At 44.6% G+C, this 57,671-nt stretch carries 48 protein-coding genes (1 of these 48 running past the window's edge); 37 read left to right on the top strand and 11 right to left on the bottom strand.

Features of this window, described 5'->3' with window-relative positions; genetic code table 11:
* The 13 genes from ACM0OZ_RS27545 to ACM0OZ_RS27485 form a co-directional block, all read left to right on the top strand.
* Positions 1-150 carry the end of a glycosyltransferase gene (locus ACM0OZ_RS27545; RefSeq protein ID WP_414586017.1) on the top strand. Its footprint begins 984 nt before the window's first position, so only the last 150 of its 1,134 coding nucleotides appear in the window; its start codon lies off the left edge, out of view; the stop codon is at positions 148-150.
* Between the two features lie 34 nt (positions 151-184).
* On the top strand, positions 185-1,585 hold the full coding sequence (locus ACM0OZ_RS27540) for an O-antigen ligase family protein (protein ID WP_414586016.1): 1,401 nt from the start codon (positions 185-187) through the stop codon (positions 1,583-1,585).
* Between the two features lie 93 nt (positions 1,586-1,678).
* Entirely contained in the window at positions 1,679-2,929 is a 1,251-nt protein-coding gene (locus ACM0OZ_RS27535) for a hypothetical protein (protein ID WP_414586015.1), read from the top strand.
* Positions 2,930-3,026: 97 nt separating this feature from the next.
* Positions 3,027-3,926 (top strand): glycosyltransferase family 2 protein, encoded by a 900-nt coding sequence (locus ACM0OZ_RS27530; RefSeq protein WP_414586014.1) that lies wholly within the window; start codon positions 3,027-3,029, stop codon positions 3,924-3,926.
* Positions 3,927-3,976: 50 nt separating this feature from the next.
* The gene (locus ACM0OZ_RS27525) at positions 3,977-5,143 is read left to right on the top strand and encodes a glycosyltransferase (RefSeq protein ID WP_414586013.1); all 1,167 of its coding nucleotides are present in this window, start codon (positions 3,977-3,979) and stop codon (positions 5,141-5,143) included.
* Between the two features lie 50 nt (positions 5,144-5,193).
* Positions 5,194-5,865: a sugar transferase gene (locus ACM0OZ_RS27520; protein ID WP_414586012.1), complete on the top strand. Its 672-nt coding sequence runs from the start codon at positions 5,194-5,196 to the stop codon at positions 5,863-5,865.
* Positions 5,866-5,971: 106 nt separating this feature from the next.
* Positions 5,972-6,202 (top strand): hypothetical protein, encoded by a 231-nt coding sequence (locus ACM0OZ_RS27515; RefSeq protein ID WP_414586011.1) that lies wholly within the window; start codon positions 5,972-5,974, stop codon positions 6,200-6,202.
* A 226-nt stretch (positions 6,203-6,428) separates the two neighbouring features.
* Positions 6,429-7,184, top strand: a complete 756-nt coding sequence (locus ACM0OZ_RS27510) for a PHP domain-containing protein (RefSeq protein WP_414586010.1) — start codon at positions 6,429-6,431, stop codon at positions 7,182-7,184.
* Positions 7,184-8,188: an ATP-grasp domain-containing protein gene (locus ACM0OZ_RS27505; protein WP_414586009.1), complete on the top strand. Its 1,005-nt coding sequence runs from the start codon at positions 7,184-7,186 to the stop codon at positions 8,186-8,188. The genes ACM0OZ_RS27510 and ACM0OZ_RS27505 overlap by 1 nt, the downstream gene beginning before the upstream one ends.
* Positions 8,185-9,273: a peptidoglycan bridge formation glycyltransferase FemA/FemB family protein gene (locus ACM0OZ_RS27500; protein ID WP_414586008.1), complete on the top strand. Its 1,089-nt coding sequence runs from the start codon at positions 8,185-8,187 to the stop codon at positions 9,271-9,273. The genes ACM0OZ_RS27505 and ACM0OZ_RS27500 overlap by 4 nt, the downstream gene beginning before the upstream one ends.
* A 194-nt stretch (positions 9,274-9,467) precedes the next feature.
* Positions 9,468-10,658: a DegT/DnrJ/EryC1/StrS family aminotransferase gene (locus tag ACM0OZ_RS27495; protein WP_414586007.1), complete on the top strand. Its 1,191-nt coding sequence runs from the start codon at positions 9,468-9,470 to the stop codon at positions 10,656-10,658.
* A 264-nt stretch (positions 10,659-10,922) separates the two neighbouring features.
* Entirely contained in the window at positions 10,923-13,100 is a 2,178-nt protein-coding gene (locus ACM0OZ_RS27490; protein WP_414586006.1) for a GumC family protein, read from the top strand.
* Between the two features lie 343 nt (positions 13,101-13,443).
* Positions 13,444-14,208 (top strand): peptidylprolyl isomerase, encoded by a 765-nt coding sequence (locus ACM0OZ_RS27485; protein ID WP_414586004.1) that lies wholly within the window; start codon positions 13,444-13,446, stop codon positions 14,206-14,208.
* 377 nt (positions 14,209-14,585) lie between these two features.
* Here the strand turns inward: ACM0OZ_RS27485 and ACM0OZ_RS27480 are convergent, their stop codons facing one another.
* The gene (locus ACM0OZ_RS27480; RefSeq protein ID WP_414586003.1) at positions 14,586-14,795 is read right to left on the bottom strand and encodes a hypothetical protein; all 210 of its coding nucleotides are present in this window, start codon (positions 14,793-14,795) and stop codon (positions 14,586-14,588) included.
* Between ACM0OZ_RS27480 and ACM0OZ_RS27475 the strand changes: the two genes are divergently transcribed.
* From ACM0OZ_RS27475 to ACM0OZ_RS27380, 20 genes are all read left to right on the top strand, one after another.
* Entirely contained in the window at positions 14,787-15,899 is a 1,113-nt protein-coding gene (locus tag ACM0OZ_RS27475) for a glycosyltransferase family 9 protein (RefSeq protein ID WP_414586002.1), read from the top strand. The genes ACM0OZ_RS27480 and ACM0OZ_RS27475 overlap by 9 nt on opposite strands.
* Complete coding sequence (locus tag ACM0OZ_RS27470; protein ID WP_414586001.1) at positions 15,889-16,344, top strand: glycosyltransferase family 9 protein; 456 nt, start codon at positions 15,889-15,891, stop codon at positions 16,342-16,344. Before ACM0OZ_RS27475 ends, ACM0OZ_RS27470 begins: the two co-directional genes overlap by 11 nt.
* Before the next feature lie 158 nt (positions 16,345-16,502).
* Positions 16,503-17,471, top strand: a complete 969-nt coding sequence (locus tag ACM0OZ_RS27465; RefSeq protein WP_414586000.1) for a glycosyltransferase — start codon at positions 16,503-16,505, stop codon at positions 17,469-17,471.
* 73 nt (positions 17,472-17,544) lie between these two features.
* Complete coding sequence (locus ACM0OZ_RS27460; RefSeq protein ID WP_414585999.1) at positions 17,545-19,659, top strand: glycosyltransferase; 2,115 nt, start codon at positions 17,545-17,547, stop codon at positions 19,657-19,659.
* 88 nt (positions 19,660-19,747) lie between these two features.
* A complete protein-coding gene (locus tag ACM0OZ_RS27455; protein WP_414585998.1) occupies positions 19,748-20,473 on the top strand; it encodes an SDR family oxidoreductase in 726 nt (241 codons plus the stop codon).
* Between the two features lie 259 nt (positions 20,474-20,732).
* Positions 20,733-21,341 carry a D-glycero-alpha-D-manno-heptose-1,7-bisphosphate 7-phosphatase gene (locus ACM0OZ_RS27450; protein WP_414585997.1) on the top strand — a complete coding sequence of 203 codons (609 nt, stop codon included), beginning with the start codon at positions 20,733-20,735 and terminating at the stop codon, positions 21,339-21,341.
* Entirely contained in the window at positions 21,341-22,981 is a 1,641-nt protein-coding gene (gene rfaE2, locus ACM0OZ_RS27445; protein ID WP_414585996.1) for a D-glycero-beta-D-manno-heptose 1-phosphate adenylyltransferase, read from the top strand. Before ACM0OZ_RS27450 ends, rfaE2 begins: the two co-directional genes overlap by 1 nt.
* A gap of 157 nt (positions 22,982-23,138) precedes the next feature.
* Positions 23,139-24,275 carry a lipopolysaccharide heptosyltransferase II gene (gene waaF, locus ACM0OZ_RS27440; RefSeq protein ID WP_414585995.1) on the top strand — a complete coding sequence of 379 codons (1,137 nt, stop codon included), beginning with the start codon at positions 23,139-23,141 and terminating at the stop codon, positions 24,273-24,275.
* Between the two features lie 92 nt (positions 24,276-24,367).
* On the top strand, positions 24,368-25,198 hold the full coding sequence (locus ACM0OZ_RS27435) for a glycosyltransferase family 2 protein (protein WP_414585994.1): 831 nt from the start codon (positions 24,368-24,370) through the stop codon (positions 25,196-25,198).
* Positions 25,199-25,262: 64 nt separating this feature from the next.
* Positions 25,263-26,309 carry a glycosyltransferase family 9 protein gene (locus tag ACM0OZ_RS27430; RefSeq protein WP_414585993.1) on the top strand — a complete coding sequence of 349 codons (1,047 nt, stop codon included), beginning with the start codon at positions 25,263-25,265 and terminating at the stop codon, positions 26,307-26,309.
* A gap of 4 nt (positions 26,310-26,313) precedes the next feature.
* Positions 26,314-27,417, top strand: a complete 1,104-nt coding sequence (locus ACM0OZ_RS27425) for a glycosyltransferase family 9 protein (protein WP_414585992.1) — start codon at positions 26,314-26,316, stop codon at positions 27,415-27,417.
* Between the two features lie 168 nt (positions 27,418-27,585).
* Positions 27,586-28,809 (top strand): glycosyltransferase, encoded by a 1,224-nt coding sequence (locus ACM0OZ_RS27420; protein WP_414585991.1) that lies wholly within the window; start codon positions 27,586-27,588, stop codon positions 28,807-28,809.
* A 155-nt stretch (positions 28,810-28,964) separates the two neighbouring features.
* Entirely contained in the window at positions 28,965-30,032 is a 1,068-nt protein-coding gene (locus tag ACM0OZ_RS27415) for a glycosyltransferase family 9 protein (RefSeq protein WP_414585990.1), read from the top strand.
* Between the two features lie 113 nt (positions 30,033-30,145).
* Positions 30,146-31,189, top strand: coding sequence for a YihY/virulence factor BrkB family protein (locus tag ACM0OZ_RS27410; protein ID WP_414585989.1), 1,044 nt, complete (start codon positions 30,146-30,148; stop codon positions 31,187-31,189).
* Positions 31,190-32,014: 825 nt separating this feature from the next.
* A complete protein-coding gene (locus ACM0OZ_RS27405) occupies positions 32,015-32,920 on the top strand; it encodes a lysophospholipase (protein WP_414585988.1) in 906 nt (301 codons plus the stop codon).
* A gap of 507 nt (positions 32,921-33,427) precedes the next feature.
* A complete protein-coding gene (locus ACM0OZ_RS27400) occupies positions 33,428-35,806 on the top strand; it encodes an AMP-dependent synthetase/ligase (RefSeq protein WP_414585987.1) in 2,379 nt (792 codons plus the stop codon).
* Between the two features lie 191 nt (positions 35,807-35,997).
* The gene (locus ACM0OZ_RS27395; protein WP_414585986.1) at positions 35,998-38,322 is read left to right on the top strand and encodes a 3-hydroxyacyl-CoA dehydrogenase NAD-binding domain-containing protein; all 2,325 of its coding nucleotides are present in this window, start codon (positions 35,998-36,000) and stop codon (positions 38,320-38,322) included.
* Positions 38,323-38,428: 106 nt separating this feature from the next.
* The gene (locus ACM0OZ_RS27390) at positions 38,429-39,610 is read left to right on the top strand and encodes a thiolase family protein (protein ID WP_414585985.1); all 1,182 of its coding nucleotides are present in this window, start codon (positions 38,429-38,431) and stop codon (positions 39,608-39,610) included.
* Between the two features lie 248 nt (positions 39,611-39,858).
* On the top strand, positions 39,859-42,318 hold the full coding sequence (locus ACM0OZ_RS27385; RefSeq protein ID WP_414585984.1) for an acyl-CoA dehydrogenase: 2,460 nt from the start codon (positions 39,859-39,861) through the stop codon (positions 42,316-42,318).
* 568 nt (positions 42,319-42,886) lie between these two features.
* Positions 42,887-43,804, top strand: a complete 918-nt coding sequence (locus tag ACM0OZ_RS27380; RefSeq protein ID WP_414585983.1) for a glycerol acyltransferase — start codon at positions 42,887-42,889, stop codon at positions 43,802-43,804.
* A gap of 14 nt (positions 43,805-43,818) precedes the next feature.
* Here ACM0OZ_RS27380 and ACM0OZ_RS27375 read toward each other — a convergent pair whose 3' ends face one another.
* The 4 genes from ACM0OZ_RS27375 to ACM0OZ_RS27360 form a co-directional block, all read right to left on the bottom strand.
* Positions 43,819-44,037 carry a WD40 repeat domain-containing protein gene (locus ACM0OZ_RS27375; RefSeq protein ID WP_414585982.1) on the bottom strand — a complete coding sequence of 73 codons (219 nt, stop codon included), beginning with the start codon at positions 44,035-44,037 and terminating at the stop codon, positions 43,819-43,821.
* A 222-nt stretch (positions 44,038-44,259) separates the two neighbouring features.
* Positions 44,260-44,517 (bottom strand): zinc ribbon domain-containing protein, encoded by a 258-nt coding sequence (locus ACM0OZ_RS27370; RefSeq protein ID WP_414585981.1) that lies wholly within the window; start codon positions 44,515-44,517, stop codon positions 44,260-44,262.
* Positions 44,405-44,968 carry an RNA-guided endonuclease InsQ/TnpB family protein gene (locus ACM0OZ_RS27365; protein ID WP_414585980.1) on the bottom strand — a complete coding sequence of 188 codons (564 nt, stop codon included), beginning with the start codon at positions 44,966-44,968 and terminating at the stop codon, positions 44,405-44,407. The genes ACM0OZ_RS27370 and ACM0OZ_RS27365 overlap by 113 nt, the downstream gene beginning before the upstream one ends.
* Positions 44,935-45,348 carry a helix-turn-helix domain-containing protein gene (locus tag ACM0OZ_RS27360; protein WP_414585978.1) on the bottom strand — a complete coding sequence of 138 codons (414 nt, stop codon included), beginning with the start codon at positions 45,346-45,348 and terminating at the stop codon, positions 44,935-44,937. The genes ACM0OZ_RS27365 and ACM0OZ_RS27360 overlap by 34 nt, the downstream gene beginning before the upstream one ends.
* Before the next feature lie 360 nt (positions 45,349-45,708).
* Between ACM0OZ_RS27360 and ACM0OZ_RS27355 the strand changes: the two genes are divergently transcribed.
* Positions 45,709-48,051 carry a pentapeptide repeat-containing protein gene (locus ACM0OZ_RS27355; RefSeq protein WP_414585977.1) on the top strand — a complete coding sequence of 781 codons (2,343 nt, stop codon included), beginning with the start codon at positions 45,709-45,711 and terminating at the stop codon, positions 48,049-48,051.
* Between the two features lie 83 nt (positions 48,052-48,134).
* Positions 48,135-50,105 carry an NACHT domain-containing protein gene (locus ACM0OZ_RS27350; protein WP_414585976.1) on the top strand — a complete coding sequence of 657 codons (1,971 nt, stop codon included), beginning with the start codon at positions 48,135-48,137 and terminating at the stop codon, positions 50,103-50,105.
* A gap of 244 nt (positions 50,106-50,349) precedes the next feature.
* Here the strand turns inward: ACM0OZ_RS27350 and ACM0OZ_RS27345 are convergent, their stop codons facing one another.
* The 4 genes from ACM0OZ_RS27345 to ACM0OZ_RS27330 form a co-directional block, all read right to left on the bottom strand.
* On the bottom strand, positions 50,350-50,472 hold the full coding sequence (locus ACM0OZ_RS27345) for a zinc ribbon domain-containing protein (RefSeq protein WP_414585975.1): 123 nt from the start codon (positions 50,470-50,472) through the stop codon (positions 50,350-50,352).
* Entirely contained in the window at positions 50,438-50,581 is a 144-nt protein-coding gene (locus ACM0OZ_RS27340; protein WP_414585974.1) for a zinc ribbon domain-containing protein, read from the bottom strand. The genes ACM0OZ_RS27345 and ACM0OZ_RS27340 overlap by 35 nt, the downstream gene beginning before the upstream one ends.
* Before the next feature lie 171 nt (positions 50,582-50,752).
* A complete protein-coding gene (locus tag ACM0OZ_RS27335; RefSeq protein WP_414586030.1) occupies positions 50,753-50,836 on the bottom strand; it encodes a hypothetical protein in 84 nt (27 codons plus the stop codon).
* 146 nt (positions 50,837-50,982) lie between these two features.
* Positions 50,983-51,222, bottom strand: a complete 240-nt coding sequence (locus ACM0OZ_RS27330) for a hypothetical protein (RefSeq protein ID WP_414586029.1) — start codon at positions 51,220-51,222, stop codon at positions 50,983-50,985.
* Between the two features lie 212 nt (positions 51,223-51,434).
* Between ACM0OZ_RS27330 and ACM0OZ_RS27325 the strand changes: the two genes are divergently transcribed.
* Positions 51,435-52,046, top strand: coding sequence for a DUF411 domain-containing protein (locus ACM0OZ_RS27325; RefSeq protein WP_414585973.1), 612 nt, complete (start codon positions 51,435-51,437; stop codon positions 52,044-52,046).
* A gap of 21 nt (positions 52,047-52,067) precedes the next feature.
* Here ACM0OZ_RS27325 and ACM0OZ_RS27320 read toward each other — a convergent pair whose 3' ends face one another.
* A complete protein-coding gene (locus ACM0OZ_RS27320; protein ID WP_414585972.1) occupies positions 52,068-53,171 on the bottom strand; it encodes a DNA topoisomerase IB in 1,104 nt (367 codons plus the stop codon).
* A gap of 696 nt (positions 53,172-53,867) precedes the next feature.
* Between ACM0OZ_RS27320 and purB the strand changes: the two genes are divergently transcribed.
* Complete coding sequence (gene purB, locus ACM0OZ_RS27315; protein WP_414585971.1) at positions 53,868-55,163, top strand: adenylosuccinate lyase; 1,296 nt, start codon at positions 53,868-53,870, stop codon at positions 55,161-55,163.
* Positions 55,164-55,537: 374 nt separating this feature from the next.
* Here the strand turns inward: purB and ACM0OZ_RS27310 are convergent.
* Positions 55,538-57,671, bottom strand: a 2,134-nt coding sequence (locus ACM0OZ_RS27310) for a CHAT domain-containing protein (protein ID WP_414585969.1), incomplete at its 5' end; no start/stop codon positions are given.

Below are 57,671 nucleotides of genomic sequence, written 5' to 3'. Positions count from 1 at the left end.
GATGAAGTTGCTTGTGCCAATATTTTAAAAATCCTCAACAATGAATATTTAAGAAATAAATTATCTTGCGAATCTAAAGAATGGGCAGTTAACTTTTCGATAACTAAGTCAATACAACAGCTCATATCTCTATATAGCACTTGTCAGTAGATATTAATTAATATGCAAGAAGTGGAGATTTTTTATGGTAAATCATGCCAGAGTTTATACCAACACACACAATATAACTCTTCAACCAAAAAATTCTGGCACTGCACCACTATTAGAGGTGCAACGCACAAAGTGGTTATTTTTAGCGCTGTGTTTTTACTTACTGTCCCAAAGTTTTACGATCCCCATCCTTCCTATTGGTCCTTCTTGGGCACTTTGGCCCTACCTTTCCGACTTTGCAATCGGTCTACTTGTGTTAATATTTTTGCTCAATTTTCGGTGTAATTTCTCAATATCTAACTCCAGCAAGAACATTTTTTTCTTACTGATAGTTGTTTTTTTGGGAAGCGTCTTATCATATCTTTTATATCTTGACTCCTTAGGAGAGAAACAGGCGATCGGAGTTAATTTTGGTATTTTCCAAATCTATCGCTTAGTTCAATTCATTTTAGTATTTTTCATAACTGCACATATACCTCTCACACCAGAGCGTATCAATTTTCTCAGGCGTATTGTTGATGGGGTTTTCATCTTTGTATGTTTAGGAATTGTGTTGACATACACCGGAATTGTGCCCTTATCTACAGTTATTGCACATTTGCCTAAAGATGGCCCTTGGATATTTTATGAGGCTTATGAACGTTCTGGCGGTGGCAAGGGCTTAGGCTTTGTTGGCTACAATTATGCCTATACAGCTGTTCAAGTGATTATGCTTGTTAGTTTGAGAATACACTTGGCATTAAATCAACAAAAGGAATTCTCTAATAATATATTTCTGCTTGTATCCATAATCGCCTGTTTTTTGAGTGATTCTCGCGCTGGCTTAGCAGCTATGTTATTTTTGGCAATAATATATTGGTGGCAAAAACCAAAGTATATATTAATATTAATAACAACTGCATGGATTATATCTACAATTAGCTTAGTTATTGGTCTACAAACATTAGACTTAAATTCATCTAATCATCCAACTTTTGAGCGCCAAGAAACTTTGTTAGAAGTCAATAATACTGAAACTTTAAGTGGACGAGATGAAATTTGGATAGAACGTCTTGCTTTTATAAATGAAGAACCTACGCGATGGTTGGTGGGAACAGGTTTTGGATCAGCGCTCGATTCTGGTGACAATGCACATATGCTTCCCCTTCATATTATCTTGGAGACAGGCATATTCGGTTTATTAATAGCTGTGTTTTTATTCTCTCAAATACTTAAATGTTTGTATTTAGATGAAGCAGGATGCAAACCAATCTTTTGGGGAAGTGTTGCCTTGTTGTTAAGTTCCACAACTCAGGAGACTTTTTATCCGGTTCCTGCTTTAGCACACTTTTTGGGATTTTATCTCTGTTGTTTAGCAATAGCCTTGCGCAAAGAGGTATGTAGAACTAAAGATGAGACAAATTTCCAAAAACCTGGATTAAAAAAGCTAAGATAACACATCACAATATCAGTCAATAGCTATTGCAAGTGCTCGGTAATATTAGAAGCTTTACAAGTATGAATTCTGTCTCATAAAAGAAATAAAGTTATGAACATTTTTTGGAAAGGCACAATAGTGTTAACAGCTTTTTTAACTTCAGTTCTTCCAGGCTACAGAAAGCTGCCAGATACCACAACCAATATGGCTTCTGAATGGGCTAGCGCAGATAAAGTACAAGTGTCTGCAAGTGCAATAGCAAGCAAAACAACCTCTAATTTACGAGTTTATTTGCGAGATGACGGTACTGTTATGGTAAATAATCAGCCTTTCTTTCCATTTGGCTTCTACCATGACTCTCAAAAAAGCCCTGATTGGAGGACTACAAACAGCAAGCGCTTAAATCATTTAAAAGAAATTGCTGCTGCTGGATTCAATATCATTCATCCTGAAATTGGTGGCAATTATGAAAGTGATAAGGTTTTTCTAGGTGTAGCAGAAAAGCTGGGTGTTCGAGTTCTTCCTAACTTTAGTTATAACTCTCGTTTAGAGATTATTAATAAATACAAAAAAGAACCAATAATTATAGGGTGGGACATTGCTGATGATGTGGATCATCCCAACAACAAATTTACTCCAAAAATGATCAGTAATTGGCACACTGAAGTCAAAAATGCCGATCCCAGTCGGATTACATATGTCACTGCTGCGTTCCCGAAGAGAGTAAACCAATTTATCAATGTCTCTGATATTGTTGGTTTTCAATCTTATCCTATTGATAACGATCCTAACGTGACAAAACCCTTACGTAGTAGTTACTACACTATACAGTCTGCATTTCAAGATGAGAAAGGGAATTTCTACAATCGACCAATTATTGCTCTTTTGCAAACATTCCCTTGGAAAAATAAACCCCCGAAGTTTCATGAAGTACGCAATATGACATATTCAGCGCTCATCAATGGCGTAAAAGGTATTATTTACTATTCGTATTTTTTTGATGGATGGGAATTATCACAACAAAAAGATTTATGGAATGGAATGAAATCATTAGCACCGGAAATCAAAAATCTTAGCCCAGTGCTGTTAAACGGTAGCTTCACTAAGATAGATACCAAAGTTGATGATTTGTTCGCTGGGCAATGGATTTATGGCAACAATGTTTATGTAGTTGTACTTAGTACATCTCCAACAAAAACTATAGAAGCTTCTATAACAATTCCTGCTAAGGTAACAGGCTCAGCACAACCGCTGTTTTCAGAACGTCCTTCAGGCATGGTTTTTAAAAAAGACAAACTGAACGGTTTGATTAAACCGGGTGATGTTCATGTTTATAAGATACTGAACAATAGCAAAAAATAGGCGATCGCTAATTTTGATTCCTCAAACTCTTATTTCCTTGTCAAATATTTTCAATCTTTGAAATTCAATTACATTTCAGCTTTTTTGGAGTTTGATTATGCAGCAGCTAGTTAGCATTGGTATGCCTGTCTTTAATTGCGAAAAGACCTTAATATCGGCAGTTAAATCAATCTTGAATCAAACTTACTCTAACTGGGAACTCATTTTGATTGATGATGGTTCTAATGATAAAACATTAGAAATAGCTAAGAGTTTTCAAGATTCCCGAATTAAGGTGATTGCAGATGGTTTAAATCAACAACTTCCTAGTCGCTTAAACCAAGCTATTGCCATGAGTAGAGGAAAATATTTTGCTCGGATGGATGGTGATGATATTTCCTATCCTCAGCGTTTACAGGTTCAAGTTGAATATCTAGAAAAACACCCATATATTGACCTTTTGGGAACTGGAACAATGATATTTCATAGCAATGGAGAGGCTAGAGGGAAGTCTCTCGTGAAACAGTCTCATGCTGAGATATGTTATCATCCTTGGAGGGGCTTTGGAATGACACATCCAACATGGATGGGAAAAATTGAGTGGTTCCGTAAATATCAATATCAACCACAAGCTATTAGGATAGAAGACCAAGAGATTTTACTTCGGAGTTACAGAAATAGCCGCTTTGCATGTATCCCTGATATTTTGTATGGCTATCGTGTAGAGTCTTTGTCACTGAAAAAGAGCCTATCTAGTAGGTATTATCATTCCCTATTTTTAATGCAAAAAGCCTTGGCAGAAAAAAGATTTGTGTTTGCCTATGGTATGTTACAACAAATCCCCAAAGCTTTAGTAGATATTTTTGCTGTGGCTACAGGTTTAGATTTCAAGATACTTAGACATCGTGCGGGTATTCCAGTAGAGACAGCAGAACTGATTCAGTGGAGACAAGTTTGGAACCAATTGAATAACGACCTAACAAGTTCTGAGATGAGCCCCAGCTATCAATATTCGTGAAGGTTTAGCTCAATTGTTACAGGCAAGCCACAAAGTAGTAGGAGCAAAAAATGAAAAAACTTTTGATTGTCGCTACAATCCCAGTGACATTGAGTAGCTTTTTCCCCTACATTACACGCCACTTACAAACTAAGGGCTGGTGTGTGGATGGTATGGCGTCTGGAATCTCTAGCGATACTAAATGCCTGGAACTGTTTGATCATGTTTGGGATGTAGAGTGGTCACGCAACCCCCTAAAATCACAAAACCTCATGGTTGCACCACAACAAATTCGAGAAGTGTTGGCACAACAGGAGTACGACATAGTCAATGTGACCACACCAGTAGCTGCGTTTGTCGCTCGTTTGGCACTCAATGATTTACGCAAGCAGGGCAAGTTGAAGATGATTTACACTGCCCAGGGATTTCACTTCTATCGTGGGGGGTCAACAATCAAAAACTCTGTCTTTTTAGGACTAGAAAAGCTTGCTGGGCCTTGGACTGACTATCTAGTTGTGGTAAATCATGAAGACGAGGAGGCAGCAAAGCGTTATCGTCTTGTTCCTAATCAAAGAGTCCGCTACATCCCAGGAACAGGATTGAATATTGAGCGTTTTTATCGTCATGCCATTGCTGAAGCTGAAATCATCCACCTGCGCCAAGAGTTAGGTATACAACCTGATACTCCATTGTTTCTCTCAGTCGCTGAGTTCATTAAACGCAAACATCCTCAAGATATTTTAAGAGCATTTGCTCGCCTTGCTCGACGGGAAGTATGTTTGGCTTTTGCTGGCAATGGACCACTGATGGCTCAGATGCAGCAGTTAGCATCTCAATTAGGGATACAAAATCAAGTGCGCTTTTTGGGGTTACGCCGCGATATTCCTACTTTAATGAGTGCGGCAGTAGCTACTGTGCTTGCTTCTGAACAAGAGGGGCTACCCAACTGTGTCATGGAGTCTTTGTGTATGGAAACTCCAGTGATCGGCACGGATATCCGAGGAACCCGAGACTTACTAGAAGGAGGTTGTGGTCTGCTCTTCAAAGTGGGAGATATAGAGGCACTGACAGCAGCAATGGCATGGATGTTGGATAATCCGCAAGCGGCTAGAGTCATGGCTCAGCGTGGGCGAGAGCGCATCGCTGACTATGAAGTGTCGCAGATTGTGAAGCAATACGAGGCTTTATATGGGGAGGCTATATCGCCCAGAGAATTCGCTAGTGCTTCTGGGCGGTGAAAAACTCAAGACGCAACGTTTTTTCATTAATTAGACTTAAGGATGTATTTATGAATGGTAAACATTTCCAGGGTGAGCGTGTCACAACGTATAACACATTCATCAAGCCTGTATGCGATCGCGCCGTAGCAGCAATCGCCCTATTGGCTCTGACACCCCTGATGCTCATAGTTGCGATCGCCATCTACAGGAATATGGGAGGTCCTATTTTCTTCCGCCAACCCCGCCCAGGTAAAAATGGTGGTATTTTCAGCTTCTATAAATTTCGCACCATGACCAATGAGAGAGACACAGAAGGGAACTTATTACCTGATGAACGGCGCTTGACACCTCTGGGTAAATTTCTTCGCCAATCCAGTTTAGATGAACTCCCTCAACTTTGGAATGTGCTTATAGGCGACATGAGCCTTGTCGGCCCTCGTCCCTTGTTAGTACAATACTTAGAACGCTATACACCAGAACAAGCTCGCCGTCATCAAGTTACGCCAGGAATCACGGGCTGGGCGCAAGTTAATGGTCGCAATGCAATCCCCTGGGAGGAAAGGTTTGCTTTGGATGTTTGGTACGTAGAGCATCAATCTCTGCAATTAGATTTGTGGATCATGATGCTGACAGTATGGAAAATTCTCAAGCGTGAAGGTATTAACCACCCGGAAGCTGCAACTATGTTTGAATTCAAAGGAAATCCTCAGAGAATCCAAGAGAGCGTAAATATCACCTAGTACCAAGTTGTAGTCATACAGACAACTTGTCATGCTGTTCTTTGTAGCACCAACAGGACTTACGCATGCATTATGAAGAAACGTAGACGCAACGGTGAGGCAGTGAGTGAGCAGTTCTCTTGGAGGAGCCAGCGCGAATGACGGTGAGTCCAGCGCTGCAGGAGGGTTTCCCGAACTCACAGCGACTGGCGTTCACCGAAGGTGTGCCGAAGGCATACCCGAAGGGCTTTCTCGACCCAGGCGACTGCGTGTCTCCTCCGGAGGACAGGCGCCGAGAGCGCTTAAGCTCCCACCGGGTGAAGGCACAAAGCAGCGTCTGGGTTGGGTGAAACCATGACAAAACCGGACAACCTTCTCCCACGAGTACTCTTAAGGGATCCACAGATATCTGTGGTGGGGGCAAAAAAGGCGGGGTTTCTCAATTAACAGTGCTTATTGACATCAAACCCCGCCTTTTTTGCCAAGGTTGTCCGGTTAAGTCTCGGAAAAATGTAGCGGCTACACCAGAAGGCATACCCGTAAGTCGTAACCAAAAAATCAATTCATATCGAGGAGATGGGATCATGACTATAGCAATCCACAAGAGTACAGAAGCGAAACCTTACCACAAGCCGTATCAATTTAAGCGCTTTCTTGATCTACGGTGGTCTGATATTAACTGTGATCTACATATGCATACTAGTTGGACAGATGGGAAAGCTGGTGTTTCAGACATTCTAGAGTTGTCTGTCCGCGAAGGTTTAAGTTACGTAGCCTTCACAGAACATGTCCGCAAAGATACAAATTGGTTTCCAGAGTTTGCCCAAGAAGTCAGGTCAAAAGCAGAGGCTTATTTTCAACTTAACGTACTGGTAGGTTGTGAAGCGAAGGCACTCGATATCAATGGTGGATTGGATGTTTCAGAGGAAATTTTAGCTGAGTGCGATCTGGTGTTAGGTAGCGTTCACCGCTTTCCGAATAGTCAAGGGGGGTATATCAATGTGTCTCACCTAACTTCACAGGGATTTGCCCAAATTGAATTTGAACTAGCTCTCGGCTTACTGAAGTTTGCACCTATAGATGTGTTAGCTCATCCCGGTGGTATGTATTCTAGACTTCACGGCGAGTTTCCGGCAGAGTTCATGCGCGAGTTAATGAAGGTTAGTCTAGAGCGAGGCATTGCTATGGAAATCAATACCTCTTACTTGCGTAATCTACCTAATTTCCTAGAGTTATGTGCAGAACTTAACCCTTATGTTTCTATCGGTTCAGATATGCATCGTCTAGAGCAGCTAGCTAATTGTCGAGATCAATTACATCGGTTAGGAGTGGGAGCGTGATGAAAGTATTAGTGACTGGAGCGGGTGCTCTATTAGGTCAGGGCATCATCAAGAGCCTACGGATGGCTAATACTCCTTACCATATCATTGCGGTTGATCCTGATCCTCGGGCTGTCGGCTTGTATTGGGCAGATCAATCATACTTAGTTCCCCTAGCCATAGATCCATCTTATTTAGATGTCGTCTGCCGCATTCTTGAGCGCGAAAGACCTGATGTGGTTCTCATTGGCACAGATGTGGAACTGCTCACGTATGCTCAAAATAAGTCAGATCTGGAATCGAGATATAAAACGCGAATCATCGTTAGCCCACCTCATGTCATTCAGATTGCTGATGATAAATGGTTGACTTATGAGTTCCTGCTAGCAAATGGATTTCCTTGTCCCAAATCAGCTTTGCCTAGTGGGATTTCTAAGCTGTTACGCGAATGCGATTTTCCATTGATCGTTAAACCTCGGACTGGTGCTCGTTCTATTGGTGTTCACCTCGTGAGGAATGAGGAAGAACTCTATCAAGCATTAAGCCAAGTAGAAAATCCTGTGATTCAAGAATGTGTTGCCAATGCTGAGCAAGAGTATACCAGTGGCGTAGTCATAGATATGGGAATTGCCAAGGCAGTAGTCACCATGCGGCGTGATTTGCGCCATGGCAATACTTATCGCGCTTATGTGGAACCTGATGCTCCTTTCAACTGTTTGCTAGCAAAGATTGCTGAACAATTGGGTGGAACGGGACCGTTAAATTTTCAATTTCGGGTTGAACAAGGAATCCCGAAAATTTTCGAGATTAATGCCCGTTTCTCTGGCACCACTCCTCTGCGTGCTTATGCTGGATTTAACGAGGTGGATTACCTCGTACGGCATTATGTTCTAGGCGATTCTATTCGAGTACCTCAAGTGCGAGCGATCGCCATTTTCAAGTATTGGAATGAAATTGTCGTTGAACCAGACCAACTGGAACGATTCACAAATAATTTAGAGCTTCTCAATGCTGTGGTTGCATGAATACCCAAGTTATTCAATTATCAAATCCTTTGTGGTTAGAAACACTACAAAAAATACCGCATGATATTTATCAATTGCCCGAATATTTTGCTTTGGAAGCCATCAGAACCAAAACACTTCCGGAAGCTATTTTGATACATGATGACGACCGAATTCTGTTTGCACCGTATTTGCTGCGCACCTGCAATGACATAGAGACTTCAGCAGAATATATACAAACAGAAATTTTTGATGTGGTTTCACCTTATGGCTATCCAGGAATTTTGTTGAGTCAGACAGCTGTGAACACCTCAGATTTTCTGGATATTGCTATCAATGAGTTAAAACAGGTGTTAAGACAAAAGGGAGTCTGCTCAGCTTTTTTTAGACTGCATCCCATCATTAATCAGAATTTATCTGCAAATTCCCATTTGGGTGTTTTTATAGATAACGGGAAAACAGTCTCTAGAAATTTGGAACTTTCTGAGCAAACAATCTGGTATCAAACTCAGCCAGGCCGGAGAAAAAAAATAAATCAATGCAAGCAAAGTGGATTAAAAGCCAGGATGGTCGTATTTGAGGAATACATTGATGAATTTGCAGAAATTTATGCAGAGACAATGACGCGAGTGAGTTCGGCAGCAATGTATTATACTTTCAATAATGAATATTTTTCCCACATGAAAGACCTACTGGGGAAAAAGCTGCATTTATGTATAGTAGAACTCGACAATCAGGTGGCTTCGGCAGCCTTATACACTGAGTACTGTGGCATAGTGCAGAATTTGTTCCGGGGAACGAGAACTAAGTTTTGCGACCTTTCCCCGAGTTCCTTAGAAATTGATTACGTGAGATTTTGGGCGAAAGAACGTGGGAATAAGATTTTACACTTGGGAGGAGGGCTGGGAGGATCACAAAATAATCTCTACAATTTCAAAGCTAGTTTCTCTAAACTCAGGCACATTTTTTTGACAATGCGCTTGATTATAGATGAAGAGAAATATCATTTCTTAGTTGGACAGCGGGCAAAATATTTGAACATTGGTTCTGAACAACTACTAAATTCTCACTTTTTTCCTGCTTACCGTTATCAAGAACAAAACTAAGATAAATATCTTAGTTTTCTCCACTCGTCATCCGAGTGGAGACAGTTTTTGTTTTCAGATGAGTCAAGGGAGAATGCATACTTCCTTGGAAACATTAAAACAAGCACGAAATCAGGGAATGCTGTATTTTGTTTGTACAAAATAAATACAAAAAAAATAATCTTGGGTTCGCTTGTGAAAAGTGAAACAGAACTATGAATAAACCAATTCTCCTCTCAACTCCCCATATGGGCGATCGCGAACTAGAATTCGTCAAACAAGCTTTTGATACGAACTGGATCGCCCCTGTTGGTCCCCATGTCGATGCTTTCGAGCAAGAATTTTGTCAAGTTATAGGTGCAAGTCATGGTGCTGCTGTAAGTTCCGGTACAGCAGCGATCCATTTAGCTTTGCGTTTGGTTGGTGTACAGCCAGGAGATGAAGTTTTTTGTTCTAGCCTAACGTTTGTGGCTACTGCTAACCCGATCACCTATTTAGGAGCAAAACCAGTCTTTATTGACTGCGATCGCATTTCTTGGAACATGAATCCCGACTTATTGTGGGAAACACTACAGCGCCGTGCTAGGATGGGAAACTTGCCCAAAGCTGTTATACTTGTACACTTATACGGTCAAAGCGCAGATATCGACCCGATTGTAGAAGCTTGCGATCACTATGGAATTCCTTTGATTGAAGATGCAGCCGAATCTTTAGGAGCCACCTATAAAGGACGTTCGCCCGGAACCTTTGGAAGAATTGGTATTTACTCCTTCAACGGTAATAAAATTATCACGACCTCTGGCGGCGGGATGTTAGTTTCTAACGACGAACAGCTGGTGAGCAAGGCTCGTTTTTTAGCAACCCAAGCGCGCGATGGACAAAGCCCCGCCAAGGGCGATCGCACTCCCCATTACCAACACTCAGAAATTGGCTACAATTATCGGCTTAGCAATGTTTTGGCTGGGATTGGTCGGGGTCAATTGCGTGTTTTGAACGAGCGAGTTGCGGCTAGAAGACGCAACTTTAATATCTACCAAAAGGCTTTAGGAAAACTACCAGGCATTGAATTTATGCCAGAGGTGAGTTTTGGTAGAGCGACTCGCTGGCTAACTTGCCTAACAATAAATCCTGAGGCTTTTGGCGCTTCTAGAGAACAAGTCCGCCTCGCTCTTGCCGAACAGCAAATTGAATCGCGTCCAGTCTGGAAGCCTTTGCACCTCCAGCCAGTCTTTGCTGATTGTGAATATGTTGGTGGTGCTATATCAGAAGATTTATTTGCACGCGGTCTTTGCTTACCTTCTGGCTCGAATCTCACAAGTGAGGACTTAGAGCGAGTCATTGATGCAATTTATGCTGTTCACTATAACCATAGCAAAAATCCCTCTTCCCTATTCACGGTTTTGTAGCTAATTTACAGCATAAAAAAATTATCTTCTGTCAAAATTTCATATTGTTAGTTTGATGCAATATTCATTGTATCTAACTATAGCAATCCGCGCAGGATTTCTGAAAAATCTTAGTATTGTAGGGTGGGCAGTGCTTACCGTATTTTGCCCATTACATCCAGGTTTTGCTAAGCATTGCCCACCTTACGTGTCGTTCAAAAATCTGCGGAGGAGTCCTATAACAATATGAAAAATTAACATAGACTGAAAATTGCTTGAAACATTATGGAAACACAAGAAAGTAGTTTAAATTTTGCCAAATACTTGCACCTCGTCAAGCGTCATTGGTTACCTGCTGTAGCAATATTTTTCCCGGTTTTCCTGATATCACTGCTAGCTCTAACTTTGAAAAAGCCTGCTTATGAAGCAGAAGGAAAACTGTCGTTTCAAAGAACTAACACGATTTCTTCCCTCACAGGAGTAGGAACAGAAATCAGCAGGTTAGAACCCTTGGTAACTGATAGAAGTAATCCTCTAAACACAGAGGCAGAAGTCATTCGTTCTGTTCCGGTTATACACAAAACTATCAACCAACTCAACTTGAAAAACAGAAAAGGAGAACCCTTAACCACGAAGGAATTTATGAAACTGTTGACAATTAAAGACGTTAAGGGTAGCGATGTTTTACAAGTTTCCTACAAAGATACTGACGCGAAAACAGCAGCAGAGGTTGTTAATACGCTGATGCAAAACTATTTAGGCCAAAATATCGTTTTCCATAGAATCGAAGTTGCAGCTGCCCGCAAATTTCTAGAGGAACATTTACCAAAAGCCGAATTAGTTGTCCGCAAAGTAGATGCACAACTCCGCCAGTTCAAAGAAAAAAATCAAGTTGTTGCCTTGACAGAGGAAGCGACTAGAGCAGTGGAAAGAATGGCTGACTTGCACAAACAAATTGGCGACTCTCAATCTAGAATTGCCGATCTCGATGCTCAGTCTCAAGCTATCCGCAACCAATTGAAGATGAACTCCCAGCAGGCGGTTAGTACGACTTCTCTGAGTCAGTCTCGAGGCGTGCAAGATATACTCACAGAAATTCAGCAGCTAGAAACTCGACTTGCTGCTAGGAGAGTTATTTTGCAGGAAAATCATCCCGAAATTATCAATTTAAAAAGTAACTTAGTAGCGCTCAGAAAAATACTAAAAACGCGTGTCAAAGAGGTTGCAGGAACCGCACAATCAAATGTAAATAACAACTTGCAAATTGGAGAATTGCAACAAACACTCAGTGCCAGGTTAGTGGAATTAGAGTCAACCCGTTTGGGTTTAACTAATCAAGTCATGGCTTTAAGTAACCTACAAACTAACTACAGAAAGAGGCTGAAGGTGTTGCCGAGATTGGAGCAACAACAACGAGAGTTACAACGTCAGTTAGAAGCCGCTCAATCTACCTATTCGCTGTTATTACAAAAGCTCCAAGAAAGCCGCATTGCCGAAAATCAGAATGTAGGCAACGCCCGCATTATATCTGCTGCCCAAGTTCCTGAAGATCCGGCTTCTTCTCCTATGATTTCGTATCTGAGTGCAGCCTTAATTGCTAGCTTAGCTAGTTTAGCAAGTATGTATATTTTGGAAGCAAGAGATAAATCCATTAAGACTGTTGATGAGGTCAAAGAATTATTAAGATTGACTTTATTGGGTGTCATACCTGCCTTTAGTAATTCCAAAAAATCTCCTCGCCACAAGGAAGAACTAGAGCCTTATAGCCAAAGACTTGTTGTCAGAAATACACCTCGTTCTCCCATTAGTGAATCTTACCGGATGCTACGAGCAAACTTGAAGTTTGTGAGTGCCGATAAAGAATTAAGAACTATGGTCATCACTAGTTCTGTACCGCAGGAAGGTAAATCAACAGTAGCTGGCAATTTAGCTCTAACAATAGCGCAAATGGAGCGTAAAGTATTACTGGTAGATGCAGATTTGCACCGCCCAGTTCAGCATCGAATTTGGGAGCTAACAAATGATAAAGGTCTGAGCAATGTGATTGTTGGACAAGCGGAATTAAAGACAGCAGTCAAAACCGTCATGGATAATTTAGATATTCTTACTGCTGGCGTAGTACCTCCTTCTGCAGCCTCTCTGCTTGACTCCAGAAAAATGGCTGGCTTGATTGAAACTTTTGCTGCTACCTATGACTTCGTAATCATTGATGCTCCTTCATTAACGGTTGCTGCTGATGCTGCGACTCTAGGTCAAATGGCTGATGGTGTTTTGTTGGTAGTTCGACCGGGAGTAGTGGATTCTGTTAACGCCGCTATTGCTATGGAAGTTTTGGAAAAATCTGGTCAGAATGTCATAGGACAGGTGATAAATGGAGTTATTCCAAAAAATGAACGCCACAGCTACTACTACTTTAACAAGGAATACTATCCGCAAGAACAGGTAGCATTACAGAAAAGTTGAAAAGCTGTCTCATAAGATTTAGCGCGAAATACAAAAAATCTTGACCTTCAAATAGCCAAGCAATTTCTTGTGATATACCTCTACTATCAACTAGAGTTGAATCCATGTAGTCAAGTTTTTGGCGTCACTTATACAGATAACAATAGGCTAAAAACCAGGCTAAAAAACAGCAATCTTAGTTTATTGAGCATCAGGTAAAACATTTTATGCTGTGGGTATTTTGTCTATCCATATTCTGTACTTGCGCTCTAGTAGCAAACGTGCAGAATATGGATGTAGAAACTTTTGAAATCTCATTAGTCATTCGTTTGAGGGAACAATGGCATTTATGAGAGGAGTGAGTATGTATAATCAAAACGGCTATATAGTAAATTTTTTTGGGCTATCTGTAGACTCGATAGAAATCATCAGCTACCTGCGAAAAAATTTACAATTGAAGGAATTTTGCCAAAAAATTTTCTATAAAAACATTATTGATCAAGCTGCTCAGGAAAGAAGTTTAATAGTGACTCCAGAAGAAATTGAGACAGAGACAAACTACTGGCGGTTGGAAAAACATTTGGAGACAGATGACGATATTATTGTGTGGTTAACAGAGCAGATGCTTACTGTAGAAGATTGGACAGAAGCAATTCGCGATCGCCTCCTAGAGCAGAAATTATCTGAATCTTTATTTAGCCAAGAAGTAGAAAGCTTTTTTATTCAACATCAGCGTGATTTTGATCAGGTATTGCTTTATCAATTGGTTGTCCCCCACGAAGATTTAGCTCAGGAACTCTTTTATCAAATTTCGGAGCAACAAATTAGTTTTTATGAAGCTGCCCATTTATATGATATTGATGAAAGACGCCGTGATCAATGTGGTTATGTAGGGAAAATTTACCGTTACAATTTCAATCCAGAACTTGCAGTTATCGTGTTTAATGCTGGCGTAGGAGAATTAATTGGTCCAGTGAGAACTCAAGACGGAATTCATTTGTTGACAGTAGAAGAGTTTATTCCATCTGAACTTACCACTACAATACGGCAAAATATCTTAAATCAGATGTTTATGCAGTGGTTAGAAAGTCAGCTTGATAATATGTTGCAAAGTGATGGTTCAATTTAACAGTTACCAGTTATCAGTTATCAGTTATCAGTCCTGAGTCCTGACGGCGGGCGCTTTGGGGGATGCGCTCACCGCCACCAACGCTCTCTGGTGCTCTTGGTGGGGGACGCGCGACCACTCGTATTTAACTGATAACTGCGGCTGGTACTGTTCACTGTTAAAGACAGTTACATAGGGGGATTTAAACCCCCTATGTAACTGAGGAGCCAGTGTCGTGGTGAGGCAGCACTGTGGGAGGGTTTCCCTCGTGCCGGCTCTGCCTTTCATGGTTTCACGACTTGAGACATCTGGCGTACTACGTATAGACGTAGGGATCTTAGACCCTTTAATTTACGATAATACCCCCACCATAATCTTTGATTTGGTGTGGGAGGATGTCACGCAGCACGCACGCGATCGCATCCCACCACGTAAGTAACCAGATCAGTCGTATTGGATTTGTGTCTACGATTCTTGCCTTCTTTTTGTGCATTTGCACAATTGCAATGACCAACAGGAAAAAATTCTTTGGTCAAATGCCCAATGAACTGGAGTTCGCGACAGAGTAATGTTAAATCAGTCGTCCAAGAGGTGAATGCGTGTCCCACAGAAATCGACTCAGCAAGCATCTACCCATCGCTCGGATAGCTATCGTGCGATCGCTTCCCGGATTGGGCGATTTACTGTGTGCTGTCCCTGCGATGAGAGCGTTACGAGCAGCTTTCCCACAGAGCCACATCACCCTGATTGGTCTTGCGTGGGCAAAAGCTTTCGTCGAGCGCTTCAGCCATTACCTTGATGAGTTCTTAGAGTTTCCCGGCTATCCAGGAATTCCTGAAATTGCTCCACCTGTCCACAAAATACCACAGTTCTTGGCTAGGGTACAGCAACAACACTTTGACTTGGCATTGCAAATGCATGGTAGCGGTATCATCAGCAATACTTTCACCGTCTTACTTGGTGCGCGTGTCAACGCTGGTTTTTATCTGCCTGGTCAATACTGTCCAGATGCAGATTATTTCCTACCATACCCAGATCACGAACCAGAAGTATGGCGTCACCTGCGGTTGATGGACTATTTGGGAATACCACTCCAAGGAGATGCGCTGGAATTTTCCCTAAGTAAAGAGGATTTTTCGGCTTTGCACAAAGTCGAGGAAGTGCAAGCTCTCCAGAAAGGAAAGTATGTCTGCATTCACCCTGGTGCAAGTGTGCCAGAAAGACGTTGGTCTGTGGAAAATTTTGCTGCTGTTGCTGATGCAATTGCTGCTCGTGGTTTCCAGGTTGTGCTGACTGGCACAGCACCAGAAGCAAATCTCACGCAGTCAATTGCCCAGATGATGCAAGCAAAGCCGATTAATTTGGCGGGAAAGACCAACTTGGGTGCATTGGCAGCGCTTTTGAGTCACGCAGAATTGCTGATATGTAACGATACTGGTGTATCGCATTTAGCAGTAGCTTTGGGAGTGAAAAGTGTTGTGATTTTTACCAACTCTGACCCGCATCGTTGGGCACCGTTAAACCGCAATATTCACCGGGTCTTAAGTTCTGAGTCAGTTTTGCTCCAAACCGCAGAGACGCAAAAGATGCAGAGAGGGAGAGATGGAGAAGACAATTTAATTTCCTCATTTCCCTACCACTCCATCACTCCATCAATGGTGATGGTTCAGGTAGATGACCTGCTGTCAAAGGAGGTAACAAATGTTACCTAATTTGACGAATATGCAAAAAGTTCTGGTGATGCAAGTCGGTAGTCGTCAGGACTTAATACAAACGATTCCTGCACTCCAAAAGTTGCGCGAACTGCTAGGAGATGCCACCATCACATTGATGGTTTCTCCATGTAGTAGCGAAATAAGTATAGAACTGCCTTGGGTAGATGAAGTCTTTGTCTATGAGGGTGGTGACACATTTGTAGATGCTGAACGCGAATTGGCGTTGATATCCAAGCTTCGCCAAAGCGCTTTTGATTGTGCTGTCATTTTCACGAATCCTGGAGAGTCACCTTATCCGCTAGCATATATTTGCTATTTGGCAGGAATTCCCATACGTATCGGTCAGTCGCAAGAGTTCGGCGGTGGCGTTCTTTCCGAGTGGGTGAAGCTGTCATCAAAAGAGACTCACCCAGTAGATAAACACCTTTTCTTGCTTACATAAGATTTCGTAGTGAGGACTTTAGTCCTCTTCAACTCAAAGCTTGGACTAAAGTCCTTACTACAAACAACTTTTCTTATGAATAATTTTCGGAACATAATATTTAGTCGTTTGTTTTCCTTTGCATATGACTAATGACAAATGACCAATGACTAATAACTATGAAACCATTACGTATCCTCACCTGGCATATTCACGGTAGCTATCTCCACTACTTAACACAGAGTCACCATCACTTTTATTTGCCTGTCAAACCAGAACGACCTGAAGGTTATGGCGGTCGTTTAGGGGGTTTTCCTTGGTCAGATAATGTTTATGACGTTCCCGCAGAGGAAGTTAGAAATCTCCAGTTTGACTGTATTTTATTTCAGTCGCGTAAGAACTATCTTGAAGACCAATACGAAATTCTCTCTGAGTCACAGCGGCGGCTACCCCGAGTTTACCTTGAACACGACCCACCACGGGAACACCCAACAGATACACGTCATGTTGTAGATGATCCAAACGTGCTGCTGGTTCATGTGACGCATTTTAACCAACTTATGTGGGATAGTGGTCGCACTCCGACTCGTGTGATTGAACATGGGGTGATGATACCCGATGGTGTTCGCTACAGAGGTGAACTGGAACGGGGACTGGTGGTGGTGAATGGCTTGCGATCGCGCGGTCGTCGTTTAGGTGTAGATGTATTTGAACGTGTCCGTCAAGAAATTCCTCTGGACTTGGTTGGTATGGGTGCAGAAAAACTCGATGGACTCGGCGAGATACCACATCATCAACTACCAGCATTTGCTTCACGCTACCGCTTTTTCTTTAATCCCATCCGCTACACCAGCTTAGGACTTGCTGTATGCGAAGCCATGATGGTGGGTTTGCCAATCATTGGACTCGCAACGACAGAAATGGTCACAGTAGTAGAAAACGGAGTTTCTGGCTACGTCGATACCGATATTAACAAGCTCATTGACAAAATGCACCAACTTCTGCACGACCAAACCCATGCACAAAAGTTGAGCCAAGGTGCAATCGCAACAGCGCAAAAACGCTTTAACATCCAAAGATTTTCTCAGGACTGGGACGAAGCATTTCAATCAGTCATTAGTCCTTTGTCCTCTGTTCTTAGCAAATGACTAATGACAAAGATGTAGAGACGCGCTGTTTGAAGCGTCTCTACAATAACCAATGACTAATGACTAATGACTAATGACTAAATCAATTGCCTTAATTAGCGAACACGCCTCACCTCTTGGCACCTTTGGAGGTGCGGATAGTGGTGGTCAAAATGTCTATGTAGGACAGATAGCAAAACATCTGGCTATTGCTGGATACAAAGTAGATGTTTTTACGCGGCGGGATAGTCAGGATTTGCCAGAAATCATTCAATGGATGGATGGCGTTAGGATTATTAATGTGCCTGCTGGTCCTCCTACATACGTCCGTAAAGAAGATATGTTGCCGTATATGGAAGAGTTTACGGCATATGTCCTAAAGTTTTGTCAAAACTACTGTCAAAACCACACTTTATCTTCTTGTGGGGTGGAGAGCAGCGCCGTGCGGGGGTTCCCCCCGCCCGTGCGACTGCGGAGCATCTTGCCCGCCTCGAAAATACAAGGGACGGGCGAGACGCCCATCCCACAAAACTATTTCATTCATTCCAATAATGTGCAACGCCCCTACGATCTGATACACGCAAATTTCTGGATGTCAGCATTGGTGGCGGCAGAAATTAAGCGGGTGCTCAGCATTCCTTTTGTTGTGACTTTTCATGCTCTTGGTCGTGTGCGCCGCTTTTGGCAAGGTGAGGCGGATGAATTTCCTGATGAGCGATTTACCATTGAAGACCGTATCGTTGCCGAAGCTGATCATATCATCGCTGAGTGTCCGCAGGATGAGGAAGATTTGTTACGTCTGTATCATGCTAAAAAAGAAAAAATCACCATTATTCCTTGTGGTTTTGATGCAAGTGAGTTTTGGCAAGTTGATAAAACTAAGGCTCGTAAAAAGCTTGGTTTACCACCTGATGAACGTCTGATTCTCCAGTTAGGACGTTTAGTACCTCGAAAGGGCGTTGATACGGTGATTCGTGCCTTTGGGCGTCTTCTGCAACAGTATGATATCCAAGCAAGACTGTTGATTGTAGGCGGTGAATCAGAAGAACCAGATCCGCGCCTGACACCAGAAATCGCTCGTTTGCAAACTATTGCAACACAAGAAGGCGTTGAGTCGCAAGTGACATTTGTTGGACGCCGCAGCCGCGAAATGGTTAAATATTACTACTGTGCTGCTGATGTTTTCGTGACAACGCCTTGGTATGAACCGTTTGGCATCACACCTTTAGAAGCGATGGCTTGTGGAACGCCAGTGATTGGTTCTGATGTTGGTGGTATTAAATATACCGTAAAAGACAGTGAAACTGGGTATCTTGTACCGCCAAATGAGCCAGAGGCGATCGCCGAACGCCTTGCGTATCTCTACAAAAATCCTCAAGTACACAAGCGTTTAAGCCAGAACGCAATACAACGCGTCAATTACCTGTTTACCTGGGAACAAGTCACAAATTCAGTTGCGTTGCTGTATGAAAAAGTCTTGAGTCAGAAGCAGAAACCAATTTTTCTTTCCCCCCCTGCTTCTCCTGCTTCCCCTACTCCTCCTCTTTCTTCTTCCCTCACTTTTGTTGATGACAGTTTTGCAGCAGCAATAGCAGCGATGGAGAAATCCCGACAAACTTTGAAAACAGCCATTGTTGAAGCAGCAGAGGCGCTCTTCACTTGTTTTGCTTTGGGTGGAAAAGTGCTTGTTTGTGGTAATGGTGGTAGTGCGGCGGATGCTCAACATTTTGCAGCAGAATTTGTTGGTAAATTACGCTGCTCAAAACGTGCGGGACTTCCAGTTATGGCGCTGACGGCTGATACTGCTTTTTTAACTGCTTGGGCGAATGATGCTGGGTACGAGTATGTTTTTTCCCGACAGGTAGAAACATTTGCTCAACCGGGGGATGTATTACTTGGCATTAGTACGAGTGGGCGATCGCCCAATATGATCGAAGCGTTTAAAACTGCTCGTCATTCCCACATCAATACTATTGCTTTAGTTGGCGGTGACGGTGGGGAATTATTGCCACTAGCAGATTTAGCAGTCGTTGTACCAGCCACAGATACCCAACGTATTCAGGAAGTACAACACCTCGTACTGCATCTTTTATGTGAATTAGTTGAGAAGCGAGTTGGGGAAAAAGAGGAGGGCGAGAGGGGGAGAGTGGGAGAGTGGGAGAGACAAAGAGTACTCAATGGAAACCATCAGTTCTATCAAGTCGGGTAATACCGTAGTGAGGACTTTAGTCCTCTCCTAACATAGCAAGGACTAAAGTCCTCACTACAAAAATTAGCTTAAAGGAGACAAAACAACTATGGAAGAACTCAAAGACAAAGTCGTATTAGTCACAGGCGGCGGACGTGGACTGGGAGAAGCTATCAGTCACACGTTATCATCAGCAGGTGCGATCGTCGTTGTTGCAGATATTCGAGACGACTTAGCACATAAGGTGAGTGGGGAAGTTCAAGCCAATGGCTTCCAAGCATTGCCGTTGGTGTTAGATATTACCAACGAGGAACAAGCTCAAACAGCGATCGACAAGATTGTCTCCCAGTACGGACGCTTGGATGCTCTGATTAACAATGCTGGTACAGATCTTACTGTTTCAATCGAGGAGCTTTCAATTAAAGATTGGGACAGAATTCTTGCTGTGAACTTACGCGCTCCCTTTATCTTGTCAAAATTGGTTTTACCCGTCATGAAAGAACAGGGTAGCGGTCATATTATTAACATTGCTTCCACCGCGTCAAAGCGAGCGTGGGCAAATGCTTCAGCTTACCATGCCAGTAAATGGGGATTGTTGGGCTTTAGTCACGCCTTGCATGTAGAAGCGCGTCCTTATAATATCAAAGTGACAGCTTTAGTTGCAGGTGGGATGCAAACGCCATTTTTGCTAGACCGTTTCCCTGATATTGATGTCAGTAAGTTGCAAGACCCTAAAAATGTAGCTGCAACAATTCGATTTTTGCTATCTACGCCAGAGGGAACTGTTATTCCTGAAATGACAGTTCTGCCACTGGGCGAGAGTTCTTGGCCGTAATGACGAGATGGGGTATTCAGGTTTGAGATTCAAAAACTCGCGCACGAGGTTTCAAGACTCGCGCACGAGGTTTCATGACTCACGCACGAGGTTTCAAGACTCACGCACGAGGTTTCAAGACTTGCGCATGAGTTTCCAAGACTTGCGCATGAGTTTCCAAGACTCGCGCACGAGGTTTCAAGACTCGCGCACGAGGTTTCAAGACTCGCGCACGAGGTTTCAAGCTTGATAAATAAGGTTTGGCGCTTGAGTGATGATAATGCGAGCAGTGTTTCTGGATAAAGACGGGACTTTAATTGAAGATGTGCCGTACAATGTTGACCCGCAACAAATTAAGCTAGCGTCTGGTGCAATAGAGGGATTGTTCTCCCTCCAAGAAGCTGGGTACAAGTTGATTGTGATTACCAACCAGTCAGGTGTGGCGCGGGGGTATTTTCCCGAATCTGCGCTTGTGGGGGTGGAGGAACGATTGTGTCAACTTTTAGCAGCAGAAGGTATCTACCTAGCTGGTTTTTATTACTGTCCCCATCACCCCGCTGGTGTCGTGCCAGAATTTGCACTTGTTTGTGACTGTCGCAAACCTGCACCAGGTTTACTTCTACGTGCGGCTGGTGAACACAACATTGATTTGCGTTCATCTTGGTTTATTGGCGACATTCTCAATGATGTGGAAGCTGGACATTGTGCTGGGTGCAAAACGATTTTGCTCGATAATGGCAATGAAACTAAATGGGAATTCTCTGCACAGAGAACGCCAGATTTCATTGTTACCGACCTCATCGAAGCAGCACAGGTGATATTATCTGGTGATGAAAATCCCGTTAGTAGGGGCACAGCATTGCCGTACCCCCACTTAGGAGGACGCTAGTGAAACCAGATTTGATAAACCTGTTGGATGCGATCGCTCATCTTCATGTCATCGTCATAGGTGAAGCGATGTTGGATGGCTACTTACAAGGATTGAGTAATCGCCTTTGTCCAGAGGCTCCAGTGCCAATTGTTACTCTCAAAAATCGCTTATATGTTCCGGGAGGTGCTGCTAATACGGCTGTCAATGCCCGTAGTCTAGGCGCAAATGTGACATTTTTATCAGTAATTGGCGATGATTGGGAGGGTTTTCAACTACATCAAGCACTTTCAGAACGTGGCGTTTGCACAAAACACATCCTCAAAGCCTCAAATAGACAGACGCTTAGCAAGCAGCGGGTGATGGCAGCGTCGCAAATCTTGGTAAGATTTGATTCTGGCACTACTGATGCCATTGACACTGACAGCGAGCAAGCGCTGATTGACAAACTGGAGTTTTTATTTCCAGAATGTGATGCCGTAATTGTCTCAGATTACGGTTATGGAATTTTGACACAAAGAGTGATTGATGCGATCGCACAACTTCAGCAAAACAATCCTCGCGTTCTTGTCGTTGACTCTAAAAACCTCACCGCCTACCGTCACCTTAACGTTACCGCAGTTAAACCGAACTACAAACAAGCAGTGCAGTTGCTGGCGATTCCCCCCAATCCCCCCTTTTTAAGCAACGGGGGGATCTCTCGTGCAGAACAAATCAAACCTTACGGCGAAAAACTTCTTAACCTTACAGGTGCAAAAATAGCTGCTGTCACCTTGGATACAGAAGGTGCAGTGATTTTCGAGCATGATTCCCCGCCCTACCGCACGTATGCCCAACCTACCACCGAATTCCGTACCTCAGGCGCAGGAGATACCTATAGTAGCGCCCTAACCCTTGCCTTAGCCGCTGGTGCTACAACACCACTTGCTGCTGATTTCGCCGCCGCCGCTGCTGCTGTCGTTGTGCGAAAAGAAGGAACTAGCACCTGTTCTGCTGAGGAACTGCGTGAGTTTCTTTCCGAAGTAGAGGAAGACACAAAAGACAACAGAGAAAATACCTCCTCATCTCCCTCATCTCCCTCATCTCCCTCATCTCCCTCATCCCCCTCATCCCCCTCATCCCCCTCATCCCCCTCATCCCCCTCATCTCCCTCATCCCCCTCATCCCCTCCCGAAAAATACATCCCCAATCTCAACCAACTTCGCTCGCTTGTGACCTCTTACCGTCGCACTGGACATAAAATAGTTTTCACCAACGGTTGCTTTGATATCCTCCATGCTGGACACGTTTCCTATCTCAATCGTGCTAAAGCATTGGGTAACATTCTGATTATTGGCGTTAACTCCGACAACAGCATTCGCCGTATCAAAGGTGCAAATCGCCCGATCAACCCCTTGGAAGATCGTATCCAAGTTCTTGGCGGACTAGGTTGTGTTGATTATCTCATTACTTTTGACGAAGACACCCCAATCGACCTGATCCGGTTAGTTCAACCTGATGTCTACGTCAAAGGTGCCGACTACACCAAAGAAACTTTACCAGAAGCACCTGTGGTAGAACAATACGGCGGTATCGTTGAACTTTTGCCGTTTGTGGAAAACCGTTCTACCACTCGTATCATCGAGCGTGTTTGTCAATTAAACATGGAGCAAGATGACTAAGAAATTATGGAAACAGAGATGGACACAGATGGACACAGATGATTTTTATCGGTGTAAATCTCGTGTACCCTGCGGGAAGCCGCCCGGAGGGCGTCTACATCTGTGGTTTAAAATCTCCAAATTTACTGGGCGGAGAGGTTCCGCTGACTCATAAATCATGACTACCTGGAACACTGCTGAAAACATCCTATGCATCCGACTCGACACAATTGGTGATGTGTTAATGACGACACCAGCCATCCACGGCTTAAAAGCATCACATCCCAACCGTCGAATTACGCTGCTTACTTCCTCTGCGGGTGCATCCACTGCTTCACTCGTCCCAGATATTGATGAAGTGATTGTCTACGATGCACCTTGGTTAAAAGCAACAGCACCGCGACAAAATAGCCGTCCTGAGTACGAAATGGCAGAACACCTGCGGCGTCTTAAGTTTGATGGTGCGATTATTTTTACTGTATATAGTCAAAACCCGCTACCCTCTGCATTTCTATGTTATCTCGCGGACATTCCCCTACGATTGGCTCATTGTCATGAAAACCCCTACCAACTCCTAACAGATTGGGTAAAAGACCCAGAACCAGAACATTGTATGCGTCATGAAGTACGTCGTCAATTAGACTTAGTTGCTACAATTGGCTGCCAAATAGATGACGAAAGAATGTCCCTGCGTGTCCCAGAAAAAGCTTTAGCGACTGTTAAGGACATTCTTCAACAACTCGGCATTAGCCAGCAGCGTCCTTGGGTAGTCATTCATCCCGGTGCAACGGCTTCTTCACGGCGCTACGCGCCTGAGAAATTTGCTGTTGTTGCCCGCAGTTTAATACAAGACATGGGTATTGAGGTCATTTTTACAGGCACGGAACCAGAACGCGAACTGGTTACAGCAATTCAAACAGCAAGTGGTGTTGTGTCTCATTCACTTGTCGGTTGCCTTAACCTTAATGAACTGGCAGCACTCTTGTCACTTGCCCCTCTGCTCATTTCCAATAATACTGGTCCGGTTCACATTGCTGCTGCTGTTGGTACACCAGTTGTGGACTTGTACGCTCTCACCAACCCTCAGCACACTCCTTGGGGCGTTCCCAACCGCGTGCTGTTCCATGATGTTCCCTGCAAGAACTGTTACAAGAGCATTTGCCCTGAAGGACACCAAAATTGTCTGCAACTGGTGACACCAGAGTCTGTGGTTGATGCTGCTTGTGAATTACTTAATTCTACCTCTGCTACCCCTGCCACTGCTAAAAAAAACATTGTCTCGTTCCCTGACTCTGGCAGGGAATGCCTTATCTGAGGCTCTGCCTCATAAATTATACCTATTGGAGCCAGAGCCTCCTGTCATTCATTTCCAGGCAGCAGCCCGGGAACGAGAAATACTGTTAAAACATGAACGTTGACATCCTCATTCCTACCTATTCTCGCCCAACGGCTTTGGCTGTCACCCTGACTAGCCTGATAGCCCAAACTTACCGTGACTTTCGCGTCGTCATTTCTGACCAAACTGAGGATAGCAACCCGGTGGAGAGTGGCGAAGTACAAGCGGTGCTGCGTGTGCTTTCACTTCACGGTCATGAAGTGGAAGTTCACAAACACTTACCCCGTCGGGGAATTGCAGAACAACGGCAGTTTTTACTAGAGCAAGCAACGGCTCCCTATGCCCTTTTCCTTGATGATGATTTGATTTTAGAACCTTTTGTGGTTGAAAATATGCTTGCTGCCATAAAAGAAGAACGTTGCGGTTTCGTTGGCAGTGCGGTTATCGGACTCAGCTTTATTGATGATGTCCGCCCTCACGAGCAAAAAATTGAGTTTTGGGACAGTCCAGTGCAGCCGGAAAGTGTCAAACCTGACACACCACAATGGGAGCGCTGGCGTTTGCATAACGCCGCTAATCTTTACCATGTCCAGAAAAGCTTGGGTCTTACCCAGAAAGAGCAACGCAAATACCGTGTAGCTTGGGTAGGGGGTTGTGTCATGTATGATACAGAAAAACTTCGCGGCATCGGTGGCTACTCGTTCTGGCAGCAACTACCGCCGGAACACTGTGGTGAGGATGTTTTCGTGCAGTTGCGGTTGATGGAACTTTACGGCGGTTGTGGAATTATTCCTTCGGGTGTCTATCATCAAGAGTTGCCTACTACGATTGTTGACCGGAGTCATCCTGCAGATAAAGCTTTGTTATTTGAACCACAGATGGACACAGATGGACACAGATGAAGAAAAAGTATCTGTGTTCATCTGTGTGAATATGTGGTTTCTTTTTCATAAGAAGTAGTTAAATATGCGTAAAATTCTGTTTGTCGAGCTATTGGGTGGAATTGGCGATGTTTTAATCGCGTTAAGTGCGATTCATGGCTTAGCGCGATCGCACCCAGCAGCTGAACTGACAGTTTTAACTTTCCCGCCTGGGGGTGAACTGCTCAAAAGTGATCCGCTGATTCAGCGGGTTATCTGTGCGGAACCAGGGAAGGCAAAACAATCGGTTGTTGAGTTACTATCTGGTGAAACTTTTGATTTGATTGTCTCAGATACAAATTACGACGACATTGATGTAGAACTCTCGGATGGCGCGTCTTTACATAATGCGCGGGTGGTCACGAATTTGTGGCGACAACCTCCAGCAGATGAATTGGTGGGCGATCGCTTTGTCAAAATCTTGCAAGCTGAAGGTTTAATCAACCCGGATGCGATTAAACCTGCACAACTCCACCTTACCCCTGATGAATTAAGTAGATCACAAGAGCTATTCAATCATGTCCGCCGTCCTTTGGTGTTCTTATGTCCAGATGCCGGGATGGCAATTAAGCGCTGGTCTGATGTAAATTTTATTACCATCGGTCAAATTTTGCAGCAGCGTTGGGATGCGACTGTGATTGTCCCGGTGGGCTCTGATGCGAAACAAGCAGAAAGCATCGCTGAGGCGATAGGGGGTGAAGCGCAGATTTTGCCCCGTGGGAAGTTGCGGGATTTGGCAGCAGCTTTGGCGTGTGCTGATTTGGTCATTGCCGCTGACACGGGTCCAGCACGGATAGCGGCAGCGTTGAATGTGTTAACTATTACTTTGTTTGGTCCTTCTTGGCATGGGCGTTATGGTCAACCGTCACCTCATGTCAATTTGCAAGGATACCCCCAGTGTCCTGAGCGCAATATTAGTAATTTTACGGAGCAGCAATGTTGGTACGGTGGGGTGTGTCCGTTGGATAAGGGTTGGCAAAGTTGTATGGAGGGGATTTCGGTTGATGAGGTTTTAAGTGTTGTGGAGGGGTTTTTAATAAACCGCAGAGGCGCAGAAACCGCTGAGGAAGAGAAGAAGAAGTCTATGAGTTAGGAAAATGAAGTCGATACTAGAAAATTCAAAATCTAATATCCAAAATGCAAGGTTGCATGGTTTGCGTAACATTTTGGTGATGCGGCTGGACAATATTGGCGATGTGATTATGACGAGTCCGGCTTTGCGGGCAATTAAGGAGAATTTGCCGGAAAGTCGTTTGACGTTGATGGCGAGTCCTGGTGGAGCGCAAGCAACAGAGTTATTGCCTTGGGTTGATGAGGTTTTACCGTGGCGTGTGCTTTGGCAGGATTTGGGTAAGTTGGATTTCGATCCGGCGCGGGAGTGGGAATTGGTGAGGAGGCTGCAAAATGGCAAGTTTGATGCAGCGATTATTTTCACGAGTTTTAGTCAAAGTCCACATCCAGCAGGGTTTTTATGTTATTTGGCGGGTGTTCCGTTGCGGGTGGGTGAGTCTAAGGAAGCGGGAAATGGTGTTTTGACGCTGGAAGTGTCATCTGCGCCGGATGAGATTCATCAAGTTGAACGCAATTTGAGATTAGTTGAGAAAGCTGGATTTGAGGTCTATGACCGCAGTCTTTGCATTCAGATACCAGAAGCTGCACAACGAGAAGCAGTAATGTTATTAGGGACTAGTAGCGATCGCTTAAGCACTTACTACAACTATATCTTGCTCAATCCCTGGACAAGTTGCCAATCTCGCAATTATGACTCTCAACGCTTTGCGATCGCTGCACGTCAGCTAGCAGAAGTGACTCAAATGCCTGTGCTGGTAACTGGTGTGGAAAAAGACCGCCCCAAAAGTCCATCTTTACTTGCTACACTAGGCGACTATGGAATTGACTTGATTGGCAAAACAACTTTGTCTCAACTAGCTGCACTCATTGCTAATGCAAAGCTAGTGCTTACCAACAACACTTCAACGATGCACATAGCTGATGCTACCCGCACACCCACTGTTGTCATGTTTGCGGGAACTGAACTTGAGTGTCAATGGGAACCACGCAATGGGACTTCCCGCTTACTCCGCCGTCCTACGACCTGTAGTCCTTGTTACGCCTTTACCTGTCCCTACCAGTTGGAATGCTTAGATATCCCACCAGAGGAGGTAGTCGCCACAGGGCTGGAATTGTTAAAGATTTCGTAGTAAGCGCAAAGAGCGCTTATAGCTCTTGCCATTTGCATTCAATACTGTTCTTGTGGGGCGGACAGGATGTCCGCCCATAATTAAGGACGGGCAAGATGCCCATCCCACAAGATATGTATTTAATCCAACACCAGAACCGCTATATTACCAATCAATGACTAATGAATCATGACTATTACCATTGCCATGATTGCTGGTACTTACAAACCCGAGCGTTGTGGTGTTGCTCATTACACTGCTTGTTTGCGGGATGCGCTGAAAAAGCACGACATTCAGTCTGTTGTCCTCACCACTCATGCAGCCGCCACAGAAGTTAATGACAACAGCGTCAGGGGTGTTGTACAAGATTGGCGATTTGCCGATTTACTGTCTTTGGTACAAGCAGTACATGCCACTAAAGCTGACATTTTGCATATCCAACATGCAGCAGGCACTTACGGTTTTGAGCGTGCTATCTTTTTGTTACCGCTACTTCTGAAAGCAACAGGTTACCGCCAACCAATTGTCACAACCGTGCATGAATACGGTTGGTGGGAATGGCAACCTAAAGGTATTCCACCGCAACTTATAGAATGGCTAAAAATGTCGGGACAACGGCGCGGGTGGTGGGATAGAGAAGATGGGTTTTTACTGACTTTGAGCGATGCATTAATTACAACAAATGCAGAAGCTGAAGAAGTTATCCATCAACGGCTACCCCAAGTAGTTAACCGCGTATCGCTTATTCCCATCGCTGCAAATGTTGATGTTACCCCCATTGACCGAAACACAGCACGGCAGCAATTGTGTGAACAGTGTAACTTTGCTCAAGATACCACCATCATCACCTTTTTTGGCTTTCTCCACCCTGTCAAAGGGTTAGAAACGCTTCTACCAGCATTCAAAAAAGTTCTAACAACGCATCCGCAAGCACGATTGTTGCTACTTGGTGGTGTGGAAAGTCTAGCTTTGCGGGGAGAAGAAGCAAAACGCTACTGGGATAAACTCCACAGGCTTGTAGCTGAACTGAACTTAAGCGAAATGGTACATCTTACTGGCTATCTGGATGTTGAAACTGCCTCAAAATATCTTTCCGGGTGCGATATTGGAGTGCTACCCTTCAACCACGGAATGACGATGAAAAGCGGTTCACTTCTGACTTTATTAGCTCATGGTTTGCCAGTCATCGCTACCCAACATCCTACGCCTCTACCCGATGGACATCCAGTACAGCTGGTTCCTCCTCGCGATATAGACGCTTTGGCAGATGCACTTTGCCAACTCCTAAACGACCCTGATAAATGGAACCATTTAGGTAATGTCGGTCGTATTTTTATCGAAAAGTATACTTGGTCTAACATAGAGCGATCGCACTTCAGCATCTACCAAAAACTTCTAAAACACCAAGAATGAAGAATAAAGAGTGAATAGTAAAAATTTTTCTCTCTTGTGCTCTGCGTCACGCCAGGTGCTACAACGGGGGGAACCCCCGCAACGCACTGGCTCCTCTGCGTCTTGGCGGTAGCCTGCGGCACGCCGCTACGCGTCTACATTTAATCAAATCCCGAATGCAACTCGAAAATGTCAAAAAAATCGCCGTTCTCCGCGCTAACGCCCTCGGTGATTTTATCTTTGCCCTCCCAGCACTACAAGCACTACGCCAAACCTACCCCAAAGCTGAAATCACTTTGCTTGCTCTAGACTGGCATGCTAACTTTTTGGCAAATAGACCATTACCAGTTGATAGAGTTGTTGTCATACCACCAAGTCGCGGGGTACGCGGTGACGCGAACACAGAGGAAAACCCAGCCGAATTAGCGGACTTTTTCACCAAAATGGCTGCAGAAAACTTCGATATTGCCATTCAAATGCACGGCGGTGGACGTTACTCTAACCCCTTTGTGTTGCATTTGGGAGCCAAAATGACGGTTGGTCTGAAAACCCCGGATGCTGTACCTTTGGATCGCTGGGTTCCTTACATATACTATCAACCAGAAATTCTCCGCTATTTGGAAGTTGTTTCCCTTCTTGGTGCAAAAACAACTGAGTTAGAACCACGCATTGCGGTGACAGGAGAAGATTTGGATGAGGCTAAAAATGTTGTCAACCTATCCGGTAAACCTTTAGTTGTTCTCCATCCCGGAGCAACTGACTCACGGCGTTGGTGGGGTGTGGAGAAATTCGCGGCGGTGGGGGATGCTTTGGCTGATGCAGGTGCTGATGTTGTGGTGACGGGTACAAAGTCGGAGCGATCGCTTGTTGAGGCGGTGATCACAAAAATGAACGCCGAAGCACAGAATTTGTGCGCTCGCCTTTCACTCAACGGTCTTGCTGGTCTGCTCAAACTTTCTCGCGTTATTGTCTCTAATGACTCTGGTCCGTTGCATCTAGCCGCTGCTGTAGGATGTGCAACTGTTGGCATTTTCTGGTGTGGGAACTTAATCACGGCTGGACCAATGACGCGCGATCGCCACCGTCCCGCCATTTCCTGGCGTCTTCATTGTCCCGTTTGTGGTGTTGACTGTACCCGCGCTTCTTGTAATCATCGCGACTCTTTTGTTGCGGATGTCCCCGTACAAGAAGTTGTTGATTCTGCCCTTGAGTTACTTGCTACCACATCTCTCCCAGACTTATAATTTCTACCTCCTGGAAGTTACACCAACGCCTTGGGAAAGATGCAGTACATACAAAATATTTGGTATCAATTGCTTCAGGAGGAAGGCACATCACAGGAAAAGGAGATATTTTGATGAATTTAAAGGCGGTTTGGGGGCTGTTCCAAGAGACATTTAACGAATGGAGTAACGATAAGGTGCCGCGATTAGCCGCAGCATTATCTTATTACACTCTTTTTTCCATCGCTCCATTGCTGATTATTGTGATTGCGATCGTTGGTGCGGTCTTTGGAGAAGATGCAGCAAGGGGTGAAATTTACCGACAAATAAGCGGTTTAGTCGGCGATGCTGGCGCACAAGTTATCCAGACAGCAATTGAAAGTGCCAACCAGCCCAAAACAGGAACTATCGCCTCACTCATCAGTGTTGTAGTTCTGCTGTTTGGTGCTACTGGTTTATTTGCCGAGTTGCAAGACGCCCTGAATACAATCTGGGAAGTGCAGCCAAAACCAGGACGCGCCATGAAAAACATGGTTCGCCAACGCTTTACGTCGTTTGCGCTGGTGCTAGCCATTGGTTTTTTACTACTTGTGTCACTTGTGATCAGCGCGGTGTTGGCAGCACTGGTTGGTTACTTTAGACATATGGTGCCTGGTATCGATGTTATCTGGCAAATTGTCAACTTCCTCCTTGGTTTTGGCATCACCACATTGCTATTCGGACTCATTTTCAAAGTCCTGCCAGATGTCAAAATTACTTGGAATGATGTTTTAATTGGAGCCGCCATCACCGCACTTTTGTTCTCTATCGGCAGGTATCTTCTGGGACAGTATCTGGGTAACGGCAGTTTTGGCTCAGCCTACGGCGCTGCTGGTTCAGTAGTCGTTGTCCTAGCTTGGGTTAACTATGCTGCCCAAATTCTCTTTTTTGGTGCTGAGTTTACCCAGGTTTACGCTAGAAGATACGGTTCTCGTATTGTTCCAGATAGGCATGCCATTCCTCTGACTGAAGAGGAGCGTATTAATCAAGGGATGAAACCTAAAAATAGTAATGTACAAACACAAACTAGGAAACAGTCTGCGAATAAACAGTCCTCCTCTAACTTAATTAGTCGTCTATTGCGACGCTTTACAAAGCCCAAGCGCTGGAAAGGGAAAAGAAATCATCGACAACTTTAATAATTTCTAATAAAGAGAATTTACAATTGAGAACTCAGAATGGATTTCTGATAGCTCTCGGATTGCTTCTGCCACCACGAGAGGGATCTTCTCATCTAAGGCACTTACCAGTAATAAAATATCCAGCCGTCGCAAGCGCCTGAAAGGCTGGGCATCAACACAAAGGAAACGTTTTGCATACTCGATAACGAATACGGTTCGGCAATGCGTTGCGGTGAATCCAGTCCTGCAGGAGGGTTAGCCCGAACTCACAGCAACTGGCGTGCCTCCTAACGGAGGACGCACGGTACAGCCGTCAGGCGTGCCGTAGGCATACCCGTTCGCGTAGCGTCTCCGCTCTTGAGAAGGGGGGTTCCCCCCGTTGTAGCAACTGCCGTTGGCGTAGCCTCTGGGCAGGAGATACCCGAAGGGCTGGATATTTTATTTTTTGGATCTCCCAAAAACAAGTTTTGGCAACACAACTGTAAGCAATACAACCTCAAGATATTTGCTCGGCACTGATGCTATAAAAGGAGAATTACGATAATATATAAAAGCGACTTCTGACTATAAGCCCCTAACACCTCATATCTTCATCAATTGTGTATCCGAGGTCTCTGAACGCTACTGACTAATACCAAGAATTTTTAGTTGTTTTCATTGAAACCCTATATTAAATGCAAGTGCCTAAAAGCAGAGATAGAGGGTGGAAAAGTCTTATTTACTATGGACAACTAGTAAGGCTTGGTATTAGAAAATAAATTCTTTTTAAGAGTTGATTAGATGTCAATCTCCAACTGCGTACTGAGACCGTAGTCGTGAAAAACGCACTTGGGAAAAATAGTGATGACACACATTGAGGGAACTTTCAAAGGGGCTGGAGGTCTAGATCTTTATTATCAAAGCTGGCAGCCCGAGGGGCAGGTAAGGGCAATTATAGCCATCATACACGGGCTGGGAGCCCATAGCGGATTATTTAATCATGCCGTGGAGTACTTAATTCCTCAGGGCTACGCAGTTTATGCCTTTGACCTGCGAGGGCATGGACGTTCTCCGGGACAGCGGGGACACATTAATGCCTGGGCTGAGTTCCGAGAAGACTTGCACACCTTTTTGCAACGAATTCAGGAGCAAGGACAGGGGTGTATGAGCTTTCTGTGGGGACACAGCCTGGGAGCGGTTATCGCTCTAGATTACGCCTTGCGCTTTTCAGAAAGCTTGCAGGGAATTATCTTGACGGCACCAGCATTAGGAAAAGTGAGGGTTCCAGCGTTCAAGGTTGCCTTAGGGCGGATGTTCTCACAAGTCTGGCCGCGTTTCAGCCTTAAGGTTGGTATTGACGGCGGTGTAAGTTCACGTGACTCTCAGGTACTCACTGCTTATGCCCAAGACCCATTACGGCATGAATATGGTAGCGCCCGACTTGCCACAGAGTTTTTCGCGGCACAGAAGTGGGTGCAAAGCCATGCATCTGATTTGCAAGTTCCTTTGTTGATCCTGCATGGTAGTGAAGACCAGGTGACATCGCCGGAGGAGAGTTTGGCTTTCTTCCAACAGGTAATTTTCCCTGATAAGGAACACTATGTGTATCTGGGAAACTATCACGATTTACATTTGGACATCAATTATCAAGACGTGCTTATTGACTTAGGGAATTGGCTCGAACGACATTTGAATGGAGGCATGAACGACCAGACAGTCGTTTGTCAGATAAAAACTCCCTCTTTGCAGCCTGAAATGACAAATATCTAGCCGCATATTTTGCGAAAAAGATACAAAAGTAGCTTTTGATCCCAGCAGTGATCTACATTAATAGTATGTACTTTGTACATGATTCCAAGACATCTAGGCATGGCAAAGCCGAAGTCTTAAAAAAAGTTTAATCCTGTTATTAATGGATACTAAATTGAAAGGAGAGATTTGACAGAAATTGGGGCTTAGGTATCAGAAGTCAGCATCCAGAATAAATACCTAATTATTATTGCAGTTGAATTGGACAAAGTCTCGTTGGATCAATGTTATCCAACTGGTCTTCATATGTCTTGAGCTTAATAGCAAATAAAGAGAAAAAATAGGATGAAAACGTGTTAAATCACGTCAATATGTAAACTCTTTTTTTGTTGCCTGTTGGTTGTTGTTTGTTAGTTATTAACTGCGAATAATTAACAACTAACAACCGACTTTTTTCAGTCACGTCACGCCTGGAAATTTAAAAGAAACTGTTAAAAACGCAAGAGTTTCAAGCTCTTCTTGGGCAAAATGTTGTGGTCAAATCAGACTTATAGAGCTCCCCCTAACTCTGGGCAAGTGTTGCTAGGGCGTACTTTACCTTCTTTGTTGGATGAGGCGTGTGTTCGTGCCAACTCCCACGCCTTCAACCAATGGACAGAAACAGGCTGGCAACCTCTATCCAATCAAGCATTTCAAAGTGCAGCCCAAGAGGTGGCACTAGGCTTGTTAAATTTGCAGCTAGAAAAAGGCGATCGCGTTGCCCTATTGATGCACAGCGATGTCAACTTCTGCATAACTGACATGGGTTGCCTGCTAGCCGGTCTGGTTGATGTGCCCATCGACCTGAACCAGACACTCGAACACATTATTTTCATTTTGCGGCATACAGAAGCAAAGGTGCTGATTGTTTCTAACTTGGACTTACTTTATCAAGTTGTACCTTACCTGTGGGACACACCCAAACTAGAGGCCGTGATAGTTGCCGATGTTGCATCTGATTGGCAGCAGATACATTCGCAAATACTCACTTGTCAACTAAGCGGTGGTGAGGATGGAAAGACGCAGCGAAAGGAAGACGCAAAGAATCGCAGAGTGGGAGACGCGGAGAGCTTTTTTCCATTACCGGCGTCCCTGAGTCCCCATGTCTCCGTGTCCTCTTCTCCCGTGTCCTCTGAAGCTTGTCTGTGTCTTCCTAAATTCCTCTCACAAGCTCATCAACAGCAACCATTCCCGGACTTTCCGCGTATCCAAGTTTTTTCGCTCTCAGAGATTCGTGCTAAAGGAAAGACTCAGATTTCTGAAAGCAAGCAACAGCAACTGCGCTCAACACTGGCAGCAAGTGACCTAGCCACTATTATCTATATCCCCGCAGCCATGGGAGAGCCTCAGGGAGTCATGCTAACTCATGAAAATCTTTCTGCCAATGCGATCGCAATGTTTAGTGGCATTCCCGATCTAGAATTCGGTGCCAAGGAGGTTATACTCTCGTATCTGCCGCTGACTCATGTTTTTGCCCGAGTCTTGCTATATGGTCATATCCACTATGGGCATAGCATTTACCTCACTACCCCTAACCGGGTGATCAAGCATCTAAAAGAAGTGCAACCGACAATATTCGCCACGGTGCCACTTTTGCTAGAAAAGGTTTATAGCAAGATTCTGCAAGAAGGGAACAAGCAGCCACTGGCAACAGTGAACCAAGTGAAGTATGACGTGCTATCGCGCATTCGTGCTTTTGCCGCCCAGATGATACGCAAGGGAGAACAGCCAAAAACACAGAGATTTCATTTATCCTCCTTGCGCTTGGGCGTCCACCTGTCTCCGTTTCAGTGGAAGTTTCCCCCTCTGCGTATCTCTGTGTCTGCATCTCAATTGCGTGAGAGAGCATTTACCCAGCGCATCTACAATTGGGCGCTGAACCTTGCCAAACAGTATGAACTGGGAAAACCACCGCGAGGGAGATATGCCTTGATGCTCAAGCTGGCAGATAAGCTTGTGTTCTGGCAATGGCGAAACGTATTTGGAGGTCGTCTTAAATACCTCATAAGCGGGGGTGCAGGCTTGAAGCCAGAGGTAACTAACTTGTTTGCCGCAGCCGGAGTCACGATTTTGCAAGGTTATGGTTTAACCGAGACGAGTTCAGCACTCGCCTACAATCGTGGCTCATTCAACCGTGCTGGAACGGTAGGTGTGCCACTGGCTGGGGTGGAGATAGCGATCGCCCTTGATGGTGAAATTCTCACAAGAAGTCCTTACATCACTCAAGGCTATTACAAAAACCCTGATACCACCCAACAATTGATTGATGCAGATGGCTGGTTGCACACAGGTGACCTTGGAGAGTTTACAGCCGAAGGTTTTCTGAAGATTACTGGTCTAAAGAAAAGCCGATTCAAACTCTCTACAGGCAAATATGTAACACCGCAGCCTTTAGAAAGCAAGCTAGAACAATCTCCTCTAGTAGCAAAGGCAGTTGCTGTGGGGGCGGAACGCAAATTCTGTGCCATGCTGATTTTCCCCAATCTGGAGAATCTGCATTCGTATGCTCTAACCATTGGAATAGACTTGCCGATAGATGCATTGCTCAAGCATCCGTGTATCATCGCCATATATCAGGCATTGGTTGATGAAGCGAATTGTCATTTGCCTCACTGGTCAACAGTAAAGCAGTTCGCGCTCATTAATGCCACCCTCACAGTTGAAAATGGGTTGCTGACACCAACTCATCAGGTAAAACGGGCATCGATTGCAGAAGCTTTTGCCAAAGAAATTGATGCCATCTATGAAGACGCCGGGACACGGAGACACAAAAATACGGACGAACAAAAGGATATGCCCTTATTTTCTTGTCCTCCCATACCTCAAGCTTCATGTCCTGCGATCGCCCAATCTCTGAACATATCATGAAGGGAAAAGTTAAAAGAGATTATACCAATTCGCCAAAATCAAGCAACAGATGCAAACCTTAAAATTTAGATGGCATCTGACTTTCTTAATTTTGAATTTTGAATTTTGAATTTTGAATTGGTATTACCCCTTTCCCTTTCTCCCTTCCCCTGTTCAATTCACTACATAACAAAAGGGAGCGTTTAAGAACTATGTTTAAACCGTTCCGGACAGCCGCCGTTCTTGGTGCAGGAGTGATGGGAAGCCAAATTGCCGCTCACCTCGCCAATGCAGGTTTGACTGTGCATTTGTTGGATATCCCTGGTAAAACCGAAAAGAAAAACGAAGTGGTCGAAACAGCATTTAAAAAAGCCTTAAAGCTGTCTCCACCAATCCTATTTACAGAAAAAACCGCTCGACGTGTCATCTTGGGCAATTATGACGAGCATTTTCACCATATTGCTGATGTCGATTGGGTGATTGAAGCTGTGGTGGAAAATTTAGGAGTTAAGCAGCAGTTGATGGCACGGCTAGAAGGCGTTATTCGCGAAGATGCTATTGTGTCCACTAATACTAGTGGATTACCTATTCACGCAATTGCTCAAGGACGTTCTGAGTCTTTCCGTAGACGGTTTTTAGGGACTCATTTTTTCAACCCACCGCGCTATTTGAAGTTACTGGAAGTTATTCCGACAACCGATACTGCTCCAGAAGTCCTCAAAAGGATGCAGTGGTTCGCAGAACTGCACCTAGGTAAAGGAGTCGTAGTAGCAAAGGATACTCCCAACTTTATTGCCAATCGCATAGGCGTTTATGCAACAATGCTTGCTTTACGGGCAATTACTGAGCAGGGATATACAATTGAAGAAATTGATACTTTGACGGGAACAATTGTCGGACGACCGAAGTCAGCGACATTCCGGACGGCTGATTTAGTCGGACTGGATACACTCATGTATGTAGCAGACAACCTCTATCCAGCTATTCCCCACGATGAAAGCCGCGAGGTCTTCCGCGTTCCTCAGTTACTTCGTAAACTAGTGGAAACTGGGACGTTAGGTACAAAGACAGGTCAAGGATTTTACAAAAAGCAAGGTAAGGAAATTCTCTCTATTAATCCAGGAACATTAGTTTATGAACCAGCTAAACCAATGAACTTGGGCGATATTGAAGCACTTCATGAGATTCATGATTTAAAGAAACGCCTACACATTCTCTATCAACTCCCAGGTCGTGCAGGTGATTTCTTCCGGCAATCAACCCTAGACCTATTGGGGTACAGCGCCCGTCGCATTCCCGAAATTGCCGACAGTCCTGCTGAGATTGACCGCGCGATGCGTTGGGGATTTGGCTGGGAACTCGGACCGTTTGAAATTTGGGATGCCCTAGGGTTTGAGACTGTCTTGGCAGACATGAAAACCGCTAGTATTCCGGTGCCGGAGTGGGTGGAGAGGATGCAGTTAGAAGAAGGCACAAGGCAATCCGTTTTCTATCAAGGCGCAATTTCACCGACAGAAGAGGCGGATGAAATTAACCTGGATGTTGTCAAAGCAGATGCAAAACGTACGCTGTGGCACAATCCCGAAGCGGCGTTACTGGACTTAGGAGATGGCGTCGTCTTGTACGAGTTTCGTTCCAAAGGCAATACCCTGAGCCTAAATGTCGTGAATGGTTTAATTGAGGTGCTGGATATCCTCGAAACTAGTGATTTTCGGGGATTGGTGATTGGCAACGACAGCGATAATTTCTCCGGTGGGGCAAATTTGGCGGAAATGGGGCTACTGGCACAGACAGGAAATTTCCAAGCGATCGCTAACCTTATCGTCAAGTATCAATCACTACTGCAACGAATTCATTATTTTCCAAAACCGATTGTTGCTGCTATTAATGGGCGTGTCCTGGGAGGTGGTTGCGAGTTAGTCATGGCTTGTCCACAGGTAGTTGCAGCCGCAGAAACTTACATAGGACTGGTAGAACTCAGTGTTGGTCTCATTCCTGGAGCTGGCGGCATTCTGCGGATAGTTACCTGGGCAGCTGATCGAGCTGCAACGGAAACGCCCCATCATATCCAGCCTTTCCTACAACGGGCGTTTGAAACCATTGGCATGGCAAAAGTTTCCAATAGTGCCTACGAAGCGCAAGAATTAGGTTTTCTCTCACCCACAACCAAAATTGTGATGAATGCAGACCATCGCTTATCTGTCGCTAAAGAGGAAGTGCTTTGTCTGGAACAAAGTGGCTACATACCACCACCTGAACGCAACGCCATTATGGTACTTGGTCGTCCGGCGCGGGTTATGCTGGAACACGCCGCCTACGTCATGCATCTGGGAGGTTTTATCTCTGAATACGATAATTACCTGGCTAAAAAATTAGCTTATGTCATGACTGGTGGGGAACTAACAGCACCTGCATTGGTGGATGAAAACTACCTGTTGCAATTGGAGCGGGAAGCGTTTTTACCACTGTTGCAACAACCTAAAACCCAAGAGCGCATTGCTCACATACTTAAGACTAAGAAGCCTTTGCGGAATTAACAGGATAGGGGAAAGGACAAGGGAAAAGGTTAAATGATAATACGTCCCTTTCCCCCTTACCCTTTCCCCTTTCCCCAAACGACACATTTAACAACGGGTGGGAAAAATGAAAGAAGCCTATATTGTCAGCAGCGTTAGGACTGCTGTTGGAAAAGCTCCACGCGGCACATTACGCAATGTGCGCCCCGATGATATGGGAGCAGTTGTGACTAAAGCAGCGATCGCCCGAGTCAAAGGTCTTGAACCTGCACAGATTGATGATGTGATCTTTGGCTGTGCGTTTCCGGAAGCAGAGCAGGGATTTAATATTGGACGCACGATCGCACAGCGAGCGGGGTTACCTGATTCTGTGGCAGGTAGCACTGTTAACCGCTTCTGTGCTTCAGGACTCCAGACCATCGCCATGGCAAACCAGGCGATTATGGTAGGACAAGCAGAAGTCATGATTGCGGGTGGTGCGGAATCTATGAGTTTGATTCCAATGGGAGGACATTATTTAGCTCCTAACCCAGAAATGATGGTGGAGACTCCCAACGCCTACTCTACGATGGGCATTACGGCAGAAAACGTGATGCAAAGCTACCAAATTTCCCGTGAGGAACAAGATGCTTTTGCTTTGCGATCACACCAACGAGCGTTAGCTGCCATTGCGCAAGGTCGGTTTGCTGAGGAAATTGTCCCGTTAACAGTGCGAGAAACATTATATATCGATGGTAAGCCGCAGTTGGTAGAAAAGGTTTTCCAGATGGATGAAGGTCCGCGTCCCGATACCAGCTTGCAAGCCTTAGCTAAGTTGCAGCCTGTGTTTCGTGTTGGTGGTACGGTTACGCCAGGTAACTCATCACAGACATCGGATGGTGCGGCGGCGACGGTAGTGATGAGCGATCGCATGGTGAAGGAACTCGGCGTACAGCCTCTCGGGCGAATGTTAGGGTTTGCGGTAGCTGGTGTACCGCCGGAAGTCATGGGTATCGGGCCTGTAGAAGCAGTTCCCAAGGTACTCAAGCAGGTGGGACTGAGCTTGGACGATATCGGGTTGATTGAACTCAACGAAGCCTTTGCCGCCCAAAGTCTTGCCGTGATTAATAAACTCGGTCTTAACGAAGAGATTTTGAATGTGAATGGTGGTGCGATCGCCCTCGGTCATCCCCTTGGTTGTACGGGCGCGAGGCTAACAGCCACGCTCTTCCATGAAATGAAACGGCGTGGTGTTCGCTATGGTCTCGTCACAATGTGCGTAGGTGGCGGGATGGGAGCAGCGGCGGTGTTTGAGAATTTAATGATTTAAGCTTAGGGGTTTGTAGTCAGCGCTTTAGCGAAGACAGCGCCAACTACAAACTTTTATTCATGTCTACTTCATGTCTACCCAAACCTTGCACCACGCTGTCGCCCAGCTGCGATTTAAATCGCAGGCTAATAGCAGAAGTCCTCTCAAGAGGACTGTAAAACAAGACTTAGTCCACTTGAGTGGACTTGAGCTATTAGCCAGAGACTTTAGTCTCTGGCGGAATATTCAGACTTAGTTGGGGTCAAGCTATGATTAACCTTCTCCACCCAGCAATTGTTATTCCCACACTGATTTTCCTATTTCTTTTACTGGGTTACATTGGTGTTCCGCTGTGGGTGTGGTCGCTCTATTTTGCAGTGGCACTAGCTGTGTTTCATGCACCCATTTGGGCTTGGGTGCTTTTCGGCATAGTGGCTGTGGTACTGAATGTCCCTATGCTGCGGCAAATTATCATCACATCACCGCTGATTTATAGTATAAAATCACTCAACATTTTCCCAAAAATTTCTGAGACCGAGCGGGCAGCAATTGAAGCTGGAAGCGTTTGGGTGGATGGCGAGTTCTTTTCTGGTAAACCCGACTTCCAACGGATAAACAGCGAACCCTATCCTCAAGTCACACCAGAACTACAGGCATTTCTTGATGGACCAGTTGAACAAGTTTGTCACATGGCAAGCGATTGGGAAATTTACCGCCGTAAGGACTTGCCACCCGAAGTGTGGGAGAAACTAGGACAAGAGCGCTTCTTTGGAATGATGATTCCCAAAGAGTATGACGGTTTGGGCTTTTCCAACTTTGCCTATAGTACTGTGATGACAAAGTTGGCATCGCGTTCCTTCACCCATGTCGCCACTGTTGGCGTGACAAATTCTTTGGGACCTGCCAAGCTGTTGCTGCGTTACGGTACACCGGAACAGAAAAATTATTACTTGCCGCGCCTCGCACGAGGAGAAGAAATTCCCTGTTTTGCCTTGACTGAACCAACTGCCGGTTCGGATGCAGCAAGTATCAAGTCTGAAGGAGTGGTGTTTAAGGGTGAGGATGGCAAACTTTATCTACGTTTGAATTGGAAAAAACGTTATATTACTTTGGGTGCGATCGCTACCCTTCTAGGACTAGCTTTTAGACTGCGAGATCCAAAAAATCTTTTGGGTAAGGGAGAAGACGTAGGTATTACCTGTGCCTTAATTCCAACTGATACGCCTGGTGTCGTCTTAGGAAAACGACATGACCCAATGGGTGTACCCTTTTACAATTCTCCCACGGAAGGACATGATGTTGTTGTTTCGATTGACCAGATTATTGGTGGTGTGGAACAGGCAGGTCAGGGTTGGAAAATGCTCATGCAGTCCCTGGCAGCAGGTCGAGGCATTAGCTTCCCGGCTACCTGTACTGGTATTGCCAAGCTGGTAACAAGAGTGACAAGCGCTCATGCTACAGTACGACAGCAGTTTGGTTTATCCATTGGTCGTTTTGAAGGCATTGAGGAACCCTTGGCTCGCATTGGCGGTCTGACTTACTTAATGGAAGCGGCTCGCGTTTATACCTGTGGTGCGGTGGACAAAGGCGAGCAGCCTGCGGTCGTTTCTGCGATCGCCAAGTACAACCTAACGGAACTGTCCCGCAAAATTATCAATGACGGGATGGACATTGTGGGGGGTGCGGGAATTTGTCGCGGTCCGAGAAACTTGTTGGCAAATATTTACACAGCCACACCTATTTCTATTACCGTCGAAGGGGCAAATATCCTCACCCGTACAATGATGATTTTTGGTCAGGGAGCGATTCGTTGTCATCCCTATGTCTATTCGGAAATTGTTGCCCTCAATCAGTCCGATGTTACCGCCTTCGATCATGCCTTCTGGAATCATATCGGCTCAATGGTGCGTAACGGTTTCCGTGCCCTTCTCCTCAGTATTTCCCGTGGGCATTTAGCTCGTTCGACTGTAAAAGGAGCGACAGCTAGATATTACCGCAAACTGGAGTGGGCATCTGCTAGCTTCGCCTTCCTAACTGACCTTGCCCTCTTCTGCTTTGGTGGCACACTGAAGCGGCGGGAAAAGCTGACCGGACGGTTTGCTGATATTCTTTCTTGGATGTATCTAGGAACTGCCACCCTGCGACGATTTGAAGCGGAAGGTTGTTTATCAGAAGACCTACCCTTTGTTCACTGGGCAATGGAATATACCTTTGCTCAGATTCAGCAAGCGTTTGAAGGTATTTTCAATAATATGCCCGTACCAGTACTCGGTGCCTTGTTCCGGGGACCGATTGCTTGGTGGTGGCGACTCAATCCCATAGGGACTCTGCCTTCTGACCAACTCGGTAGCGAAGTTGCCCGTAGCCTTCAAATCCCAGGACAGCGCCGAGACAGACTCACCGCAAGCATCTATATTCCTGCTGATCCAAATGAAGCATTGGGGCGCTTGGAACGTGCTTTCCTCTTGTCATCCCAAGCCGAACCTATTCTTAAAACCATCAAAGCTGCTAGCCACATTGGTAAGTTACCACAGCAAAGACCAGAACGCCTGATTGCAGCAGCACTGGAAGCAGGAGTGATTAACTCTGCAGAAGTTGAACTCCTTCGCGAGGCGGAGTTCGCTCGCAATGATGCCATTCAAGTGGATGCATTTACACTTGAGGAGTATCAGCAAGGAAACTTAGCCCTTGGGACAACCAAAGAGCTACTACAGGTTGTTTTGCAATAGCATTTTTCCGAATTCTATCATGTCCGGCAAATTACCCATAATAAAACTTATATGTAGTAAGGACTTGAGTCCTTGTTTGCACAGCAAGAGGACTAAAGTCCTCACTACAAACTTAGTAAGGTTATTTAATCGGACATGATATTAAACCTGTTTTGAAAATGCGGAGTGGGGAGTGGGTTAAACAGAGGTTGTGGGTACGGGTTGTGACCATTGGTGTCAACTTAAGACGAACACTAGTCCTGGAGAGCTTTTTCCTCGTTACCATGCTCTGCATGGTAATGCATTACTGGAGGCTCTGCCTCTAGCAGCTTTGTGATCGTGAGACTCTGTCTCACGCACGGCATTCCAAGTCTCTGACTTGGAACGAGTTATAAAAAGATGTTTGTTAGCGTAAGCGCAAAGCGCAGGCTCCGCCAACGCCCAGCGTGTCCCCTTGGGACTCAGCGACGCGTTCGCGCGGAATTGCCAATTTCTTTCCAGAATCATCTTCTTAGCTTATTCCATAAAGCCGCTGTGGTTAAAAGAGGTAATAATTTAATAATTATTGTTAAGCTACTTGAAGATTTTTATGGGCAGCCAAGGCTACAGCGACAAAATTTCTAACCCGTTTGACGAACTATTAGAGAAGTTAAGCATTTTCAATAGCAGCGCGGGTGCTGACGAGAAAGCATCTCATCGTAGGTTCGATGGGTGGTCTTTGTCGGAGCGAAACCCTGAGGCGATAAAAGCTTGGATGCCGATTTGGGGATGGTTCTACCGCTACTATTTTCGGGTTCAAACCTCTGGCTGGCATCATATGCCATCGGTTGGGAAAGTGTTGATTGTCGGTTCCCATAATGGCGGGTTGGCTTCACCAGATACGTCGATGTTCATGTATGACTGGTTCCACACCTTTGGCTATGACCGATTAGCCTACGCTTTGATGCACCCGTCAGCCTGGGAAAACCCCATCTTCGCTGTGCCGGGTGCCCAGGTTGGGGCTATTATCGCCCATCCCAAAATGGCGAGTGCTGCTCTACTACGGGATGCAGCGCTACTGGTTTACCCAGGAGGTGCTCAGGATTTGTTTCGTCCCTACACTTGGCGAAACCGAATTCATCTGGCAAACAATAAGGCGTTCATCAAGCTGGCTTTGCGGGAGGAGGTGCCAATTGTACCGATTATTTCTCATGGTGCACACTCAACTCTAATTGTGCTAGCTGACCTCTACCAGCAGGTGAAACAATTGCATGAATGGGGCTTTCCTTGGTTACCTGATGGGAACACGGGCGTATTCCCAGTTTACCTTGGGCTACCTTGGGGGGTAGGGATTGGACCTGTACCAAATTTTCCGCTCCCCATACAGATCCATACTCGTGTCTGTGCACCAATGGTGTTTGAGCGCTACGGTCGTGCCGCCGCCCGTGACCGTGCCTACGTAGATACCTGTTACGAACGCCTTCGTGCTCATATGCAAGCCGAACTAGATGACCTAGTACAAAAATAAAATTTCGTCATTATTCAACCTAACTCAACCGCACCTAAGACTTTGAGCATGGATTTCTGAGCTTCGGTTAAACCAGTAACGCCAGTAAGGTTCATGCCCTCATAAGGTCTGGCGGTTCTAAAGGTTTTTAAGCACTCACCTGTCTTAAAATCCCAAAACTTCATCTTTCCATCGAAGCTGCCAGTGACCAGAGTTTGACCATCAGGACTGAGGGCAATCGACTTTAGTGACATCCTCCTACGCTGAATCATAGATTACAGCGTAGGCGTATCCATTGAATCACTTCTTCGGTTTCCTGGTTGTTCTATGAGCGAGATTTCGCCACTTGCCTAGACTGACTTTCATCAGTCCCCGGTAGATCGGCTGCACAGGCGCTTTCGATTCCCGTCTGCCCAACGGTACGTCGGAGTTTAATTCCTCTGTTTCTAATATTTTGACCTGCTGCTACGTCCCTATCAGTTTTGTATCCACTGCGGAGGACAATCGTGAACTCTCACCAAAAGGTCTTTTTTGACTTCACCACTACATTCGGGACACTCCTGAGAAGTCCCCCTCGCATCAACTTCAGCGAAGAACTTTCCACGCTTCCAACACACATACTTAACAATGCCCCTGAATTGTCCAAACGCAGCCGTGGCGCATATGTTTCCCAAACATCCCTTTAGCACTGGTTCGATAATCCAAGTCTTCCATGAAGACCATATCACCAGCATCACAAAGGGCGTGGGCTTGTTTGTAATGAAAGTCCTTCCTCGTGTTGTCGATTTGGTGGTGAAGCCTAGCAACCTTAATCTGTTGTTTCTCGTAGTTTTTCGACCGCTTCTTTTTCCTAGAGAGTCTGCGTTGCTGCAATTTCAGCTTGCCTTGCAATTCTTTAAAAAACTTCGGTGGTCTTACGAGAACACCATCACTGGTTGCCAGGAATTTCTCCAAGCCTACGTCAACCCCTATTGGGTGACCATGAGGAATTGGGTCGGGAACGCTGACATCGCATTGCAGCGAGATAGAGGCATACCATCTATCAGCTTTCCTCAAGATTCGCACCTGTTTGACCACAAATCCTGTAGGAATGGGTCGGTACAAGTTGATAGGGATGGCTCCAATCTTGGGCAGCTTAATATGCAAGTTCGTTACTGGGTTTTCCTTGAACTGAGGAAACAGCAACGACTTGAACTGCCCATATTTCTTGAAACGAGGATTGCCAAATCCTCTAAGAGTGAAAGTATTTCCACGCTATATGCAACTGCAAGGGGAGTCTGCTGGAGAACCTGAGAAGGAACTTCACCCAATCTGGGAAACTCCTTCTTAGCTTTGGGTAGGTTGTTAAGCTGTTGAATTTCGTTGGGAAACTTCAGCTCAGGAGGGAGGATGTACTCTTTTTCAAGAGAGCATCTATCTACCAAACACTTACGACCAAGGCACCAATCTTTTATCTCTCGAAGCGCATAGTTGTAAGCGCCACGACAGATGTCCATCCACTCAATGAGTATCTGTTCTTGAGCGGTATCGGGATAGATACGATAGCGGTAATTAAGCGTCAGCATTCCAGTATTATACTGGGTTTATTAACTACCAAGCAACCTTTAATTGTTAATTTAAGGGGCACACTCGCTTCGCTCGAAGTCAAAAGTATCAAGCCAAAAGTCAAAAATATAATAATTCTTTAATTCAATTTTGACTTTTGACTTTTGATTTTTGACTTCCCAAAGGGTGGGGAGTCCATGTATCCCACGCCAAATTGAAAATTTCGCGCGAGGTCTTATAGCTCCCCCAGACCCCCACGAGAAGATAAAATTAATCCAACAATAGACTAGTAGCTATAGCACTGTTTGGGCGAGAATCTGGAAAACACAGGATAGAATCTGTAGTAAAACTGTGTTTACGGTCTTCTTCCTTGCCTAGCTATGCCGCTAGACTACTCCGGTCAAAATCTCCGAGGACGCTCCTTTAGAGGTCAAAACCTTGAAGGGGCTAACTTCAGCGGTGCAGATATTAGAGGAGCAGATTTTTCTAACGCTAACTTGAGAGACGCTAACTTCAGCGGTGCTAAAGCAGGATTGCAGAAGCAGTGGCTGGTTGTCTTGATGGCATTTTTATGCCTTCTAGTAACATTATCTGGATTCTTTTTAGGAACCGCTAGCTGTTGGGCAATCATCTTGCTAGAGCCTGAATCTACAAAAATATTTACTATTCTTCCTGGAACAGTTGCTTTAACACTGTTTGCACTCTATTTTTTTGTTACCATTCGGTATGGTTTGGGATCTCGTTTAGCAGTAGATGCAAGTTTAGGAGCTATAGCGTCAACTAGTTATGGGCTTGTAGTTGTAATATTTGCTGGAGTAGGATTTGCGGTTATGGCTGAGGCTATTGCTATAACCATAGCTGGAATTGTGGTTGAGAAAGTGACTGCGGTTATAGTTAAGCTTGTTGCTACCGCTGTAGCTGGAGTCATAGCTTGGTTTTGGTATCTGGTTATTTACCCAACTTTTTTTAAGATCGTACCTCATCATAACGAGGTAATCGTTGTAACTGTGGCTGTTATTTTAGCTTTGTTGAGCGGTTACATTGGTCTACGGACTTTGGCTTGTGATGAAAAATTTACTTTGATTTTCAAAATGGCGGTCGCTTTTGTTGCTATGGGAGGTACATCTTTTCAAAAAGCTGACCTCACTGACGCAGACTTTACCAAGGCGACGCTCAAAGGTAGCGACTTCCGAAATGCTAACCTTACCCGTACCGATTGGTACCTATCAAAAGAACTGAATCACGCTCGTGTCAGTGAAAGCTATCTGAAGTATCCGCAAGTATGGCAACTGGTAACGACAAGACAGGGACAAAATCAAAATTTTGACTATTTTAATTTGTCAGGTATTAATCTTAAAGCTGCACAGCTACAAGATATTAGCTTCATCGCTACAAACTTAAATAAGGCTAATTTGCAAGATGTAGATTTATCTCGTGCCAAGCTGGTACAAACCCAGTTAGATGAAACAGATTTAATTGGAGCCACTCTTACTGGGGCTTACATTGAGGACTGGGGTCTCACCAGTCACACCAATCTGCATGGGGTGAGATGTGAGTATATCTTTATGCGAGTGCCCACTCCAGATGATCCTAACCCCCACCGCAAACCTGATAATTGGGATGAAATCTTTATTGATGGTGACTTTGCTGACTTCATCAAACCCATAGTTGACACCCTCGACCTTTACCACAACCAAGGCGTTGACCCCCGTGCGATCGCAATTTCATTCAAGCAGTTAGCAGAGAATTACCCAGATGCTGATTTGCGAATTGTGGGGATGGAGGTACGAGGTGAGGATAAATTTTTACTTCGTGCTAAAACTGCGCCAGATGCTAACAAATCGGAACTGAGTGCAGAATATTTTGATAGTTATAACCAGATTAAAGGTTTACCAGAACGTGAAATAAAGTTACTTTTAGCAGAAAAAGAAAAGCAAATTCATATATTAGAAAATATGGTAATGACGGCGCTAGAGCGCCCAAGTTTTTATGCCCAAACTTATAGTAACCAAGGAGATACCATGCCTAGAAAACAATCTAACTTTAATTTACAAGGCGCTCAATTCGGTGGTGGTCTTGTAGACGCTGAGACAGTAAATGCTCATCAAATAGGTGGTGATATTACCAACTACAACCAAGTTGCACGAACGGAAGATAACAATTCTCCTGTCAAAACAATTCTAATTTTGGCAGCAAATCCGAAAAATACCTCACCTTTGCGATTAGGTGAAGAGGTACGAGAAATTGATGCGGGATTGCAACGAGCCAAAAAACGGGAACTGTTTGACCTGAAACAACGCTGGGCTGTGCGTGTTCAAGAGGTTTACCAATCATTACTGGACTTCAAACCGCAAATTGTTCATTTTAGCGGTCATGGTTCAGGGGATGATGGTTTGGCACTGGAGGATGAAACCGGAAATGTGCGATTAGTAGATACCGTCGCACTGGCTGGATTGTTTGAGTTATTTGCTTCTAACGTTGAGTGTGTTGTTCTCAACGCTTGTTACTCAGAAGTTCAAGCAAATGCCATTGTTAAGCATATTCCATATGTGATTGGAATGAACAAGGAGATTGGTGATAAAGCTGCAATTAAATTTGCAACAGGCTTTTACAATGCACTGGGTGCTGGAGAATCTGTTGAATTTGCTTATAAGCTTGGGTGCAGTGTTATTCAGCTAGATGGTATTCCAGAACATTTGACTCCCGTACTGAAGAAGAAATAGTCTATTAAGAAATATAGCTCAAAGCCATCTCCTAAGTGGAGACATATATAATACAGACAACCAAGAACGCCTAGATTAAGCGTATGCCGGAGTCAGAAGACCCTAAAGACCCTGAAAAGGTCACTAACAATGACCTACGCAACGCCCAATTTGGTGGTGGGTTTATCAATGCTGACACGGTTAACGCCCAACGGATAGGGGGCGATATCTGGAATATCAGGAATTTGTTCTTTGGGCAGCAGCTAGCACCAGTAGGCAATCCACAACGTGAACATAACCAACGCTTACTGCTTGCAGATGTAGAGCAGGAAGTTGCGTCACGATTGAACCAGTCTCTACACAATGCTGTACTGATTAACTTGGAAAAGGAATCACAGCCCCAGCAAGTAAAACAACTTTGGGATGCTGAAGTAAAAATTGGGTCAAAGCCTCCCGAAGCGATTCCAGAGAATACTAGCATTCTGGAAGTCTTTGATTCCGAAGAAATAGTAGGTAGGTTGTTAATTTTGGGTGCGCCAGGTGCAGGTAAGACAACCACTCTGTTAGAACTAGCAAAAGACCTAATTGAACGAGCGGAAAAAAAGCCAGTTTACCCCATTCCTGTGTTGTTCAACCTTTCCTCTTGGAAAGATGACCATCAATCTATAAGTGAGTGGTTGGTAGCTGAACTTAACTCTAAATATGGTGTTTCAAGGAAACTTGGTAAGGAGTGGGTTAAACAACGTCAACTCCTACCTCTATTAGATGGCTTAGATGAACTGGAATCAAAACGTCAAGAATCTTGTGTTAACGCTATTAATCAATTGTTAGAAGGAGAATACCACCCTCAATATTTAGTTGTTTGTAGCCGAAGCCAAGAATATGACAACTATGAACCTAAGCTTCAATTAAATGGAGCTATCTATTTACAATCTTTAACTAATCACCAAATTCATAATTATCTTATTGAAGTTAACCATGCCGATTTATGGCAAACAATCAATCCAGACTCAGAGTTACTAGACTTAGTAAGAACACCTTTATTACTTAGCATTACTATTTTAGCTTTTCAAGAGATATCTATTGACCGTTGGCAGCAGTTACCATCTACTTCAGACCGGATTCAGGAATTGCTAGATGCCTATGTGAACCGAATGCTAGCACAGGATATTGAAAGTAAGACATACGCTAAGAAAAAACCCCCTAATACTAGACAAACTCGTATGTGGCTAGTTTGGTTAGCACAGCAGTTACAAAAAGAATCAAAAACCGAATTTTTAATTGAAGAAATCCAGCCCTCTTTATTAAAGATAAAAGCTCAAAAGAGAATGTATAGAGTGATATCGAGGTTGATTTATGTCCTGATTTTTGGGTTGTCTTTTGGGCTTCTTGGGTTGTATGTTGCGTTGCCTTATTGGCTTGTTGGGCTGTTCGTTGTGCTGTCTTTTAGGCAGTCTTTTGGAGATTCTCTAGAAAAAATAGAGCTAAAGGAACAAATAACTTTTTTGAAAATATCTAAAGAAACTATTGTTAACCGGGCGATACTGCTGATACTAACGCTGATTTTTTTTATGCTGTTTCTATTGCTAGTAGTGGGGAATGATTGGCGGTATTTAGGGACTCTTTTCATGCAGAATTTCGGGCATATTTTAATGCCGATATTCGGACTGATTCCATTGCTTATAGGAGGGCAACCTGACTTTATAGAAAATAAAAAGAGTCCTAATCAAGGGATTTGGAAAACTGCAAGAAATGCTGTTTTTTTAGGGCTGATAGTCGGGCTGATAGGAGAGCCGATACTAAAACTGATAGCACCGCCGATAGCACCGCTGATAGGAGGATTGAGTTTAGGGTTGGGTTTAGGGTTGAGTAATTTTGGTGGTAAAGCTGTCCTTCAACACTTTATCCTGCGTCTCGTCCTCTACCGCAACGGCTACATCCCCTGGAACTATGCCCGATTCCTCAACTACTGCACAGAACGTATGTTACTCCAACGTGTCGGCGGTCGCTATCGCTTCATCCACAAACTGCTGCAAGACCACTTTGCCCAAATGGAGTTCACACATCCCAAGTAAAATCCTTAAATCGGTTAGCGTTTAGCTTGGTGTAATGCTCGGTGTAATTGATATTGCGGTGTCCTAAATAATCTTGAATCTTGCGAGTGTTGTACCGTTACATAAATCCTACTCAAACCTAGCCAATACCTATCAAAGCTATTCAACTTGACTTGAGTTTCGTTTACTTCCTTGTTTCATCCTGGCAACGTCGGCGTTAACCAGTCCACAGGCTCATACGGTCTAACTGACCGCGTTCTAGTTCCTAAAAGGAACCGCTTCGCTTCAAATTAATTGCTGCGTTCAAATCGCGGTCAATGACAAAGCCACAATGACCACACTCAAACACTCGCTCATAAGCGTCCGAGTGTTTCTTTTTTGGTTTCACAGTTAGAACAGGTCTTAGAACTTGGAAACCATCGGTCAACTACAACCAGGTTTGAACCATACAATTCGCATTTGTAGGTTAACTGGCGACGAAATTCAAAAAACGACATATCAGCGATTGCTTTAGCAAGCTAGGGAATTATTTCTTTTAGAGGTTATGAAGGGCAAAAAGAAAGACTCAAAACCGTTCCTGATTGGCAAGAGCGACTTAGAGAATTTGTTGACCAACTTATATCAGAGCTATCCAAAAATGAACAGCAATGAGTATAAGTGAGCAGGAATCAAGTTACAGTTTCTAGCCCCTTGTTTGCAAGGAAATAACCGCAAGCGTGTCTAAACATATGAGGATGTACCTTAATATCGATATCACTGATATCAGCAGTTCGTTTTAAAAGCTTTCTGACCGCATCTGGTGAGATGTGCGGCGATCGCTCAATTCAATGTCATGATCCACGCCACTTTTGCCCCGGAATTTAAAGCGAATTTTTGAACCGGATACATCAACGTGGCGTTAGCGAAGCTCCTCCGTAAGCCCTGCGGGCACACTTCGTGAACGCGCAGCGTGTCCGAAGGACATAGGAGGCTCGCGCATGGTTGTTAAGCCAAAGGATTTATTTGTTTGGGCGTACTCTTCATTTTCCACACGAATTTTCGTGATTTCCAAGAGTTTTACCACAGTCGCCAGCACTTTTTGTTTTGGTATACCGGTAAGCGCCATATCCTCTTCTATTCGCTTGCGGATACTTGGCAGTGCTTTTCTCTGCGCCCTCGGCGTCTCTGCGGTTTTTTAATCATTCAGATACTACCGGATTTCATATCATGACGTGAGTTCGACAAGTTGATTGGTTATTATGAAGAAAGCATAATGTCTAACAAAAACCGCAGTTATCTACATATATGTACTTAATAAAATTAAAAACGCGACATTTTTTGTCAAATAGCACAGGACTTAGGAAGTTTCAGATGTCGCACAAACAATTGATATATTGGTGGCAAAAATCGTTTTGTCCCATCATGCTACGTATTGCCACTAGAGTAGTGGTAACGATTTGTCTAACGGCAGCGGTGTTGGGCATCTTGGGAAGCAATGCTCCTGTGAGTCATGCTCAAGGTGTTTTTCCAACTTCTGCTGCACTCAATACTCAACTGCTCAGCACAACCAGGCAGATACATAACCAATACATAGCATTAAAATCAACAGCACCAAATGTTACTGTGTATCGCAGTCCCGACTGTAGCTGTTGTGGTGGGTGGATTAACCACTTAAAGGCACAGGGTTTTGAAATCAAAGACTTTCGCACACCTGACATTGAGGCAATAAAACAAAAGTACAACGTGCCAGATAACTTGACATCTTGCCACACAGCAATTGTTAATGGATATGTTATTGAAGGACACGTACCAGCACAAGATATCAAACGTCTGCTTCAAGAAAAGCCAAATTCGCTTGGCTTATCTGTTCCCCAAATGCCTGTAGGCACTCCTGGGATGGAGATGGGGAATCAAAAAGACCCATTTACTGTGTTTTCCTTTGATAACAACAGCAGAGTTGCGGTGTTTAATGAGTATTTATAGCGATTGACTTTTGCAAGAAGTTTATTTTTTACTTTCTTGCAACAGATGCTGCTCTATCAGTTTAAGAACCGCTGCTTCTTCTGGACGTAGAGAGTGCGGTGAAGCTGTTTTTTGATTCGATGCTTCCATAAACTCAAATAATGAGTCATCCATATAGGCATCGATAACCGCAGGATGGACATAATATTTGCGGCAAGTCGCTGGACGATTGCCCAGGTGTTCGGCGACGTTTTTGATAGCCTGAGTCACATTTTTCTTTGCTTGTGTTTGCGATTCAAATCGCCCCATTTCATATAATTCCTGTGCTGCCAAAACAGTACCACCCCAAGTACGAAAATCTTTAGCAGTAAAGTCTAAACCAGTGATTTCTTGCAGATAATTATTGACATCGTCAGAACCGATAGGTTGACGGTGTCCTTCTTCGTCGAGATACTGAAATAATTCTTGTCCGGGGATATCTTGACAGCGTTTGACTATTTTCGCCAAACGGCGATCGCTCAATTCAATGTCATGATCCACGCCACTTTTTCCCCGGAATTTAAACCGAATTTTGGAACCGGATACATCAACATGGCGATCGCGCATCGTTGTTAAGCCAAAGGATTTATTCGTTTGGGCATACTCTTCATTCCCCACACGAATTTTCGTAATTTCCAAGAGTTTCACCACAGTCGCCAGCACTTTTTGTTTTGGTATACCCGTAAGCCCCATATCCTCTTCTACTCGCTTGCGGATACTTGGCAGTGCTTCCCCAAAGGCTATCATGCGGTTAAACTTCGTTTGAGAGCGTACCTGTCGCCAATGCTGATGATAACGGTACTGCTTGCGTCCTTTAGCATCGCGTCCTGTTGCTTGCAGGTGTCCATGTGGTAGCGGACAAATCCAGACTTCAGTCCAAGCAGGCGGGATAACAAGAGACTTAAAGCGGTTTAACTCCTCCTCATCACAGATTTCTTTGCCATCTGCGTCAATGTAGCAAAATTCCTCATCAACACGCTGACGCTGAATTCCTGGAATCGTATCGCTTATGTAGCGCAATCCCACTATCTTTGCTGATTTAACAGGATCGATCTGGAGTGCAGCTTCAACTTCCTTTTTGATTAATTCCTTTTGAAGCGTTTGCATAGGTGGGGGAAGGCAAGTTTTGAATAAAACATCTCATACCATTTTGGAATGACGATTTTGAATTTTAGATTTTGAAATAGGCTATTACTAGGAGTAATTTCTCTTAATTAAGAATCTAGCCGTTATTAAGCCAAATGGTATTATGATGTACTTTAGCGAATGACAACTCCATTGCAATCTACACAAAAGCATACTCATCAAGATACAAAGGAGATATAGCAATCCTAAATCATAAGCCCTGAACAAGATCCCCGACAACTTCGGCGAAGTCGGGAATCTGAATAATAAAAAAAGTTTTCAAGAAAAGCCTCTAGTTTTCTCTAGAGGCTTTAGTAGTAATTGAGAAGAGAAATGCTGGAGAAGCATTGCTGTTTTATTCTGCCTTATGGCTAGCCAAGTACCCACATCCAGAAGGAAGAGAAATTAAAATGTATATGTTTATACAATAAAAAACACCCCGAGCTCGCCGGGGTTATAGTCTACACAAATTTTCCACAAATACCACTTTGTATTTTCCTTTAGGGTAAACAATAATACGACATCCAAAAGATACAAACTTGAAATATGTGATGATGTACACATCAAGCAAGTCAGTTTTATAATGAAAAGCAAACTTTTGCCAAAAGTCTGGTAAATAGTCTTTATGATTTCCTACTATTCTCTGTACAATATGACGGTTGTACTCTGTGGCGGACTGTGATTGAGCGTTATACCTTGCCCGAAATGGGCAATCTGTGGACGGAAGCCTATAAGTTAAAAACCTGGCTGCAAGTAGAAATCGCTGTTTGTGAGGCGCAGGCTGAGTTGGGTTACATTCCAACTGAGGCGGTTGAGGAGATTAAGGCAAAGGCGAATTTTGATCCAAAGCGGGTGCTGGAAATTGAGGCTGAAGTCCGCCACGATGTGATTGCCTTCTTGACAAATGTTAATGAATATGTAGGGGATGCAGGACGTTACATTCACCTGGGATTAACCAGTTCCGATGTGTTGGATACAGCTTTGGCACTGCAACTGGTTGCAAGTTTGGATGTGTTGTTGCAACGCCTAGAAGATTTGATTTCGGCAATTCGTCAAAAGGCAAAGGAACATCGCACTACGGTGATGATTGGACGTTCCCACGGCATTCACGCCGAACCGATCACCTTTGGTTTTAAGCTGGCTGGGTGGTTGGCAGAAGTTTTGCGACACCAAGAACGTTTGAAAATTTTGCGTGAGACGATCGCAGTCGGGAAGATTTCTGGTGCAGTGGGGACATATGCCAATATTGAACCTCGCGTAGAGGCGATCGCCTGCCAAAAACTCGGACTTCAACCTGATGCAGCATCGACACAAGTCATATCGCGCGATCGCCATGCCGACTACGTCCAGCAATTAGCCTTACTCACCGCATCAATTGAACGCTTCGCCGTCGAAATTCGCAATTTGCAAAGAACAGACGTTCTGGAAGTCGAAGAATTCTTTTCCAAAGGGCAAAAAGGTTCCTCAGCAATGCCTCACAAACGCAACCCCATCCGTTCGGAACGGTTAACGGGAATGGCGCGAATTATCCGCTCTCATGCGGTTGCTGCTTTGGAAAATGTCGCGCTGTGGCATGAAAGGGATATTTCCCACAGTTCTGTAGAACGGGTAATTTTGCCGGATGCTTGCATATTGACGCATTTTATGATCAAAGAAATAACCGAGTTAGTGAAAAACCTGTTGGTTTATCCCGAGAACATGGAACGCAATATGAATTTATATGGCGGTGTCGTGTTCAGCCAGAAGGTACTACTAGCATTGGTAGACAAGGGAATGAGCCGCGAGGAAGCTTATGCGATCGTGCAAGAAAACGCTCACACTGCTTGGAACAAACCAGACGGCAATTTCCACGACTTAATTGTCAAAGATTCTCGCGTTACCCAAAAGTTATCGCCAGCAGAAATTGAGACGTGTTTTGATCCACAGCAACATCTGCGACACTTAGAGCAGGTTTACCAACGACTGGGAATTTAGTGTTGTAGTGAGCGCTTAAGCGCTTGCCTCGTTTGCCTCGTTCCCAGGTGGAACCTTGCCTCGTTCCCAGGTGGAACCTGGGAATGCACTTCTTGAGGCTCTGCCTCGACAGGCAACTTCAGGAGGCGGAGCCTCCAGGATATCATATGATGTCCGGGAAATTACTGATAATTACAGAACCCCACCCCTAACCCCTCCCCGCAAGCGAGGAGGGGAACTTGCCTCGTTCCCAGGTTCCACCTGGGAATGCACTCCTTGAGGCTCTGCCTCGACAGTCAACTTCAGGAGGCGGAGCCTCCAGGATATCATTCCCAGACAGAGTCAGGGAACGAGAAAAGGCTCTGCCTGGGAACGAGAAAAATGGCTAAAATTCATTATTTCAAGCTCAACGGAGTCCAATCCCCAGAGGGAGTAAAGCTAGCCCAGTAGTAGGGATGTTCATAACCAGGGGTATTGAGAAACTCAAGCTGTGCTTCTCGCAGTGCTTCATGTCTCCCCTTACCTGCTTTTAACTTTTGATAGTACTTCACCATGAGATCTTTAGTTTCCTCATCGCCCAACGCCCAAAAACTTAATACTTGGCTAGAGGAACCTGCAATAACCAAAGCACGCCGCAACCCATACACCCCCTCCCCAACTTTGATATCACCCGCTCCTGTTTCGCAAGCTGACAGCACCACTAGCTGAGTCCCGCGCAAATCCAGTCCAGTCACCTCTAAGGCTGTCAGAACACCGTCATCATTGTCTGCGGAAGTTCTGTTACGTTTGTTGATACCAGCTAATGCTAATCCAGAACGCAATAGGGGGTTTTCTATCTGTAAAACTTTTGGCTGTGATTGTCCGAATTCAGGGAACGATGGATTGAAATTTTGTTGTTGGTCTGAGTTGACACTCCCCGGACTATCTAAACTTCGCTCTTGGTCTGAGATAAAGAAACCGTGGGTAGCCAGATGCAGGATGCTGGGAGCATGAAGTTGTTTGAGAGCAGTTTCTGTCGCTTCTTTACCCAGAAGCAGTTTAACATTGGGGAGGACTTTTTGAATCACTGCTGCTTCTTCTTTTGTACTGGGAAGCGGTTCAAAATTAAGGGAAGCTAGCTCAGCGGAACGTCGCTTTTGAGAGCTACGCACGTTAGTTAATTTTGGTTTCTCACCTGTAGTTTGCTGTTGTTCGTAGTCGATATCAGCTAGCACCACTGGTTCAAAGCGGCTTTTGGCGGGCAATTGGAACCGTAGCAAATCCCGACCAGAAGTCAGATAAGATACTGTGTACCGTTGAATCAGGTATTGTCCTTGCTCATCTCTAAGTGCTTCAAAAGGAAACAGTGTCAACTGCCCATCGGGGGAAAGTAAGACGTGACGCACATTTCCTAGTAGAGGACGGATGGGTGCCATAACCTGCTTATCCAGTTTCCGGGCAAGTTCCTGTGCTGGTTTGAGAAGCGTGCGGTTTGTCAAGGCTGCTCGCGTATCGATAATGGACTGGTCAATCACTGCGGCTTCTCCCAAATCAACCCATTTCGGCTCTCCAACAGAGTGCAGCACAGCAGCAGCATAACGCTGTTTGCCCCATTGTTCATTGGGCTTGTTAGCTTTGGCATTGAAAGGTTGATACTGTACAATTTCTACCAAAGCTGCGTCTTTAGGTATTTTTGCTTGAATTGCTGCTAACTCCACTGGTTGTATTTCGTTACGAAATTCAGCGCTTTGAGCGCTAATAGCACCTTCCAACCGTTGCCTTTGAGCTTCCAATTGCTCAAATGTCGCTTTGTATTTGTCAGGTGTTTGTGTTCTTTGTTCTCCGTACACCAGCTTTGATTGCTGCTGTAGGACATTTAACCACTCATCAAATAATTTTTTGATTTCTGGCTTATTCGCCAGTTGAGAACGCAATATCTGAGCGTTGTCAGCCACTGCATCTAACACCAGTCCTTTGCGACGCAGCACTGTGGTGAGTGCTAGCTGCGCTGCTCTTGGGTGGTTGTGAGCTTCTTGGAGAGATAGAGAAATGGTACGATAGGTTGTTCCTGCAAAGGTTCTAACGTAATCTTGTTTTCGTTCTTCTGAACCAACAGCAAAGATCAGCGCTAAATTATTTTCTTCAACCTCTAGCCCACGTTGTCTAAAATCAATGGCGCGGGTAACATTACCCTGCGCCTGGTACAGTGCTGCCAAATTGTTGAGGCTAGTGGCAACATCAGGATGTTCCTTGCCCAGTACCTTCTCCCAGATTGCTAGTGAACGTTGATACAAAGGTTCCGCTTGTTGATAGTTCCCCTGTGCCCGGTAAAGTAGAGCCAAATTGTTGAGGCTTTGTGCCACATCCGGATGTTCCTTGCCCAGTACCTTCTCCCTGATTGCTAGTGAACGTTGAAACAAAGGTTCCGCTTGTTGATAGTTCCCCTGTGTGTGGTACAGTGCTGCCAAATTGTTGAGGCTAGTGGCAACATCAGGATGTTCCTTGCCCAGTACCTTCTCCCAGATTGCTAGTGAACGTTGATACAAAGGT

The sequence above is a fragment of the Scytonema sp. PCC 10023 genome, from assembly GCF_963920835.1.
Lineage (GTDB): Bacteria > Cyanobacteriota > Cyanobacteriia > Cyanobacteriales > Nostocaceae > Kalymmatonema.
Note: the sequence above shows the minus strand (reverse complement) of the source record. Positions and strands in the feature narration are given on the sequence as shown.

What these genes read in the sequence shown, in the direction of transcription:
- ACM0OZ_RS27380 (WP_414585983.1), top strand. Translation starts at nt 42,887, where the DNA reads ATGGGCAGCCAAGGCTACAGCGACAAAATTTCTAACCCGTTTGACGAA.
- ACM0OZ_RS27395 (WP_414585986.1), top strand. Translation starts at nt 35,998, where the DNA reads ATGTTTAAACCGTTCCGGACAGCCGCCGTTCTTGGTGCAGGAGTGATG.
- ACM0OZ_RS27375 (WP_414585982.1), bottom strand. Translation starts at nt 44,037, where the DNA reads ATGTCACTAAAGTCGATTGCCCTCAGTCCTGATGGTCAAACTCTGGTC.
- ACM0OZ_RS27360 (WP_414585978.1), bottom strand. Translation starts at nt 45,348, where the DNA reads ATGCTGACGCTTAATTACCGCTATCGTATCTATCCCGATACCGCTCAA.
- ACM0OZ_RS27425 (WP_414585992.1), top strand. Translation starts at nt 26,314, where the DNA reads ATGAAGTCGATACTAGAAAATTCAAAATCTAATATCCAAAATGCAAGG.
- ACM0OZ_RS27455 (WP_414585998.1), top strand. Translation starts at nt 19,748, where the DNA reads ATGGAAGAACTCAAAGACAAAGTCGTATTAGTCACAGGCGGCGGACGT.
- ACM0OZ_RS27465 (WP_414586000.1), top strand. Translation starts at nt 16,503, where the DNA reads ATGAAACCATTACGTATCCTCACCTGGCATATTCACGGTAGCTATCTC.
- ACM0OZ_RS27430 (WP_414585993.1), top strand. Translation starts at nt 25,263, where the DNA reads ATGCGTAAAATTCTGTTTGTCGAGCTATTGGGTGGAATTGGCGATGTT.
- waaF (WP_414585995.1), top strand. Translation starts at nt 23,139, where the DNA reads ATGACTACCTGGAACACTGCTGAAAACATCCTATGCATCCGACTCGAC.
- ACM0OZ_RS27500 (WP_414586008.1), top strand. Translation starts at nt 8,185, where the DNA reads ATGAATACCCAAGTTATTCAATTATCAAATCCTTTGTGGTTAGAAACA.
- ACM0OZ_RS27485 (WP_414586004.1), top strand. Translation starts at nt 13,444, where the DNA reads ATGTATAATCAAAACGGCTATATAGTAAATTTTTTTGGGCTATCTGTA.
- ACM0OZ_RS27490 (WP_414586006.1), top strand. Translation starts at nt 10,923, where the DNA reads ATGGAAACACAAGAAAGTAGTTTAAATTTTGCCAAATACTTGCACCTC.
- ACM0OZ_RS27510 (WP_414586010.1), top strand. Translation starts at nt 6,429, where the DNA reads ATGACTATAGCAATCCACAAGAGTACAGAAGCGAAACCTTACCACAAG.
- ACM0OZ_RS27460 (WP_414585999.1), top strand. Translation starts at nt 17,545, where the DNA reads ATGACTAAATCAATTGCCTTAATTAGCGAACACGCCTCACCTCTTGGC.
- ACM0OZ_RS27535 (WP_414586015.1), top strand. Translation starts at nt 1,679, where the DNA reads ATGAACATTTTTTGGAAAGGCACAATAGTGTTAACAGCTTTTTTAACT.
- ACM0OZ_RS27370 (WP_414585981.1), bottom strand. Translation starts at nt 44,517, where the DNA reads ATGCTGGTGATATGGTCTTCATGGAAGACTTGGATTATCGAACCAGTG.
- ACM0OZ_RS27520 (WP_414586012.1), top strand. Translation starts at nt 5,194, where the DNA reads ATGAATGGTAAACATTTCCAGGGTGAGCGTGTCACAACGTATAACACA.
- ACM0OZ_RS27470 (WP_414586001.1), top strand. Translation starts at nt 15,889, where the DNA reads ATGTTACCTAATTTGACGAATATGCAAAAAGTTCTGGTGATGCAAGTC.
- ACM0OZ_RS27355 (WP_414585977.1), top strand. Translation starts at nt 45,709, where the DNA reads ATGCCGCTAGACTACTCCGGTCAAAATCTCCGAGGACGCTCCTTTAGA.
- ACM0OZ_RS27350 (WP_414585976.1), top strand. Translation starts at nt 48,135, where the DNA reads ATGCCGGAGTCAGAAGACCCTAAAGACCCTGAAAAGGTCACTAACAAT.
- ACM0OZ_RS27390 (WP_414585985.1), top strand. Translation starts at nt 38,429, where the DNA reads ATGAAAGAAGCCTATATTGTCAGCAGCGTTAGGACTGCTGTTGGAAAA.
- ACM0OZ_RS27400 (WP_414585987.1), top strand. Translation starts at nt 33,428, where the DNA reads ATGTTGTGGTCAAATCAGACTTATAGAGCTCCCCCTAACTCTGGGCAA.
- ACM0OZ_RS27495 (WP_414586007.1), top strand. Translation starts at nt 9,468, where the DNA reads ATGAATAAACCAATTCTCCTCTCAACTCCCCATATGGGCGATCGCGAA.
- ACM0OZ_RS27405 (WP_414585988.1), top strand. Translation starts at nt 32,015, where the DNA reads ATGACACACATTGAGGGAACTTTCAAAGGGGCTGGAGGTCTAGATCTT.
- ACM0OZ_RS27435 (WP_414585994.1), top strand. Translation starts at nt 24,368, where the DNA reads ATGAACGTTGACATCCTCATTCCTACCTATTCTCGCCCAACGGCTTTG.
- ACM0OZ_RS27385 (WP_414585984.1), top strand. Translation starts at nt 39,859, where the DNA reads ATGATTAACCTTCTCCACCCAGCAATTGTTATTCCCACACTGATTTTC.
- ACM0OZ_RS27340 (WP_414585974.1), bottom strand. Translation starts at nt 50,581, where the DNA reads ATGTCGTTTTTTGAATTTCGTCGCCAGTTAACCTACAAATGCGAATTG.
- ACM0OZ_RS27325 (WP_414585973.1), top strand. Translation starts at nt 51,435, where the DNA reads ATGTCGCACAAACAATTGATATATTGGTGGCAAAAATCGTTTTGTCCC.
- ACM0OZ_RS27450 (WP_414585997.1), top strand. Translation starts at nt 20,733, where the DNA reads ATGCGAGCAGTGTTTCTGGATAAAGACGGGACTTTAATTGAAGATGTG.
- ACM0OZ_RS27320 (WP_414585972.1), bottom strand. Translation starts at nt 53,171, where the DNA reads ATGCAAACGCTTCAAAAGGAATTAATCAAAAAGGAAGTTGAAGCTGCA.
- ACM0OZ_RS27540 (WP_414586016.1), top strand. Translation starts at nt 185, where the DNA reads ATGGTAAATCATGCCAGAGTTTATACCAACACACACAATATAACTCTT.
- ACM0OZ_RS27525 (WP_414586013.1), top strand. Translation starts at nt 3,977, where the DNA reads ATGAAAAAACTTTTGATTGTCGCTACAATCCCAGTGACATTGAGTAGC.
- ACM0OZ_RS27420 (WP_414585991.1), top strand. Translation starts at nt 27,586, where the DNA reads ATGACTATTACCATTGCCATGATTGCTGGTACTTACAAACCCGAGCGT.
- ACM0OZ_RS27410 (WP_414585989.1), top strand. Translation starts at nt 30,146, where the DNA reads ATGAATTTAAAGGCGGTTTGGGGGCTGTTCCAAGAGACATTTAACGAA.
- ACM0OZ_RS27530 (WP_414586014.1), top strand. Translation starts at nt 3,027, where the DNA reads ATGCAGCAGCTAGTTAGCATTGGTATGCCTGTCTTTAATTGCGAAAAG.
- ACM0OZ_RS27505 (WP_414586009.1), top strand. Translation starts at nt 7,184, where the DNA reads ATGAAAGTATTAGTGACTGGAGCGGGTGCTCTATTAGGTCAGGGCATC.
- ACM0OZ_RS27415 (WP_414585990.1), top strand. Translation starts at nt 28,965, where the DNA reads ATGCAACTCGAAAATGTCAAAAAAATCGCCGTTCTCCGCGCTAACGCC.